General features: G+C 65.8%; 39 protein-coding genes (1 of these 39 cut by a window edge). 7 read left to right on the top strand and 32 right to left on the bottom strand.

Annotated elements, in window-relative coordinates:
• From hisH to FBY31_RS21205, 4 genes are all read right to left on the bottom strand, one after another.
• Positions 1 to 450: imidazole glycerol phosphate synthase subunit HisH (gene hisH, locus FBY31_RS21220; RefSeq protein ID WP_142044909.1), on the bottom strand; the 450-nt coding region annotated here is incomplete at its 3' end.
• Positions 447 to 1,067 carry an imidazoleglycerol-phosphate dehydratase HisB gene (hisB, locus tag FBY31_RS21215; protein WP_142044907.1) on the bottom strand — a complete coding sequence of 207 codons (621 nt, stop codon included), beginning with the start codon at positions 1,065 to 1,067 and terminating at the stop codon, positions 447 to 449. The genes hisB and hisH, both read right to left, overlap by 4 nt.
• Positions 1,068 to 1,127: 60 nt before the next feature.
• Complete coding sequence (locus tag FBY31_RS21210; protein WP_142044905.1) at positions 1,128 to 2,246, bottom strand: histidinol-phosphate transaminase; 1,119 nt, start codon at positions 2,244 to 2,246, stop codon at positions 1,128 to 1,130.
• A 197-nt stretch (positions 2,247 to 2,443) separates the two neighbouring features.
• The gene (locus FBY31_RS21205; protein ID WP_142045632.1) at positions 2,444 to 2,800 is read right to left on the bottom strand and encodes a LysM peptidoglycan-binding domain-containing protein; all 357 of its coding nucleotides are present in this window, start codon (positions 2,798 to 2,800) and stop codon (positions 2,444 to 2,446) included.
• Positions 2,801 to 3,181: 381 nt separating this feature from the next.
• On the opposite strand from FBY31_RS21205, the gene lexA reads away from it, so the two are divergent.
• The gene (lexA, locus tag FBY31_RS21200; RefSeq protein WP_142044903.1) at positions 3,182 to 3,916 is read left to right on the top strand and encodes a transcriptional repressor LexA; all 735 of its coding nucleotides are present in this window, start codon (positions 3,182 to 3,184) and stop codon (positions 3,914 to 3,916) included.
• 70 nt (positions 3,917 to 3,986) lie between these two features.
• Here lexA and FBY31_RS21195 read toward each other — a convergent pair whose 3' ends face one another.
• Positions 3,987 to 6,044: an ATP-dependent DNA helicase gene (locus tag FBY31_RS21195; RefSeq protein ID WP_142044901.1), complete on the bottom strand. Its 2,058-nt coding sequence runs from the start codon at positions 6,042 to 6,044 to the stop codon at positions 3,987 to 3,989.
• Positions 6,037 to 7,617, bottom strand: a complete 1,581-nt coding sequence (gene hflX / locus FBY31_RS21190; protein ID WP_142044899.1) for a GTPase HflX — start codon at positions 7,615 to 7,617, stop codon at positions 6,037 to 6,039. Before hflX ends, FBY31_RS21195 begins: the two co-directional genes overlap by 8 nt.
• A gap of 427 nt (positions 7,618 to 8,044) precedes the next feature.
• Between hflX and FBY31_RS21185 the strand changes: the two genes are divergently transcribed.
• Positions 8,045 to 8,668 (top strand): class I SAM-dependent methyltransferase, encoded by a 624-nt coding sequence (locus FBY31_RS21185; protein ID WP_142044896.1) that lies wholly within the window; start codon positions 8,045 to 8,047, stop codon positions 8,666 to 8,668.
• Here the strand turns inward: FBY31_RS21185 and dapF are convergent.
• The 6 genes from dapF to FBY31_RS21155 form a co-directional block, all read right to left on the bottom strand.
• The gene (gene dapF, locus FBY31_RS21180) at positions 8,640 to 9,584 is read right to left on the bottom strand and encodes a diaminopimelate epimerase (protein ID WP_142044894.1); all 945 of its coding nucleotides are present in this window, start codon (positions 9,582 to 9,584) and stop codon (positions 8,640 to 8,642) included. The two genes, FBY31_RS21185 and dapF, sit on opposite strands and share 29 nt — an antisense overlap.
• A gap of 123 nt (positions 9,585 to 9,707) precedes the next feature.
• Positions 9,708 to 10,604 carry a tRNA (adenosine(37)-N6)-dimethylallyltransferase MiaA gene (gene miaA, locus FBY31_RS21175; RefSeq protein WP_142044892.1) on the bottom strand — a complete coding sequence of 299 codons (897 nt, stop codon included), beginning with the start codon at positions 10,602 to 10,604 and terminating at the stop codon, positions 9,708 to 9,710.
• A 3-nt stretch (positions 10,605 to 10,607) separates the two neighbouring features.
• The gene (gene miaB, locus FBY31_RS21170; protein WP_442858203.1) at positions 10,608 to 12,227 is read right to left on the bottom strand and encodes a tRNA (N6-isopentenyl adenosine(37)-C2)-methylthiotransferase MiaB; all 1,620 of its coding nucleotides are present in this window, start codon (positions 12,225 to 12,227) and stop codon (positions 10,608 to 10,610) included.
• 3 nt (positions 12,228 to 12,230) lie between these two features.
• Positions 12,231 to 12,731, bottom strand: coding sequence for a regulatory protein RecX (locus FBY31_RS21165; RefSeq protein ID WP_142044890.1), 501 nt, complete (start codon positions 12,729 to 12,731; stop codon positions 12,231 to 12,233).
• A gap of 141 nt (positions 12,732 to 12,872) precedes the next feature.
• Positions 12,873 to 13,928, bottom strand: a complete 1,056-nt coding sequence (gene recA, locus FBY31_RS21160; RefSeq protein WP_066274884.1) for a recombinase RecA — start codon at positions 13,926 to 13,928, stop codon at positions 12,873 to 12,875.
• A 193-nt stretch (positions 13,929 to 14,121) separates the two neighbouring features.
• Positions 14,122 to 14,346 carry a DUF3046 domain-containing protein gene (locus tag FBY31_RS21155; RefSeq protein ID WP_142044888.1) on the bottom strand — a complete coding sequence of 75 codons (225 nt, stop codon included), beginning with the start codon at positions 14,344 to 14,346 and terminating at the stop codon, positions 14,122 to 14,124.
• 41 nt (positions 14,347 to 14,387) lie between these two features.
• On the opposite strand from FBY31_RS21155, the gene FBY31_RS21150 reads away from it, so the two are divergent.
• Positions 14,388 to 14,921: a MarR family winged helix-turn-helix transcriptional regulator gene (locus FBY31_RS21150; RefSeq protein ID WP_142044886.1), complete on the top strand. Its 534-nt coding sequence runs from the start codon at positions 14,388 to 14,390 to the stop codon at positions 14,919 to 14,921.
• Positions 14,922 to 15,011: 90 nt separating this feature from the next.
• Here the strand turns inward: FBY31_RS21150 and FBY31_RS21145 are convergent, their stop codons facing one another.
• The 8 genes from FBY31_RS21145 to FBY31_RS21110 all read right to left on the bottom strand — a co-directional run bounded on the left by FBY31_RS21145 (position 15,012) and on the right by FBY31_RS21110 (position 23,783).
• Positions 15,012 to 15,464, bottom strand: coding sequence for a helix-turn-helix domain-containing protein (locus FBY31_RS21145; protein WP_142044884.1), 453 nt, complete (start codon positions 15,462 to 15,464; stop codon positions 15,012 to 15,014).
• Positions 15,465 to 15,615: 151 nt separating this feature from the next.
• Entirely contained in the window at positions 15,616 to 16,110 is a 495-nt protein-coding gene (locus tag FBY31_RS21140; RefSeq protein ID WP_142044882.1) for a CinA family protein, read from the bottom strand.
• Positions 16,107 to 16,751 (bottom strand): CDP-diacylglycerol--glycerol-3-phosphate 3-phosphatidyltransferase, encoded by a 645-nt coding sequence (gene pgsA / locus FBY31_RS21135; RefSeq protein ID WP_142044880.1) that lies wholly within the window; start codon positions 16,749 to 16,751, stop codon positions 16,107 to 16,109. Before pgsA ends, FBY31_RS21140 begins: the two co-directional genes overlap by 4 nt.
• Positions 16,752 to 16,774: 23 nt before the next feature.
• The gene (locus FBY31_RS21130) at positions 16,775 to 19,675 is read right to left on the bottom strand and encodes an FtsK/SpoIIIE family DNA translocase (RefSeq protein WP_142044878.1); all 2,901 of its coding nucleotides are present in this window, start codon (positions 19,673 to 19,675) and stop codon (positions 16,775 to 16,777) included.
• Positions 19,676 to 19,831: 156 nt separating this feature from the next.
• Positions 19,832 to 21,523, bottom strand: coding sequence for a ribonuclease J (locus tag FBY31_RS21125; protein ID WP_142044876.1), 1,692 nt, complete (start codon positions 21,521 to 21,523; stop codon positions 19,832 to 19,834).
• Between the two features lie 42 nt (positions 21,524 to 21,565).
• Positions 21,566 to 22,474: a 4-hydroxy-tetrahydrodipicolinate synthase gene (dapA, locus tag FBY31_RS21120; protein ID WP_142044874.1), complete on the bottom strand. Its 909-nt coding sequence runs from the start codon at positions 22,472 to 22,474 to the stop codon at positions 21,566 to 21,568.
• A gap of 106 nt (positions 22,475 to 22,580) precedes the next feature.
• Positions 22,581 to 23,330 carry a carbon-nitrogen hydrolase family protein gene (locus tag FBY31_RS21115; protein ID WP_142044872.1) on the bottom strand — a complete coding sequence of 250 codons (750 nt, stop codon included), beginning with the start codon at positions 23,328 to 23,330 and terminating at the stop codon, positions 22,581 to 22,583.
• Positions 23,331 to 23,423: 93 nt separating this feature from the next.
• The gene (locus FBY31_RS21110; RefSeq protein WP_235013157.1) at positions 23,424 to 23,783 is read right to left on the bottom strand and encodes a hypothetical protein; all 360 of its coding nucleotides are present in this window, start codon (positions 23,781 to 23,783) and stop codon (positions 23,424 to 23,426) included.
• An 87-nt stretch (positions 23,784 to 23,870) separates the two neighbouring features.
• On the opposite strand from FBY31_RS21110, the gene FBY31_RS21105 reads away from it, so the two are divergent.
• A complete protein-coding gene (locus FBY31_RS21105) occupies positions 23,871 to 25,118 on the top strand; it encodes a heparan-alpha-glucosaminide N-acetyltransferase domain-containing protein (protein ID WP_142044870.1) in 1,248 nt (415 codons plus the stop codon).
• A gap of 108 nt (positions 25,119 to 25,226) precedes the next feature.
• Here FBY31_RS21105 and FBY31_RS21100 read toward each other — a convergent pair whose 3' ends face one another.
• The 7 genes from FBY31_RS21100 to FBY31_RS21070 all read right to left on the bottom strand — a co-directional run bounded on the left by FBY31_RS21100 (position 25,227) and on the right by FBY31_RS21070 (position 31,078).
• Complete coding sequence (locus FBY31_RS21100; RefSeq protein ID WP_142044868.1) at positions 25,227 to 25,706, bottom strand: hypothetical protein; 480 nt, start codon at positions 25,704 to 25,706, stop codon at positions 25,227 to 25,229.
• 3 nt (positions 25,707 to 25,709) lie between these two features.
• On the bottom strand, positions 25,710 to 26,480 hold the full coding sequence (dapB, locus tag FBY31_RS21095) for a 4-hydroxy-tetrahydrodipicolinate reductase (protein ID WP_142044866.1): 771 nt from the start codon (positions 26,478 to 26,480) through the stop codon (positions 25,710 to 25,712).
• Between the two features lie 94 nt (positions 26,481 to 26,574).
• Positions 26,575 to 27,057, bottom strand: a complete 483-nt coding sequence (locus FBY31_RS21090) for a molybdenum cofactor biosynthesis protein MoaE (RefSeq protein ID WP_142044864.1) — start codon at positions 27,055 to 27,057, stop codon at positions 26,575 to 26,577.
• On the bottom strand, positions 27,047 to 27,577 hold the full coding sequence (locus FBY31_RS21085; protein WP_142044862.1) for a MogA/MoaB family molybdenum cofactor biosynthesis protein: 531 nt from the start codon (positions 27,575 to 27,577) through the stop codon (positions 27,047 to 27,049). The genes FBY31_RS21090 and FBY31_RS21085 overlap by 11 nt, the downstream gene beginning before the upstream one ends.
• A complete protein-coding gene (gene moaC, locus FBY31_RS21080; RefSeq protein ID WP_142044860.1) occupies positions 27,574 to 28,068 on the bottom strand; it encodes a cyclic pyranopterin monophosphate synthase MoaC in 495 nt (164 codons plus the stop codon). Before moaC ends, FBY31_RS21085 begins: the two co-directional genes overlap by 4 nt.
• Positions 28,056 to 29,387 (bottom strand): molybdopterin molybdotransferase MoeA, encoded by a 1,332-nt coding sequence (locus tag FBY31_RS21075; protein ID WP_235013156.1) that lies wholly within the window; start codon positions 29,385 to 29,387, stop codon positions 28,056 to 28,058. The genes moaC and FBY31_RS21075 overlap by 13 nt, the downstream gene beginning before the upstream one ends.
• 20 nt (positions 29,388 to 29,407) lie before the next feature.
• Complete coding sequence (locus FBY31_RS21070) at positions 29,408 to 31,078, bottom strand: molybdopterin-dependent oxidoreductase (RefSeq protein WP_442858202.1); 1,671 nt, start codon at positions 31,076 to 31,078, stop codon at positions 29,408 to 29,410.
• A 126-nt stretch (positions 31,079 to 31,204) separates the two neighbouring features.
• On the opposite strand from FBY31_RS21070, the gene moaA reads away from it, so the two are divergent.
• The 3 genes from moaA (at position 31,205) to FBY31_RS21055 (ending at position 34,486) form a co-directional block, all read left to right on the top strand.
• Complete coding sequence (gene moaA / locus FBY31_RS21065; RefSeq protein ID WP_200833425.1) at positions 31,205 to 32,326, top strand: GTP 3',8-cyclase MoaA; 1,122 nt, start codon at positions 31,205 to 31,207, stop codon at positions 32,324 to 32,326.
• 5 nt (positions 32,327 to 32,331) lie between these two features.
• Positions 32,332 to 32,598, top strand: coding sequence for a MoaD/ThiS family protein (locus tag FBY31_RS21060; protein ID WP_142044856.1), 267 nt, complete (start codon positions 32,332 to 32,334; stop codon positions 32,596 to 32,598).
• 85 nt (positions 32,599 to 32,683) lie between these two features.
• Positions 32,684 to 34,486, top strand: a complete 1,803-nt coding sequence (locus FBY31_RS21055) for an HNH endonuclease signature motif containing protein (RefSeq protein WP_327436934.1) — start codon at positions 32,684 to 32,686, stop codon at positions 34,484 to 34,486.
• A 196-nt stretch (positions 34,487 to 34,682) separates the two neighbouring features.
• Here the strand turns inward: FBY31_RS21055 and FBY31_RS21050 are convergent, their stop codons facing one another.
• The 5 genes from FBY31_RS21050 to FBY31_RS21030 form a co-directional block, all read right to left on the bottom strand.
• Positions 34,683 to 35,201: a DUF1579 family protein gene (locus FBY31_RS21050; RefSeq protein WP_142044854.1), complete on the bottom strand. Its 519-nt coding sequence runs from the start codon at positions 35,199 to 35,201 to the stop codon at positions 34,683 to 34,685.
• Positions 35,202 to 35,298: 97 nt separating this feature from the next.
• Positions 35,299 to 36,642 carry a M16 family metallopeptidase gene (locus FBY31_RS21045; protein WP_142044852.1) on the bottom strand — a complete coding sequence of 448 codons (1,344 nt, stop codon included), beginning with the start codon at positions 36,640 to 36,642 and terminating at the stop codon, positions 35,299 to 35,301.
• Positions 36,643 to 36,756: 114 nt separating this feature from the next.
• Positions 36,757 to 39,018 (bottom strand): polyribonucleotide nucleotidyltransferase, encoded by a 2,262-nt coding sequence (locus FBY31_RS21040; RefSeq protein WP_142045621.1) that lies wholly within the window; start codon positions 39,016 to 39,018, stop codon positions 36,757 to 36,759.
• Positions 39,019 to 39,262: 244 nt separating this feature from the next.
• Positions 39,263 to 39,532 (bottom strand): 30S ribosomal protein S15, encoded by a 270-nt coding sequence (gene rpsO / locus FBY31_RS21035; RefSeq protein WP_142044850.1) that lies wholly within the window; start codon positions 39,530 to 39,532, stop codon positions 39,263 to 39,265.
• A 185-nt stretch (positions 39,533 to 39,717) separates the two neighbouring features.
• Positions 39,718 to 40,942 carry the 3' portion of a kynureninase gene (locus FBY31_RS21030; RefSeq protein ID WP_142044848.1) on the bottom strand. It continues 44 nt past the right edge of the window, so 1,225 of the gene's 1,269 nt are visible here — the last part of the coding sequence; the start codon falls outside the window, past its right edge; it ends in the stop codon at positions 39,718 to 39,720.

Raw genomic sequence — 40,942 nt, 5'->3', positions numbered from 1 at the left:
CTTGACCGTGTTCCAGCCCATGTGCGGAACAACCTCCGCGGGAAGGAGTTCCACCTTGCCGGGCCATTCGCCGATGCCTTCAGCCTCGGTGCCGTGCTCCACGCCTGCTTCGAACAGCACCTGAAGGCCTACGCAGATGGCCAGGACCGGCCGGCCGCCGGCGATCCGCCGGCCCATGAGGCGGATGCCGTCCACAGCTTTGAGCTCACGCATCACGGTTTCAAAAGCACCGACGCCGGGAACCACCAGGCCGTCAGCGTTCAGGACATCCTCTGGCTTGGAGCTGAGGATCACCTCGGCGCCTGCGCGCTCCAGGGCCCGGACTGCCGATCGGACGTTCCCGGAACCGTAGTCGAGGACCGTGACAGTGGGTTTCCCCTCGGGTGACGGCAGCTTCTGTGAAGCTGAGGGATCGATGATGGCGCCGTCCCGAAGGACCTTGCCGCTCACAGCGCACCCTTGGTGGAGGGAATGCCCTCGACGCGGGGATCGGACTCAACGGCTGCGCGCAGGGCACGCGCAAACGCCTTGAACTGGGCTTCGACGATGTGGTGCGGATCCCTTCCGGCGATCACATTCATGTGCAGGCAGATGCCCGCGTGAAGGGTGATCGCTTCAAAAACGTGGCGGGTCAGCGAGCCGGTGAAGTGGCCGCCGATCAGGTGGTACTCCTGGCCTGCAGGTTCCCCGCCGTGCACCAGGTACGGGCGGCCGGATACGTCGACGACGGCGTGGGCCAGTGCCTCGTCCAACGGCACGGTCGCTTCGCCGAAGCGGCGGATGCCGGCCTTGTTCCCCAGGGCCGTGCGCAGCACCTCACCGAACGTGATGGCAACATCCTCCACCGTGTGGTGGACGTCGATGTGGGTGTCACCGGTCGCCTTCACCGTCAGGTCAATGAGCGAGTGCTTGCAGAGCGCGGTGAGCATGTGGTCGTAGAAGGGCACCGACGTGTCGATGTCCGAGATGCCGGTACCGTCAAGGTTCATCTCCACGAGCACGGAGGACTCGCTGGTGGCACGCTCCATGCGCGCAGTCCTGGCCGCATTGGATCCGGTGGAACTCATGGTCAAGTGTCCTTTGGGAAGAAGGAGTGGTTCAGGGCGTCCAGCGCCGGTAGTTCCAGTCTAGGCCGGAAGCTTGGCCTGGCTGGCAAGGATGCTTTCCAGGGAGGTGAGGAAGGCTGTGGTTTCCGTCTCAGTGCCCGCGGTGACGCGAAGGTGGCCCGGAATTCCGACGTCGCGGATCAGCACGCCCGCATCGAGCAGCTCCTGCCAGACCTGGTGCGGGTTCTCCAGCCCGCCGAAAAATACGTAGTTGGAGTCCGAGGCGGCCGGCTTCAGGCCCATCCTGGTCAGCTCCGCCACAATCCTGTCGCGCTGCTTCTTGATGTCCTCAACGTCCGCCATCAGGGCCTCGCGGTGCTGAAGGGCTGCCAGGGCGGTGGCCTGCGTGATGGCGGATAGGTGGTACGGCAGCCGTACCAGCCGCAGCGCATCGGTGACCTCGGGGGCGGCTGCCATGTAGCCGAGGCGCGCGCCGGCCAGGGCAAAGGCCTTGCTCATGGTGCGCGAGACAATCAGTCGTTCCCGGCCGGGCAGGAGGGCCAGGGCGCTGGGCGTTCCGTCATGCGCGAACTCGTGGTAGGCCTCATCAACGATGACGATCGCCTGGCTGGCTTCGCCTGCCTCGTACACCGCCTCCACGACGTCCGGCCCGAGGCCGGTACCCGTAGGGTTGTTCGGAGAGCAGAGGAAAACGATGTTGGGCTGAAGTTCCTTGACCTGCAGGGCGGCAGATTCAGCGCTGAGTCCGTAACCGTCGGCCCGTTCACCCGCAACGTATTCGGTGTCCGTACCGCTGGCCAGCAGGGGGTACATGGAGTACGTGGGCGGAAAGCCCAGCGCGGTGCGGCCGAGGCCGCCGAAAGCCTGGAGAATCTGCTGGAGTACCTCGTTGGAGCCGTTGGCCGCCCAGACGTTCGACGCATCGAGCCCGTGCCCCAGGTACTCCGCCAGGGCCTTGCGCAGCTCAGTGAATTCCCGGTCCGGATACCGGTTGAGACCTGCCGCAGCCTCTGTCACGGCCGCACTGATGGCGGCGCGGACGTCTGCGGGCACACCATGGGTGTTCTCGTTGACGTTGAGGAGGATGGGGACATCCAGCTGGGGCGCGCCGTACGGGGTAAGCCCACGAAGGTTGCTGCGGAGGGGAAGCCTGTTCAGGCGATCTAGCTGGTCATTCACCTGAACAGTTTAGTGCCCGTGCCTGAGACCGGAAAATGTGACGGTCTCCTGTTCGCGCTCAGCGTGCAGCAACGATGCGATCCGCTGGCGTGCTTTGCGGGGCGCCTTCCCGGCCGCCGTCCCAACGCAGCTCCGAAAGCGGGCTGATCTATTGCCGGCTGGTGGGTGCCTGGTGCTGACGCAGGGCACCGCCGGTGCTAGGACGTGGGCACGTACAGCTGCTGCCCCGGGAAGACCGCGCCGGCACTGAGGTTGTTAAGCTGCACGATGTCCGCCACAACGTCACGGGCATCGCGCTCAGGGGCAACGGTACCGGCAATGGCCCACAGCGACTGGCCCGATTGCACGGTGACGGTGACCGTGGGGGTTATGGAAAGGTCCGCCGTGGAATCTGCGGCCTTTGCCGGCGAGTTGAAGAAGCCGGCCAGGGAGAGCAGCAAAGCCGCCAACAGGACCAGGGGGATGCCGATCAGGACTATCTTCCCGCGTCTGGTCAGGCGCAGCGGCGGCAGGGGTGCCGGACGCTCCGGCTGCCGGCCGGCGGGCGGCGACATGAGTTGATGCACTGAAAGAAGCTGCGGACGTGAACCCTGTGAAGCAGATGTAGCTGACATGAACTGAGCCCTCCTGGACCTGAACGTGCTGCCCGATGTTCCCCCCGGTGGCCGCCGACTGACCCGGACCTTTGTTCGGGTTTTCGAATAACCCGAACCGGAGTAGAACAAATGTTCGAACTTTGCTTTCTCTGTTTTAGCACCTATCAACGAATAATGTCGAGACTCGCTAGAACAAATGTTTGAAAATGCAGTGTGGCTGGCCTAGCTTTGAAGACAAGAACAACCACCTCTGAAGTTGATCAGCAGGGTCTGACAATTACGGCGGCAACCCCAGGTCCGGGCCGAAAAGCCAGGGCAAACTGAAAGGCATTGGCGAATATGGCAGCAGCAGCCGCCGGGGGAAGGGCAACCTCCCAACCGAAGAAGACCGCCAAGGGCCTGACGCCGCGGCAGAAAAAAATCCTCGAAACCATCCAGCGCTCCGTCAATGACAACGGCTATCCCCCGTCCATGCGGGAAATCGGCGACACCGTGGGCCTGGCAAGCCTGTCCAGCGTTACCCACCAGCTGTCGCAGCTGGAAAAGCTCGGCTACCTTCGCCGCGACCCGAAACGGCCCCGCGCCATGGAGGTGCTGATGCCTCTCACCTTGGACGGTGGTTCAACCAGGCCGGCAACGGAGCCCTCTGCCCTTCCGCCGGGCAGCATCGGCACGGTGACCGAACTTCCCACCGCCATGGACACTGCCATGGTTCCCCTCGTGGGCCGCATCGCTGCCGGTGGTCCCATCCTGGCCGACCAAGTGGTGGAGGATGTCCTGCCGCTTCCCCGCCAACTGGTCGGCCAGGGGGAACTGTTTATGCTCAAGGTGGCCGGTGATTCCATGGTGGACGCGGCGATCTGCGACGGCGACTGGGTGGTGGTGCGCCGCCAGGCCGACGCCGCCAACGGGGATATCGTCGCGGCGCTGCTGGACGACGAAGCCACCGTCAAAACCTTCCGCCAGCGTGACGGCCACACCTGGCTGCTCCCGCAGAACACCCAGTACGAACCCATCCTGGGCGACCACGCCACCATCATGGGCAAGGTTGTGTCGGTGCTCCGCTCGCTCTAAGGAGCGGCGCCAGCCATTTGTCGGCGACGTCAGCCGTGTGCCGGCAGCGCGAAGGCGTCCCCGGGCAGCCTCAGGCGTTCTCCTGCGCCAGCCGCTGCAGCGCCGCGATGGCTGTCTTCCGGTCTGTCGTTGGCCAGAAGGGCGGCAGCGCCCCGCGAAGGAACCCGGCGTACCGTTCGGTGGCGAGCCTGGAGTCCAGTACCGCCACCACGCCTTTGTCACCCGTCGAGCGAATAAGCCGTCCGGCTCCCTGGGCCAGGCGGATCGCGGCATGGGTGGCCGAAACGGACATAAAGCCGTTACCGCCCGCCTGCGCTACTGCACGGGAACGGGCAGTCATCAGCGGATCGTCCGGCCGCGGGAACGGAATCCGGTCAATGACCACCAGCCGGCAGGACCCGCCGGGAACATCCACACCCTGCCACAGGGACATGGTGCCGAACAGGCAGGTATCGGGTTCATCCGCAAACTGCTTCACCAGGGCCGTCATGGTGGAGTCGCCCTGGCAGAGAATGGTGATCCCCAGCTTTGGCCGCAGCGCATCGGCCGCTTCCTCCGCGGCGCGTCGGGAAGAAAACAGGCACAGCGCGCCGCCGTTGGATGCCCGGATCAAGGCTTCGAGCTCGGCCAGTGACTCCGGGGACGCTCCACGGCCGGGTTTGGGCAGGTGGCCGGCCACGTAGAGGATGCCCTGCTTGGGGTAGTCGAACGGTGACCCCACATCAACGCCGGTCCAGCTGGGTGCGCCCTCTCCGACGAGGCCCAGGCCTCCCGCGGCGGGCTCGAAGGCGGAGCCGATGGCCAGGGTTGCAGAGGTCAACACCACCGTATGGCCGGCGAACAGGCCCTCACGCAGCCGCCCGGCCACGGACAGCGGGGCAACGTTGATGAGCGCGGGCGCTGTCTCGTCCGGCTGGGAATATCCCTGCTGCGGGTCAAAGGAACTGGCGCGGGAGAACCACACTACTTCCCTGTTCTCACGGGCCGCCAGGAGCCGTTCGCAAAGTTCCAGGATGACCATCAGCCGGGAGCGGGCTAGCTGCCGCCCGCCGTCGGCAGTTGTACTGCTGTCCCCCTTGGAATCAGACAGGGCCGCCCGGCAGGCCTCACGCAACTGGTCCACGCAGTCCAGCTGCTCATCATTCAGGCCGTTCGGCAGCAGCCCGTTGGGGACACCCGCCAGGGCAACCTCCAGGTTGGCGGCAGCGGCGTTGAGCGCATCCACGGTGATGGCGGTGTGCTTGCGGGCACCGGCAGCAGCTGCATGCACCATGGCCACCGAGAGCTGTCCGGAAACAGCACCGGTCACCCTGTCCTGGAGCTCGTGGGCCTCATCAACCACCACCACGTCGTACTCCGGCAGCACCGCCAGGCCTTCAAAAGCGCTGACGGCGAGCATTGCATGGTTGGTGACCACAACATCGGCCTCGGCGGCGTTCTGGCGGGCCAGCTCGCTGAAGCATTCTGCCGCCATGGGGCACTTCTGCGCCCCCAGGCATTCCATTGACGTGACGGAGACTTGCCGCCAGGCGCGGTCCGTAACGCCGGGCAGGAGCTCGTCCCGGTCCCCGGTGGTGGTCTTCTCCGCCCACTCCCGCAGGCGGACCACTTCCTTGCCGAGCTGGGAGGCCGGACCGCCTGCCGCCGCCGCAAAGTGCGGCACGCTGGTGTCCTCCCCCAGGGAAAACAGCTGGCCCTCGGCGGGTTCCTCGGAGGGAAAACCGCCTTCGAGTTTATGCAGGCACACGTAATTCGACCGGCCTTTGACCAGCGCCACTTTGACGGGCCGGTCCAGGGCGGGAGTGATGGTTTTCAGGAGCCGGGGAAGATCCCTGCCCACGATCTGGGTCTGCAGGGCAAGCGTTGCGGTGGACACCAGGGCCGGCTTGTTGCTCTCCAGGGCATGGGCTATCAGGGGTATGAGGTACGCCAATGACTTTCCGGTACCCGTGCCTGCCTGGACGAGCAGGTGGTCCCCGGTTTCGATGGCCCGCGCCACCTGCCTGGCCATCTCGTGCTGGCCGTCCCGGCTTTGCCCGCCCATGCCCGCAACGGCCCGGTCGAGCAGTTCGATGACGAACTGCTCGCCGGCCGCCCCTGTGACTTCGCCAGCCACGAGGTCAGTCATGGGTGACGAATGATTCCAGTTCAGCCGCGAGGCCTTCCCGGACTTTGACAACTGCCCGGGTACCGGCTTCGTCATGGTCAACGCTGATGATCTCGGCATCCGATTCGTGCAGCTTGCTGACCAGGTCCCCACGGTCGTACGGAATGAGCAGCTCGAGCTTGACGGACGGACGCGGGATGGCCTCGCTGATGGCCTGCAGCAGCTCGGGAATGCCTTCCCCGGTGCGCGCCGAGACCACAACGTGCCGCGGTTCGCGCTGCTTCAGCCGTTCCACCACAAAGGGATCGGCGGCGTCGGCCTTGTTGAGCACGATGATCTCCGGAACCTTGCGGGCGTCCACTTCGCTGAAGACCTTGCGGACTGCGGCGATCTGGCCCTCAGGGTCCGGGTGTGAAACGTCCACCACGTGCAGGATCAGGTCGGAGTCCGCCACCTCCTCGAGCGTGGAGCGGAAGGCCTCCACCAGCTGCGTGGGCAACGACCGGACAAAACCGACGGTATCCGCCAGCGTGTAGCCGAGTCCGTCAGCAGTTTCTGCCTTCCGGACTGTGGGATCCAGCGTGGCGAACAGTGCGTTCTCCACCAGCACCCCGGCGTCCGTCAGGCGGTTCAACAGTGAGGACTTGCCGGCGTTGGTGTACCCGGCAATAGCCACCGAGGGCACCTCATTACGACGGCGGTTGGCGCGTTTGGTCTCGCGGGCAGGCTTCATCGCGGCAATCTCCCGCCGCAGCTTGGCCATGCGGGTGCGGATCCTCCGGCGGTCCAGTTCGATCTTGGTTTCACCGGGACCACGCGAACCCATGCCGGCCGCAGCACTGCCCACCTGGCCACCGGCCTGGCGGGACATCGACTCGCCCCAGCCGCGCAGGCGCGGCAGCAGGTACTCGAGCTGCGCCAGCTCCACTTGGGCCTTGCCTTCCCGGCTCTTGGCGTGCTGGGCGAAAATGTCCAGGATCAGCCCCGTCCGGTCAATCACCTTGACCTTGACGATGTCCTCAAGGCCACGGCGCTGGGAAGGAGCCAGTTCGGCGTCCACCACCACGGTATCGGCGCCGGTGGACATCACGATGTCCTTCAGCTCCAAGGCCTTGCCGGACCCCAGGAACGTTCCCGGGTCCGGCTTGTCGCGGCGCTGCACCAGTCCGTCCAGGACCTCTGAACCGGCCGTTTCGGCGAGGGCGGCGAGCTCGCGCAGCGAGTTCTCCGCGTCGGCGAGGGTTCCTTCAGACCAAATGCCTGCCAGGACCACCCGTTCAAGGCGCAACTGCCGGTATTCGACTTCGGTGACGTCTTCGAGTTCGGTGGACAGCCCTGCCGTGCGCCGCAGGGCGCGGCGTTCCTCGAGATCCTGCTGGTCGCCGTCGTAGGTTGTATGTTCTTCATCCAGGCCGGATATGGCCTGGGCTTTCCCCAGTACCCCTTTTCCGTCGCCGCGTTGCGTTGCGCCTGGCGTGCTGACGGCTTTGGCCGGGACGTCCTTGGAGAGAATCCGGTCGATGACAGCTTGGATTTCCTCAGGACTCATGTCCTGGGCGGCTGGATCGGATCCGGTGTTGGGCTGGCTGGTCATGGTCTCCTTAGAAGGTTCGGCATTTCCAGAATAGTGCCGATTGGTGGTGATTGGGGAAGTATTCGCGCTGGGCTGAGGGCCTGCGGTCATGCGGTTCTCCTGGATTGTCTCGCCGGGCAGCAAGCGGTCCGGCGGGTGGCGGCCACCCCATGCGAGGTGGCGAAGGGGAAGAGGCCGGAGAATCGGCGAAAGGGACAGCAGGAAGCTGACTTTCGAGTATTGTCCGGCGGCCGGAGCAAAACGCGTACGCGTGGTCCGGTGCACATGTGCGGAAGGCATACATGCCTGCATCGCTGTGGGACTGTTTCTTCGGGACGGGCGTGGCCCGTGCCGGCTACTCGAAGATCAGGAACATGGCTTTTACCCTAACAGACCGTCCCCGGCGCAGTTTCCCATTACGCTGCAAGGGGAACTACTCTGGCCAGTTATGGAGTCCGCACACTATTTCAGCTCATCCCCCGCCGGCCCGTTTACCCGCAAGCCGCTCACGGTGGAACTGGCAGGGGAAACGCGCAGGCTGCAGACTTCAACCGGGATCTTCAGCCCGGACGGCATCGACAAGGGAACGGCGGTGCTCCTCGCCGAGGTCCCTGCCCCTTCGCCCACCGGCAACCTGCTGGACATCGGCTGCGGCTGGGGTCCGATTGCGCTGACCATGGCACTGCGGGCGCCGCATTCGAAGGTCTATGCGGTGGACGTCAACGAACGCTGCATCACCCTGACCAACGAGAACGCGGCGGCGCTGGGACTGGACAACGTGGTGGCCAGCACGCCCGATGCTGTAGACCCGGACGTGCGTTTCGACACCATCTGGTCCAATCCTCCAATCCGGATCGGCAAGGACGAACTGCATTCCCTGCTGACGCTGTGGCTGCCCCGCCTGGCACCGGGTGGAACGGCTTGGCTTGTGGTGCAAAAAAACCTGGGCTCGGACTCGCTGCAGCGATGGCTGGCGGCAGAACTGGATGATTCTTTTGCCGTGAGCCGGGAATCAACGTCCAAGTCGTTCCGGATCCTGAAGGTCAGGAAAGCGTCCCGGTTGCCACAATAACGGCTGGCCCGCTGAGCTCCACGTGTTCATGGCCACCGGGGCCGGCGAAAAATTTCACGCCCACTACGCCTCCGGGAACGTGTACCCGCCAGGTGTCGGGCGCTTCCGCTCCTGCCCAGTGCCGAATGGCCACGGCGGCGGCGCATGCCCCTGTACCGCAGGACTGGGTCTCCCCCACACCGCGTTCGTGGACGCGCATGGTGACTGAACCTACACCGTCGTGCACCAGCGGTTCGGACGGAACCACAAACTCCACGTTGGTGCCGTTGGGAGGCACCGGGTCCACCACAGGGGCCGTATACAGGCGGGTCCCTGCCAGTTCCGGGAGTTCGGCGAGGGCAACCACGGTGTGGGGGTTGCCCATGCTGACGGATAAGGCGGGACGGGGGACTTCCAGCCCGTCCGCAGTCACCAGCGAGTCCATAGCCTTCGCAGTGGCCTCACCCGGGAAGATGAACTCCCAGGGGCCCATATCGACGGCGTAATCTGCGCCTGTCCGCACCACCGTTTTGGCCCCGGCGCGGGTGCCGATGGTGAGCGCACCGCCGTCGGGCAGGTCTACCAGGCCCTCCGTGCGGAGGAAGTGCACGAAGACGCGGACGCCGTTGCCGCACATTTCAGACAGGGACCCGTCGCCGTTGCGGTAGTCCATGAACCACTCAGCATCAGGGGTGCCGGTCAGCAGCTCCCGGCCTTCGGGCAGGAAGCGGGACGGGACCGCCCGGATCAGGCCGTCGCCGCCGATGCCGCGGTGGCGGTCGCACAGGGCGGCCACCTGCTCAGCCGCTATGGTGTGCTCGCCCTCCGGATCGGCCACCAGGACAAAATCGTTGCCGGTACCGTGGCCCTTGGAGAAGCGGAGCCCGCCCAGCGTCCGGAAGGCGTGCTCGGTTGACTCGGCAAGGGTTGCATCCATGGTGTCAAGGGTACCGGCCGGAATGGGCAGGCCCGAAACCGGGAGTTGTTGTCCGGAAAACCCGGCGCTCCGGCGGCTGGAACCCGGCATACCTGGACCAAAATTCCAGTGGTCAGCAGGCCCTCAGCTGCACAGCGCGGCCGCGCGGGAGGTCAGTGCGGGGTCCTGCCAGTCCAGCCAGCTGATGCGTGGGTCGGCGCGGAACCAGGTGAGCTGGCGGCGGGCGAACTGCCGGGTGGCCACGATGGTTTCGTCCGCGGCCTCCGCCACTGTTGCCGCGCCGTCGAGCACCCGCAGGAACTGTGCGTAACCCAGGGCGCGCGGCGCTGTTTTGCCCTGCCGCAGGCCTTGGGCTTCGAGCCACTGCACCTCCGCAAGCAGGCCGCTGTCCACCATGCGGTGCACGCGCAGGGCCAGCAGCTCACGCAGTTGCTCCCGGTCCACCGTGAGGCCGATCTGCACCGCGGGCTGGAAGTACTCCCGCTGCGGCATAAAGGAACTGAACGGGCGGCCGGTGAGCTGATGGACCTCCAGTGCGCGGATGATGCGCCTGTCATCGGAGAGCCGGGCGGCGGACAGCGGATCCACGGCCTGGAGCCGGGCCAGCAATGCAGTGGAGCCCTGGGCGGCCAGGTCATCCTCAAGCCGGTGCCGCAGCTCAGGATCTGTTCCGGGGAATTCCAGGACGTCCAGCGCGGCCCGCACGTACAGGCCGGAACCCCCGGCGAGGATGGCGCGTTTGCCACGTGAGTGGATATCCGTGATGACGGCCCTTGCCTGCTCCTGGAACCGGGAGACGCTGGCTTCCTGCGTCACATGCAGGATGTCCAGGAGATGGTGCGGCACTCCCCTGCGTTCGGCCAGGGTGATTTTCGCCGTGCCGATGTCCATGCCGCGGTAGAACTGCATGGCATCGGCATTGATGACTTCGCCGTCCAGTTCGAGTGCCAGATTGACGGCAAGGTCTGATTTGCCTGAGCCGGTGGGACCGACGACGGCGATAACAGGCGGGGAGCCCACTCGTCAGCGGCTGCGCACAGGCAGCGAGGGCATTCCGAGGGAAACTCCGGTCCGGCCGTTGCCGCTGCCCGGAGCGGGAACGCCGCAGGAATCAGCCTGGGACCTGTCCCAGGCGTCGCCCGCGCGGGAACGGCGGAGGCTGTAGTCCTGAAGAGTTGGATCGGCCACGAGGTGGAAGGCGGCAGCCTCCGTGATGGTGACCGTTACGAGGTCTCCCGGACGCGGTGCCGGCGCGCCGTCAGGAACGGAGAAGTGCACCAGCCGCTGGTCCTGGGACCGGCCGGAGAGGCGGTGGGTTTCCCCGGCCTTGCGGCCTGATTGGGCGGTCACCATGACCTCCACCTTGCGGCCGAGCTGCTTCCGGTTTTCTTCTGCGGCGATGCGGTCCTGCAGGGCCGTGAGCCGTTCGAACCGCTCCTGCACCACCGCTTTCGGCAGCTGGTCCGGCAGGTCAGCAGCAGGGGTTCCAGGGCGTTTGGAGTACTGGAAGGTGAAAGCCGTGGCGAAGCGGGACTGCTCCACGACGTCCAGGGTCGCCTGGAAGTCTTCTTCGGTTTCACCCGGGAAGCCGACGATGATGTCCGTAGAGATGGCGGCGTGGGGCATCTTCTCCCGGACCTTGTCCAGGATGCCAAGGAACTTCGTGGACCGGTAGGAACGCTTCATGTCCCGCAGGATCTTGTCCGAGCCCGACTGCAGCGGCATGTGCAGCTGCGGCATAACATTCGGTGTTTCGGCCATGGCGTCAATGACGTCCTCGGTGAAGGCGGCCGGGTGCGGGCTGGTGAAACGCACCCGCTCCAGTCCCTCAATATCACCGCAGGCGCGCAGGAGTTTGGAGAAGGCCTGCCGGTCCCCGAACTCCACGCCGTAGGAGTTCACGTTCTGTCCCAGGAGCGTGACTTCGATGGCACCGTCGTCAACGAGCGCCTGGATCTCCGCCAGGATGTCGCCGGGGCGGCGGTCCTTCTCCTTGCCACGCAGGGAAGGAACAATGCAGAACGTGCAGGTGTTGTTGCAGCCGACCGAAATGGAGACCCAGCCCGAATACACGGAATCGCGCTTGGTGGGAAGTGTGGAGGGGAAAACGTCAAGGGACTCGAGGATCTCCAGCTGGGCCTCGTGGTTGTGCCGGGCCCGCTCCAGCAGGGCAGGCAGGGCACCGACGTTGTGCGTACCGAAGACGGCGTCCACCCAGGGCGCCTTCTTCAGGATCGTTTCCCGGTCCTTCTGTGCCAGGCAGCCGCCCACCGCGATTTGCATTCCCGGGTTGGCCGCCTTCACGGGAGCGAGGATGCCGAGGTTGCCGTAGAGCTTGTTGTCGGCGTTCTCGCGCACGGCGCAGGTGTTGAACACCACCACATCGGCCTGCGCGCCGGCTGCCGGCACGTAGCCTGCGTTCTCCAGCATTCCTGCCATGCGCTCTGAATCGTGCACGTTCATTTGGCAGCCGAAGGTGCGGACCTCGTAGGTGCGCGGCCTCTGCGTGCCGTTTTCCGAAGTGGCCGCAGCCTGCGCAGCGCCCAGGTCCAAGGAAATGCCGTCCAAGGAAGCGCCGCCCAAGGAAGCGCCGTCCGATGAAGCGCCGGGGCCGGAAAGAGGGGAAGGAATGGTCAAACTCACCTGTTAAGGGTACCGGTTGAAAGGCTCGTCATGGTCGGGGGCCGCATGGGCGTCCAGGACCTCGGTCACGATGCGGAATGCCTGGGACGGCTGGTAGCCCTTCCGTGCCAGCATGGATGCCAGCCGGCGCGTGGCTTTCTCCCGCTGTGCCCGGTCTGCCAGATCGGCGCCGGGCCGCAGCTTCCGCTCCACCAGGCTCCTCGCAGCGGCTTCCTCATCAGCGTCGGAGATCTGCTCCAGGGCTGCCGCAGCGGTTTCCTGGTCGACACCTTTTTCCGCCAGTTCCCGACGGAGCGCACCCTTGGCAAGCTTGCGGGACTGCGAGCGGCTCCGCACCCACATGTCGGCGAAATCGGCGTCGTTAATGAGGCGGGCTTCCTCGAACTTGTCCAATACCGACTCTGCAACGTGCTCCGGGATGTTCCGCTCGGAAAGCTTGCGGGCCAGTTGAAGCCTGCTTTTCGCTGAGGTGGTCAACTGCCGGTAGATGATCGCCCGGGCCACCGAGAAAGGATCCGGTTCGGCGTCTTCAGAAATTGGAGAGTCAGGGTCCGGGCCATCCGGGTATGCATCTGAAGAGGAAACAGCGCGCCCGCCGCCGGTCCGGGACCGGCGGGGGCGCGCGTTGTCAGTACCGGTCAACGGTTAGAACCCGTCAACGGCCTTCAGCTTCGGGGAGTCCTTGGACTCGGGCTCCGCCGGCTTCACGCCAACGCCAAGCTTTTCCTTGATCAGTCGCTCCAGCTCCGCCGCCAGCTCGGGGTTGTCGCGGAGGAACCGGCGTGAGTTTTCCATGCCCTGGCCCAGTTGGTCGCCGTCGTACGTAAACCAGGAGCCGGACTTCTTGATGATGCCGTGCTCAACACCCATGTCGATGATGCCGCCCTCGCGGGAAATGCCCTGGCCATAGATGATGTCGAACTCGGCCACCTTGAAGGGCGGGGCCATCTTGTTCTTGACGATCTTGGCTTTGGTACGGTTACCGACCGAATCCGCGCCTTCCTTGAGGGTCTGGATGCGGCGCACGTCGATACGGATGGAGGCGTAGAACTTCAGGGCCTTACCACCGGTGGTGGTTTCGGGGGAACCGAAGAAAACACCGATCTTTTCACGGAGCTGGTTGATAAAGATCGCCGTGGTTTTGGTCTGGCTCAGGCGGCCGGTGATCTTACGCAGGGCCTGGCTCATCAGCCGTGCCTGGAGGCCCACGTGGCTGTCGCCCATATCGCCCTCGATTTCGGCGCGGGGCACCAGGGCGGCAACGGAGTCGATGACGATGACATCGAGGGAGCCTGAACCAACCAGCATGTCCATGATCTCCAGTGCCTGCTCGCCGGTGTCTGGCTGTGAGACCAGGAGCGCGTCCGTGTCCACACCGAGTTTCGCGGCGTACTCCGGGTCCAGGGCGTGCTCGGCGTCAATGAACGCGGCGATGCCTCCCAGGCGCTGGGCGTTGGCCACGGCGTGCAGAGCCACGGTGGTTTTACCGGAGGATTCCGGGCCGTAGATTTCAACCACGCGGCCGCGGGGAAGGCCGCCAATACCCAGGGCTACGTCCAGGGCAATGGAGCCGGTGGGGATGACCTCGATGGGGGCCCGGACTTCGTCGCCGAGCCGCATGACCGAGCCTTTACCGAACTGCTTGTCGATCTGGGCCAGCGCTGCTTCGAGCGCTTTTGCACGATCCGGGGCTGCCGCCATGGTTCACACCTCTAATGCTTTCTCGCTTTGGAGTGGCCTCAGCGGCCGTTTATTGGTCATCTCTGACGCTAATGGGACCCACTGACATTCCGGCCGGAGGACGGCGGCTATGTGGAAAACCCGCTACGAAAAGCATAGCTTTACCCGAACAGGTATTCGAACCGCGGGCTCGGCGTGTCCGCCAGAAAGGGCGCTATTCGGCGCGGGGTTTGATGTCCCGGCCAAGCCTGCGCTCAGCGGGGACATCCTGGACATCACAGACCGCCAGCCACACCTTGCGCGGCTCCACACCGGCGGCCAGCGCCTGATCCGCGGTGCGGCCGCCCACCCCGGCAAGAACAAGGGTATTGCTGAGGACACGCGAGTAGCCGGCACCAAATTCGTCGTCCATAAGTCGCCAGTAGTCGCTGATTCGCACCTGTTGAGTCTCTCACGATCCCGCACCCTAGAATTGTTGCCATGAGCAACTCCCCTGCCGCCCCGACCCCCACCGGCCGCGACGACGATTATTTGGTGGACGCAGCATTGCAGAACGTGGAACACCAGATCAGCCTCTTCTGGCGGCGCGCACGGGCCATCTCCAACCAGCTTTCCCGCCAGGTCCACCCGGACATGGAGCCCGCTGCATACGGCCTGCTGACAGTCATCCGGCGGGAGGGCCCTATCCGGCTCACCGATCTCGCAATGAACATTGGCGTGGGCAAGCCCTCGGTCAGCCGGCAGATTGCGTTCCTCGAAAGCATCGGCCTGGTTTCCAAGGAAGCGGATCCGCTGGACGGACGCGCCCAGGCCATCCGGCTCACTCCCAAGGGTGAGGAAAAGATGCACCAGGTCCAGGACGCCCGCCGCCAGGTCTTTAGGGAGCGGCTGGGTGAATGGCCCGTGGAAGACTTGCAGGAGCTGGCCCGGTTTATGGCCAAGCTGAACGCCACGTATGAGCGCGATGGTTTCCCGCAGGACGCCCCGCCGGCTCCCCCCGGCGGAGAGAAGTAGAGCTCACGAAAGCGGATAGACACACATGAAGCCCCCGGCGCACTGCCGGGGGCTTCATGTGCAGGACTCCACCTTGTGGTGGATCAATCCTTACCGGGCGCCGGAGAGGAGGCCCGTTGAAAGTTCATCGTTAAGTTCGTTGTTAAGGTCGCGGTCAAGATCGCGTCCGTAACGCTGGGAGAATTCCTGCGGAACGGTGTCCGGAACGGCTACGCCTTCGGCTACCGCTACGCGGTCGCTGACCTCGCGGAGCATGCTGGACAACGGGACGTCCAGGGCCGAGCAGATTGAGGACAGCAGCTCGGAAGATGCTTCCTTCTGACCGCGCTCCACCTCGCTGAGGTAACCCAGGGAGACACGGGCGCTGTGCGAGACTTCACGGAGCGTACGCCCCTGACGCTGGCGAACATCGCGCAGGACATCACCGATTTCGTGACGAAGTACTACCATCTTGCGCTCCTTCTGTTCGCTCTTAGCCTGATCGGCGAGGCCCACATCCTTCCAGCGGACAACGCCGTTTACGGATACGGGCTGCTTTACCATCTGTATCGCCTTGCTCCTCGTTAAGTCCGGTTCGCCGTGAAGCGAACCATTAGTGTTTTCATCCTAGGCGCCCCCGCTCTCCGGAAGCGACACAATGTAATAACTAATCGGTACCGGCTTTTGTTCCCACCAACTTTACAACCGGGTAACTTCAGGAAGCCAGAACTTCGATCAGCCTTTCCAGGGCAGCCCCACAGGCCTGCCCCCGGATTTCTGCCCGGTTCCCTGAGAACACATACTCGTAGCCGGTTGTTCCCGCTGCCGTGGCAACGCCGATGTACACCGTTCCCACCGGTTTCCCGTCGTGTGCTTCCGGCCCGGCAACGCCTGTAGTGGCCACGCCAATATCGGCGCCAAGGGCCGTGCGCGCACCTTCAGCCATTTCGGCGGCCACGCCGCTGTCAACGGATCCGACGCGGGCCAGCAGTTCAGCGGAAACCTGCAGCACGTCCGCCTTGACGGAGTTCTGGTAGGCCACCACACCGCCCTGCAGCATTCCGGAGGCGCCGGGAGTGTCAGCGAGGACTGCTGTCACCATGCCGGCAGTCAGGGATTCGGCTGTTGCCACGGTGCGCCTGAGCTCCAGGGCTTGCCTGACTGCCTGCTCGGCCAGATGGTGAAGCGACAGATGGTGCTGGTTGGTCACGTCGTTTCCTGTCCCCTGTTGGTGGTTCCCTGGACTTTCCCCTTGGCGCGCAGGCGCATCGCCTCAACAACATACTCGACGCCGGTCCAGACGGTGATTGCCACGGCCACCATCATGACGGCGAACGCCACCCAGGTGAGCCACGGCGCAACGGCGGCCAACGGGAGGAGGTAAAGGAAGATGGCTGCCGTCTGGACCACGGTTTTAAGCTTGCCTCCCCGCGAGGCAGGAATGACGCCGTAACGGATGACGAAGAAGCGCAGGGCAGTGACCCCCCACTCACGCACCAGGATCACCAGGGTGGCCCACCAGGGGAGTTCGCCGAGCACGGACAGCATCACCAGGGCAGAACCGGTGAGCAGCTTGTCTGCAATGGGGTCGGCGATCTTGCCGAAATCGGTCACGAGGTTCCGGCTCCGGGCGATATCGCCGTCGAGCTTGTCAGTGTAAATCGCGACGGCGAACGCGGCCGCTGCTGCCCAGCGCCAGGGCCCGGACTGGCTGTGGAGTCCGGGCGCGTCCGCGATCAGGAACCAGACGAAGAACGGCACCAGCGCGATGCGGAGCATGGTCAGGATATTCGGAAGGTTCCAGACCCCGGCACGGTTTGGGCCGGCCGCGGTGGCATCGGTGCTAGTCACCTTTCTAGGCTACCGTCTCCGGGCTAGCGTCCTGTGAGGGACCAGGCGTCTTCGGAGCCGTCCTCGTCGTCATACCCGCCTGGCGGGGAATCGGAGCCGTCGTAATATTCCACGTTCTGCTTGCGCTGGTCCAGGTCCGCGGCCACCAGGTCTTCGGCGTACCCGCCCTGGGCGATGTTGGCGTTGGCGTTGTCGCTGAGCGCGGCTGTCTGGGCATCCGGTGCGGCCGGGACCTCCTGGCCCTTCATGGCGGCCAGGACGGGGGCGAGGTCGTCCGGTTTCACCAACACGTCGCGGGCCTTCGACCCTTCGGAGGGGCCCACCACTCCCCGCGATTCGAGCAGGTCCATGAGGCGGCCCGCCTTCGCGAATCCAACCCGCAGCTTGCGCTGCAGCATGGACGTGGAGCCGAACTGCGTGGTGACCACCAGTTCGGTGGCCTGCAGCAATACCTCGAGGTCGTCCCCGATGTCGTCGTCGATCTGCTTCTTGGGCGCCTCCGCCGCAACGTCGTCGCGGTAGGTGGCCTGGAGCTGTCCCTTGACGTGCTCCACCACCTTGTGGATTTCGGACTCCGTCACCCAGGCGCCTTGGACGCGCATCGCTTTGGAAGCGCCCATGGGCAGGAAGAGGGCGTCACCCTGGCCAATGAGCTTTTCCGCGCCCGGCTGGTCCAGGACAACCCGGGAGTCGGTCACGGAGGAGGTGGCAAACGCCATCCTGGAGGGAACGTTGGCCTTGATCAGGCCGGTCACCACGTCCACCGACGGCCGCTGGGTGGCCAGGACCAGGTGGATGCCGGCGGCACGCGCGAGCTGGGTGATGCGGACGATCGAGTCTTCAACATCACGCGGAGCGACCATCATGAGGTCTGCAAGTTCGTCCACGATCACCAGCAGGTAGGGGTACGGACGGATGACCCGCTTGGAGTCCACCGGCGGCTGGACCTTGCCGGCACGGACGGCCTTGTTGAAGTCGTCGATGTGCTTGAACCCGTAGTTGGCGAGGTCGTCATAGCGTGCGTCCATCTCGCGGACCACCCATTGGAGGGCTTCGGCGGCCTTCTTGGGGTTGGTGATGATGGGCGTGATGAGGTGCGGGACGCCTTCGTAAGCGGTGAGTTCCACACGCTTCGGGTCCACCATCACCATCCGCACCTCGTCCGGGGTGGCGCGCATGAGGATGGACGTGATCATGGAGTTCACGAAGGAGGACTTACCGGCACCGGTGGCGCCGGCCACCAGCAGGTGGGGCATCTTGGCGAGGTTGGCCACCACGTAGCCGCCCTCCACGTCCTTGCCCACGCCCATCACCATCGGGTGCTCGGTGCGGCGGGCGTTCTGGCTGCGGAGCACGTCGCCCAGGGACACGGTCTCGCGGTCGGTATTGGGAATCTCGATGCCAATCGCGGATTTTCCCGGGATGGGGCTGAGGATCCGCACATCGCTGGAGGCGACCGCGTAGGAGATGTTCTTGGAGAGCGCAGTGACCCGCTCCACCTTGGTTCCGGACGCGAGTTCGATCTCGTACCGGGTGACGGTGGGACCGCGGCTGAAACCCGTCACCGTGGCATCAACGTTGAACTGTTGGAGCGTGTCGGTCAGGGCAGCGACGACGGCGTCGTTGGCTTCCGTGCGCTCCTTCGGGATGGACCCGGGGGTGAGGTAGTCCGACGCCGGGAGCGTGTACGTCACGTCGCCGGCGAGCGACAGTTGCTCGGTGCGCTGCGGGATGGGAACGGGCGGCGGTGCGGGAGCCACCGGGTTGGAGGGCACGGTGGGTGCGGCAGCCGGTTTGGTGCCGGGAGCGGCCATACCGGGAGTGACCATCGGGATGGCTTCGGTCGCGTTGTCCGGGCCCGCCGCCGCGGCGCTGCCGAGCCCTTGCGCGGCCTTGATTTTTTCGACGGCGATTTCCGCCTGGGTGGGACGGCGGACGCCGGGGGCGGGACGTGGCGGCTGTGGATCGTCGTCATCGACGACCGCATGCTCGAAGGCTTCGTCGCCCACATAACCTTCCAGGCCGGCGTCGGCCTCCTCATCCTTGCCAAAGAAGCGGCGCTTCTTCTTTTTCGGCGCTGCAGGCGGGGTCCGCTCAAGGTAGCTTCGGTCGTGCTTGTTCCCGTCCTGCTCCTCGTCCAGGAGATCGATGCCCATCAGGTGCTCGTATGCGCCGCGCAGCCGCCGCGGGATGGCGCCGAACGGCGTGGCGGTGATGATGAGCAACGACACAAAAGCCAGCAGCCCGTACAGCGCCAGGGGCACGGCCGGATGGATCGCGGCCAATGGGGAGGCGCCAAGGAAGCCCAGCATTCCGCCGGCCTGGCGCAGGCCGTCAAAGCCCTGGGCAACGGTGGGCTGTCCACCCAAAATGTGGGCCAGGCCGCAGCCGGCAAACGTCATGATGAGGAACCCGATGCCCACCCTGTTGTTGCCGCGCCCGTCGGAGGGCTGGCGGAAGAGCCGGAAGGCGCAGGCAAAAAGCATCAGCGGAAGCAGCAGCGACATCCAGCCGAACGTCCCGTTCACCACGCTGTAGACGGCGTCCGGGAACCAGCCGGTCAGGCCCCACCAGGCGAAAGTGGCGATGAAAATACCCAGGGCCAGGTTGAAAAGGGCTGCGCCGTCGCGGCGCTCGTCGGCCGGGAGGTCGCTGACGTCATGGCCGATGCGCCGCACTCCTCCGCCCACCAGGTGGCCAATGCCCAGCCACGCTCCGCCCACCACCCGGAGCAGCCACGGCTGGTGCTGTTCGACGGCGGGAAGCTGGCGCGTCCTGGCCGTGCCGGAGCTCCCGGTCCGCCCGGACCTGGCCGGGGATTTCGCTGCCGTGGAGCCGGAACCGCGGCCGCCGGAGCCGCCGGATTTGCTGCCGGAACTGGTCCTGCTGGAACCATTGGGCGCGGAAGTAGTACGTGTGGCCATACTAGCCACGGTACCGGAACAGGGCCGGTTTCCCGGGGATTTGGAGCTTGGCCGATCCCCCTCAATCAAGGGGAAACGGTCCGGACGGATTAAGCACCTCCGGCCCGTACTCCAGGCGTGTGGCGGAGTACGGGCCGGAACCGGCAGTGGTGGCTGTCAGGCCTCCAGCACCACGGGGATGATCATGGGCTTGCGGCGCAGCTTGCGGTTGACCCAAGTGCCCACCACCCTGCGGACCACCTGCTGGAGCTGGTGTGTGGTGTGGTCCGTGTGGTTCAGCACGGCTTCTTCCAGCGCCGCGTTGATCTTGGGGATAATCTCGTCGAAGACGGAATCCTCCTCCGCGACGCCGCGTGCGTGAATCTCCGGTCCCGAGACAACCTTGCCGGTGGCGCGGTGGATGACCGTGATGATGGAGATGAAGCCTTCATCGCCCAGGGTCTGACGGTCCTTGAGGTCGGCCTCGGTGACCTCGCCTACGCTGGAGCCGTCGACGTAGACAAAGCCGACCTCGATCTGGCCCACCACATCTGCGCGGTGGTCCTTCAAATCGATCACGGTGCCGTTGTCCGCGAGGATCACGCTGGCTTCCGGAACGCCGGATTCGATGGCGATCTTGCCGTTGGCGATCAGGTGCCGGGTCTCGCCGTGTACGGGCATGGCGTTGAGGGGCTCAAGGATGTTGTAGCAGTACAGGAGCTCGCCGGCCGCGGCGTGGCCGGAGACGTGCACCTTGGCGTTGCCCTTGTGGATGACATCGGCGCCGAGTTTCAGCAGGCCGTTGATGATGCGGAAGACGGCGTTTTCGTTTCCGGGGATGAGGCTGGACGCCAGGATGACGGTATCGCCGTCGCCCACCACCACGCGGTGGTCGCCGTTGGCCATCCGGGACAGCGCCGCCATGGGCTCCCCCTGGGAGCCGGTGGACATCAGGACTACGCGGTTGTCCGGCAGGTTGTCGATGTTCTTGATGTCCACGATCAGGCCCGGCGGCACGTCCAGGTAGCCCAGCTTCTCGGCGATGGCCATGTTCCGGACCATGGAGCGGCCAACGAAGGCCACCTTGCGGTTGTGCTTTGCGGCGGCGTCCAGGACCTGCTGGACGCGGTGGACGTGCGAGGAGAAGGACGCCACGATGATGCGCTTGGTGGCCTGGCCGAAGAGCCGCTCCAGCGTGGGGCCGATTTCCTTTTCCGCGGTGGTGAATCCCGGGACGTCCGCGTTGGTGGAGTCCGACATAAAGAGGTCGACGCCCTCTTCGCCGAGCTTGGCGAAGTGCCGGAGGTCAGTGATGCGGCCATCCAGCGGAAGCTGGTCCATCTTGAAGTCGCCGGTGTGCAGGACAGTGCCGCCTGCGGTGCGGATGAAGACGGCCAAGGCATCAGGGATTGAGTGGTTGACGGCCACGAATTCGCACTCGAAGGGCCCGAACTTCTCTACCTGGCCCTCTTCCACCGTGAGCGTGTAGGGCCGGATGCGGTGCTCCTGGAGCTTCGCCTCAATCAGGGCAAGGGTCAGCTGCGAGCCCACCAGGGGAATGTCGGCGCGGAGCCGCAGCAGGTACGGCACAGCACCGATGTGGTCCTCGTGGCCGTGGGTGAGGACGACGGCTACCACATCGTCCAGCCGGTCCTCGATGTAGGAGAAGTCAGGCAGGATCAGGTCGACGCCGGGCTGGGTTTCCTCCGGGAAGAGGACGCCGCAGTCGACGATCAGCAGTTTGCCGTCGATTTCGAACACGGCCATGTTCCGGCCGATCTCCCCCAGTCCGCCGAGCGGTACGATCCGCAGCGTGCCGTTCGGCAGGCGGGGCGGGGTGACAAGGCCGGTCAGGGCAGTTTGGGTCATATTGCACTACTTTCCAGGCGGCAGGGGTGCCGGTCTCAGCCCTCAGGAAAAGACCAGCCCCGCTTCCGCCAAATCCCCGCGGATGGTTTCGATCTCGGCTTCGTCCGGCTCCACGAGGGGCAAACGGACAATCGAGTTGGGCAGGACTCCCTGCCATTTAAGAATTTGTTTGGCCGCAACAGCGCCCTGGACCCGGGTCATGGTGGCCCGGACCACCGGCTGGAGCTCGAAGTTGATCTTCCGCGCGGTGCCGAGGTCGTTGGCGTTGACGGCGTCGATGAGTTCGCGGAAGCGGCGGGTGGCCACGTGCGTGGTGACGCCGACGAGGCCGACGGCGCCCAGCGCCATCCAGGGCAGGGTCAGTCCGTCGTCGCCGGAGTAGAAAAGCAGGTCCGTCTCGCTCATCACGCGGGTGGCTGCGACGAAGTCCGCCTTGGCATCCTTCACTGCGACGATGTTGGGGTGCTGCGCCAGCCGGATCATGGTTTCGGGTTCGATCGCGATGGAGGAACGGCCGGGGATGTCGTAGAGCATCACGGGCACGTCGGCGGCCGAGGCGATGGTCTCGAAGTGGGCCCGGAGGCCTGACTGGCTGGGCTTGTTGTAGTAGGGGGTCACGAGCAGGATGCCGTCGACGCCGAGGGCTGCGGCCTGCCGGGAGAGGTGCACAGAGTGGGCGGTGTCGTTGGTGCCGGTACCGGCGATGATTGCGGCGCGGCCGCCGACGGCTTCCTTGACGGCACGGAACATGCCGAGGTTCTCTTCGTCGGTGAGGGTGGAGGTTTCGCCGGTGGTTCCGGTGACCACCAGTCCGTCGCAGCCGTCGTCGACGAGTTTGGTGGCCAGTTCCGCTGCCTGCTGGTAATCCACGGAGCCGTCCTTGGCGAACGGCGTGACCATGGCGGTCAGGAGGGTACCGAGGGCAGGGATGTGCGCGGAAGTGTCAGCCATGGAAAAAACGTTACCCTGTCCGGCGCTGGTTAGGACAATAGGGCGGGCGTGATGAACGTCAAATAGGAGTCTCCGGGGTGGCGCCGGCGGTTGTGGGCTTGGATTTTTACTTCCGGAACTTCTCGAGGCGGCTCCGCTGCAGGATGGACGAAACGACCTCGGTGCCGGTGCCTGCGGCCCGCTTCATGGGAAGGCCGTCCGGCCCCCAGAAGCCGCTCAGCCCGCACGACGCGCCCAGCGGGCTGCTGCCGCCGAGGTTGGCCAGTGCCGTGAACATCCGGTTGTCCATGGCGCGGGCACCCAAATGGAGCGCCAGGCGGTGTTCCTCGTTTTCTGTGTAGAGGGCGGATACACAATAAAGATCTGCTCCGGCGGCAGCGGCGTCGCCGGCATGCGCGGGCACGGACGTGTCCAGGCAGAGCGCCAGTGCAACGTGCCAGCCGTCCACCAGGATAAGCGTCGGCCCCTCTCCCGGCGCGAAAAGTTCACGCTCCGGCCCATGCAGATGGGTCTTGAAGGCCGCCTCGGTGCTGCCATCCGGATGAACAGCCACTGAGGCCAGCCGCGGCGTGCCGCCGGCTTCGCGAAGGGCTGCCCCCAGGACGGCGGTAATCCCCGTCCTGCGGCAAATCTCGCGGATATCCGCCAGGCGTTCGTCGTCCGGCACCAGCCAGGAGCCAGGGTGTTCGAGGAGATCCAGCCGGTAGCCGGTCAGGGAAAGTTCCGGGAAGACCACCAGGCGGGCGCCGTGGTCATCGGCGTCTTCGATAAGGCGCACGTGCTCGTCAGCATTGGCCGGGATGCCTCCGTCCAGTGGCCGATACTGAATGACAGAGACAGGAAGGGTGTCAGTCACGCCTCAATCCTAGGCATGAGCGCGCAGGCATGGTGCTGCTGACCTTGCAGGCCCTGACTCCTTCCGCACGTACCTTTGGCAAGGCGAGGGCGGCTAAACAGGGCCGGGGTGGCAATACCTGCCCACCGCTGTTTGGCGCAGCCCTTCCGCCCACGCAGCGAGGCGCTGGGCGGCCCGGACGTAGTGGAACAGTTCCACGGGCGTCAGGGCATCAATGTCTGCCTCGGCCAGCCGCCGGGCAAGTTCTGCCCCCTCCGGCTGGGCGGACAGGCTGATGCCCTCCTGCTCCCACTGGGTATCCTCAGAGGTCTTTCCTGCCACCAGCTGGCGGAAGAGGTAGTCAACCACCCCCGGGCTCAGGGCCTTCAGCGGCCCGTCATGACGGGATTCGGAAGCGGGGGCTCCGAACGGTGGGACTCCGGATGCGGGGACTCCGAATGATGGCGTTTGCATGCGTTCATATTATTCGAACACATATTCGAATACAAGGGGGTTTTGTTTTGGCAGGGGCGGCACAGCCGGGTGTGAGACGATCTGGACATGACCTCCCGTAATGCCGCCGCTTCCGCCAGGACGTCTGCCGGCCGGTCCATCCCGGTCCGCCTGCACGGCATCGATGCGGCCCGCGGGCTGGCGCTGCTGGGCATGATGGCCACGCACCTGCTTCCCACCTTCGAGTCGAACGCAAACCTCATGCCAACATGGGTGGGCCTGGTCTTTTCGGGCAGGGCCGCTGCGCTGTTCGCGGTCCTCGCCGGGGTAGGCCTTGCCTTGTCCACGGGAAAGCACAAGCCGCTGGCGGGTCCTGAACTGTCCGGTGCCAGGCGGGGTGTGGCCCTGCGCGCCCTGGTGATTTCCGCCGTCGGACTCACCCTGGGCGGCCTGGAAGTGAACCTGGCCATCATCCTGGTCCATTACGGAGTACTGTTCCTGTGCGTCCTGCCCTTCCTGGGCCTGCGGCCGAAGGTCCTCTGCGCCTGGGCGGCCGGCTGGATCCTGGTTTCCCCGGTGTTGGCGTATCTGCTGCGCCCGTGGCTGCTTGCCGCGAACCCGCCGCTCAAACTGGGACACAACCCCTCGTGGGAGGATCTGTCCACACCCGGCCGGCTCCTGGCTGATGTCTTCTTCACTGGCTATTACCCGGTTTTCCAGTGGCTGTCCTACCTCCTGGTGGGGCTCGTCGTCGGCCGCTTGATGCTGAACAAGGCGCTGGTGCCATGGATGCTGTTGGTCGGCGGCACTATCGTCGCCGTGGTTGCCAAAGCACTGGGAACGGCGGCGATGGAGGACTGGGGCGGCCGCGCGGCACTGGAGAAGGTCCTGAACTCCCCCGGTTATCCGCTGGGCAGTGTTCTCCAGGTCAACCTGACAGGCATCCCGCAGGAGGGTTCCTGGTGGTGGCTGGCATCCGCGGCACCCCACTCGGCCACCACCCTGGACCTGCTGCACACCTCGGCGGTGGCCGCGGCGGTGATTGGGGCCTTCCTGCTGCTGGGCAGGGTGGCCGACTGGGTGGCTCTGGACCTGCTGCTGCCCTTGCGCGGCGCCGGCGCCATGACGCTGACCCTGTATTCCGTCCACGTCTGGGTGGTTTCAGCGTTCTACCTGAAACCCCTCCCGGCCGGCTGGACCGAGGACGCCATGTACTTTGCCCAGGCCGCCAGCGCGGTGATCGTGGGCATGGTGTTTGTGCTGCTGAAGTGGCGCGGGCCGCTGGAGTGGGTGGGACATGCCGCGAACCAGGCGGGGCGGGGCGGCGCAAAAGCCGGCGCCAAAGCAATCCGTTAGCCCGCGCCGCCCGCGTGGCGGGCCCTGCCTGGGCGGGCCGCACCGGGCCAGGCGGCCCAAGCCCGGGCCAGGCGGGCCAGCCCAGGCCCATCCGGGGCCCGGCTGCAGCTAGGCGGGAAGGTTACCCCGGAAGAGCTTGCCTGCATCACGCATGGAGGCGCGGGCACGTTTGCGGTCGCCGGCGGCGTCGTAGGCGCAGCTCAGCCGGAACCAGGAACGCCAGTCCTCCGGGGCTGCTTCCGCTTCAGCCCGGTACTTCTCGAATTCGGCGTCAGCTGCCGAGCGGACGATCCGGCCGGCGGGCGTCCTGGGCAGTTCATCCACCGGAAGGCCACCTTCGGCTTCAAGGACTTTGGCCATCTGTTCGGTGCGGGCGCCAAACATCAGTTCACGCACCAGCGCCCAGGCGCCAATCACGGGCAGCACCAGGTAGGCCGCCCCGATGGCCACGGCTGCAGGGTTGGTGTCCGTCAGCAGCAGGACCGAGCGCTGGAAAGAGACCACCAGGTAAAAGACCAGGAGCAGCGTGACCGCGCCGACCCAGATCTTGGTGCGGTTTTTCAGAAAGCCGGCCACAAGCCCTGCCATGGCCTACAGCCCCAGGTCCAGGTAGCCGTCCAGGCCCACCGTCAGTCCGGGGTGGGCGGCCACCTTGCGCAGGCCAAGGAGCACGCCGGGCATAAAGGAGGCGCGGTCGAAGGAATCGTGGCGGAGCGTCAGTTGCTCGCCGGGGCTGCCGAGGAGGACTTCCTGGTGGGCCACGAGGCCGCGGAGGCGCACACTGTGGACCCGCACGCCGTCAACCTCGCAGCCGCGGGCACCGGCGAGTTCGCTGGTGGTGGCATCGGGGCTGGGCGGGACCTGGGCGGCGGCACGTTCCGCGGCGATGAGCTGTGCGGTGCGGACGGCGGTACCGGACGGCGCGTCCACCTTGTCCGGGTGGTGCAGTTCGATGATCTCCACCGACTCAAAGTATCTGGCTGCCTTTGCCGCGAAAGCAGAGGCAAGGACCGAGCCAAGGGCAAAATTGGGGGCGATCAGCACGCCCGTTTCGGGCTGGCCGGCCAACAGGTCCTCAAGGGCGGACAGCCGGGTGCTGTCCCAGCCGGTGGTGCCCACAACAGCGTGGATGCCGCGTTCAACGGCGAAACGGACGTTCGCTTCGGAGCTTTCGGGGACCGTCAGGTCCACTACAAAGCGTGCACCCGCTGCCGTAATCCGGTCCAGCGAGTCCCCCCGGCCCAGGGCCGCGACGAGCTTCATGTCCGGCGCGGCTTCGACGGCTTTTACGGCTTCGGCGCCCATGCGCCCGTTCGCGCCCAGCACGGCAACGGGCATGGGAGCAGAGAGTTGTTCGGTCATGGCATTAAGCCTACCGGTGGGCCCAAGGCGCACAGGAACCGGGGACTGTGCGTTACCTCGCACCGGGCCCGTTTCCGTAACGGGCCGTACAGGATCAGCTTCCCGCACCCACCCACTCCACAGTTCCGTCAGTAAAGAACTGTTCCTTCCAGATGGGAACCTGCTCCTTGATCCGGTCCACCAGCTCCGAGCAGACGGCAAAGGCCTGGCCCCGGTGGGCCGCCGACACGGCGCATACCAGCGCTGGATCCCCGATCTCCAGCATGCCGATCCGGTGCGCTGCCCAGATGCGTACTGGCTGCAGGGACCCGCCTTCGTTGCCGGCAGAGCTGCCGGCCGCCGTTTGTTCAGCGACCAGCTGCGCAACGACGTCGGCCATCACCTGGTGGGCCGTGGGGTGTGCACTGTAGCTGAGGCGCTCAACTGCCTTGCCGCCGTCGTGATTGCGCACCACGCCGCTGAAGCTGACCACCGCACCCGCGGTGTCGCTCTCCACCGCCGCGATGGCCTGGTCAACGGAGATGGGCTCCGCGCTCAGGACCGCGTTGACCACCTCGAAGGATGTTTCAGTGCCCATGGCCGCCTTCCAATTGGTCGCAGAGATGCCCGATCACGGGGTCCAGGACGGTCAGTCCGTCCATGACTCCCTTGGGCGATCCGGGCAGGTTGATGATGAAGGTTTTACCAGCGGCTCCGGCGTAACCACGGCTCAGCACCGCCAACGGCGTTTTCGCCGCGCCGGCGCTGCGGACCGCTTCCATGATCCCGGGAATCTCGCGGTCCAGGAGGGGCAGGGTCACGTCCGGTGTGCGGTCGTCCGGGCTAAGGCCCGTCCCACCGCTGGTAATAACGACGGCGGGACGCTGGGTGAGGAGGGCACGGATGGCCGCACCCACGGGCTCGCCGTCGGGAACCACCATGGCGGGGAACACGTCAAAGCCGTGTTCAGTCAGCCAGTCGGTGATCACGGGGCCGGTTTCGTCGTCGTAGATGCCGGCGGCTGCCCGGGTGGAGGCGATGACTATGCCGGCCTTCCGGCCCTGCACATCGCCGTGGCGATGCGGCTCGGGAGCGTTGAGGGTACCGGGAGTACTCACAGCGCCCAGTCCCCGCTCTTGCCGCCGCTTTTAGCCAGCACTTTGATGTCGGTCAGGACAGCGTGTTTATCCACGGCCTTGATCATGTCGTAGACGCTCAGTGCCGCAACGGAAACTGCCGTGAGGGCTTCCATCTCAACGCCGGTAACGCCGCGAGTTTTAACCGTGGCCAGGATCGAAACGGCTGCCGGGGCGAGTTCAAAGTCCACAGTGACCTTGGACAGCGGAAGCGGATGGCAGAGCGGAATAAGTTCGGGCGTCTTCTTGGCGGCCATGATTCCGGCTACCCGCGCCACGGCGAGGGCGTCCCCCTTGGGCAGTCCGCCGGAGCCCAGGAGGCCCATGACTTCCGGGGTGGTGTGGACCGTGGCGGTGGCGGTGGCTTCGCGGGTGGTTTCGGCTTTGGCGGAGACGTCCACCATCTGGGCGCTGCCGTCCTGGCGCAGGTGCGTCAGCGCAGCGGGAGGTTGTTCTGCATTCACAGCATCCATACTTCCACCTCCGCCCCGGCCGCGAGCGCGGCCACTCCTTGCGGGACATGAACCAGCACGTTGGAGCCCGCGAGCGCATGCATCAGGTGTGAACTGTCCCCACCCTGCAGCTCTACCGTCCCGTCGGGCTGCAGTGTGCCGCGGCGGACCTGATGCTTCTGCTCCGGCGACGTGAGGGGCTGTCCCAGGCGGGCGCGAAGGGGCAGGCGTGGTGCGGGAGTGCCGAGCAGGCTGCCCAGCACCGGGCGGAGGAACATTTCAAAGGACACCAGGCAGCTGACCGGGTTGCCGGGGAATCCCAGGAAGGGGCGCCCTTCGAAGGCTCCGATCCCCTGCGGGCCGCCCGGCTGCATGGCCACGTGCAGGAATTCCACCGGCTGGTCCTCCATCGCCTGCCGGACCACCTCGTAAGCTCCCTTGCTGACGCCTCCGGTGGTGACGATGAGGTCCGCTTCCCTGCCCTCGGCCCGCAGCAGCGTCCGAAGCCGGTCCGGGTTGTCCGTAGCGATCCCCGCCCGGCGGACCTCCAGTCCCGCCTGCCTCATCGCAGCTTCCAGGAGGGTGCCGTTGGAGTCGTAGATCTTGCCGGCAGGAAGGCCCTGGCCGGGGGCCACCACTTCGTCCCCGGTGGTGACCAGCAGGACTTTCACGGGCTGGTGGACCGTCACTTCCGGGATTCCCAGCGCTGCGAGCAGCCCCAGCTGGGCCGGGCCCAGGAACGTGCCGGCCGCCAGTGCCGTCTCGCCGGCGCGCAAGTCACTGCCTGTTTCCCGTACATAGGTGCCGGGCGCCGCTGAAGGCAGCCGCACCATTGCGTGCTCGCTGTGCGGCAGGAAACGGTCCGGAACCGCCCGCTCAATGGGGACGACGGCGTCAGCCCCGTCCGGGAGCATGGCTCCGGTCATAATCGGGGCGGCCATGCCGGGCTTCAGGGCGTCCGGGCTGGCGCCGGCGGGAACGGGAGGCATAACGCGCAGCTCGCAGCCGCCGTCGGGCACGTCAGCGGAACGGATGGCATAGCCGTCCATTTGGGAGTTGGCGAAGGGCGGCAGGCTGATGGGGGCGGTGATGCCGCTGACCAGGCCCCGGCCGAGTGCGTCGCGCAGGGGCAGCAGTTCGGTCCGGCGGGGTGACCGCAACGGCTGCAGCAGATCGGCGACGGCGGCTGCATGCTCAGCCACGGACCGCGCCTGGCGCCGGTGGTGGTGCTGGTGCGTGGCTTCGTGCCGCGATTCGGTCCCGCTCCCGCCGCCGCTCGAGTGCGGCGCTTCTGCTGACGTTCCGTGCGGGGACGTTCCATGGGGTTGCGGGCTGGTCATGGTTCCGCCTTCGGTAGCCATCAGGGTTGCACGTCCACTCTAATCGTGTGGAACCCCGTGGCTCCGTCCGGGGCGACCGGCCTGCTCTGCTCGTCCTGCGCCCGGCCTGCGAGATCCGTGGCCCGGACCTGGACTTCGTACTGGCCTTGGCTCAACACCACGCCAAGCTTCCATTGGCGCCAGGTGTCAAGCGAGATGCTTTCGGCCAAGTCAGCCTGCTGCCAAGGGCCCCGGTTCATGCGGAGCTCCACTTTCCCGATGCCGGTGTGCTGCGCCCAGGCGACGCCGCCGAAGACCACCGTTCCGGACTTCACGGGACGGCCATGCCCCGGCACGTCGATCCGTGAGGACGTTTTGATGGGACCGCGCTCAGACCAGCCCCGGGGAGTCCAGTAGGCGACGTCGTCCGCGAACCGGGTGACCTTCAGCTCCGTAACCCATTTGGTGGCCGATACGTAGCCGTAGAGCCCGGGCACCACCAGCCGGACGGGGAATCCGTGCTCCAGGGGCAGGGGCTCGCCGTTCATGCCGACGGCAAGCAGCGCATCGCGGCTGTCGGTGAGGACCTCAAGCGGCGTGCCGGCAGTCCAGCCGTCGATGCTGCGCGAGAGCACCATGTCCGCGCCCGGCTGGGGGCCCGCGAGTGCCAGCAGTTCGCGGACAGGCCAGCCCAGCCAGCGCGCGTTGCCGATCAGGTCCCCGCCCACATTATTGGACACGCAGGCAATGGTCACATGGCGTTCGATCAAGGGCTTGGCCAGCAGTTCCGCGAAGGTCAGCTCCACTTCCCGGTCCACCATCCCGATGACTTTCAGGGCCCAGGTGTTCGGGTTGACGGCCGGAACGGACAACGCGGTATCGATGCGGTAGAAGTCCCGGTTAGGGGTGACGAGTGGCTGCATACCGTCCACGCGCACCTCGGCCCCGGACGGGATTGGCGGCGCCGCTGACGCGGGTACCGGCAAGGCCACGCGGGTCCTTGCTTCGCTGACGCCGGCGGTGGCGCCACGCCATAGCGCCGCCAGCGCGCCGCCGATAACGGTGAACGCGGCACCGCCTGCCAGTGCCTGCAGGAAACGACGGCGGGCTGGCGCGGGGTTGCCGCTTGGCTGCGGTTCTTCGCCCGCCCGCTCCTGCAGGTTGCCCCACTCCTGCAGCCGGCGGATCAGGAACCTGAGCAGTGCTCCGGCCACGACGGCTGTGAGTATGGGCAGCACCATGGCATTGAAGGTGGCTTGGGCGCGGGTCAGGACGGCTGACAGGCCCACCAGCCCGAAGATAGCTATAACGGTGATGCCGGCGAAGCGGCGGCGGTCCTCTACAGCCCCCGCCAGCGCTGCAAGTGCCGCAATAACCAAGGCCATGCCGGCGAGGAGCGCAATTTTGTCGGCCGTCCCGAAGAGCGCAACAGCCCAGTCCTTCACAGCCGGAGGGACTGCATCGATGACGGCGCCGCCAACAGCAGTCATCGGCGACAGCGCCGGGCTGAACACGCCGGCTGCGAGCTCCCCGAGCACCACCGAGCTGCCCACTGCAACGGCGCCCGCTGCGGCGGCCCGCCACCGCCGCCGGGCCGGCCCTGACCGGTGCGGCAGCGACGGCCCTGACCCGTGCGGCAGCGAAGCTGCCGGGCGCTCCGGAAGCCGCGTCCCGCCGTCGTGCGCTGCATGCTGTGGCTGGGAGCTGTTCACACCTACAGCATAGGTTTGCGGGATACCCGCAGCACCGGTCCTGCGCAGATTCTGCTGCCGCTTCCGCTGCCGCCGCCCGCGCCGTCACGGTGTGATGCAGGGCCCATAGTGGCGTAGCCTGAAGTCATGAGTGTCCAGCTAGGTATGCCCCAGCCGGCGGAGGAAGCAGCCGCAGCGTTGCCGTCCGTCCCTGCTGCGCGCCCCGCCGATGCTCCGGCCGGGCTGGCCGACCGGTACGGCCGCCGTGCCACGGACATGAGGCTGTCCCTGACCGACAAATGCAACCTTCGGTGCACCTACTGCATGCCTGCCGAAGGGCTGGAGTGGCTCGCGAAGCAGGCGGTGATGTCGGCGGAGGAGATCGTCGGGATCGTCAGGATCGGCGTCGAGCAGCTGGGAGTCCGCGAGCTGAGGCTCACCGGCGGTGAACCGCTGGTGCGGCACGACCTCGTGGACATCATCACTTCGCTGCGACGGAATCATCCCGATCTGCCGATCTCCATGACGACCAACGGCGTGGGCCTGGCGAAGAAGGCCGCGGCCTTGAAAGCGGCCGGCCTGACGCGCATCAACGTGTCCCTTGACTCCCTGCACGAGGAAACCTTCACCAAGCTGACCCGCAGGCCGTTCCTGGACCAGGTGCTGGCCGGGGTGGACGCGGCCTGGGCGGCCGGTCTTGGGCCGGTCAAGCTCAACGCAGTACTGATGCGGGGCATTAACGACGCCGAGGCGCCGTCCCTGCTGGCCTGGGCGCTGGACCGCGGCTACGAACTGCGGTTCATTGAGCAGATGCCGCTCGACGCAGACCATGGCTGGACGCGGCGGAACATGATCACGGCCGCCGAGATCCGTCAGCTGCTCTCGTCGGACTTTGTCCTCAGCCCGGATCCGCGCGCCCGTGACGGCGCCCCGGCGGAACGCTTTGAAGTACGACGGCGGGTGGCTGGGTCTGTTTCCGGTCCCTTGCTGGGAACGGTGGGGATTATTGCCTCCGTGACCGAGCCGTTCTGCTCAGACTGCCGCAGGACCCGGATCACTGCCGAGGGCAAGATTATGAGCTGCCTGTTCTCGCGTGAGGAGTTCGACCTGCTGGGCCTCCTGCGCTCAGGCGCCAGCGACGAAGCCCTCGGCCAGCGGTGGCAGGACGCCATGTGGCTCAAGCCTAAAGCCCACGGAATGGACCACGTGGGACTTGACGCTCCGGACTTCGTCCAGCCGGACCGCAGCATGAGCGCCATCGGGGGCTGAAACTCTTGAACGTACGTTACTTCGCTGCCGCACGCGCCGCGGCAGGCGTGGAGGAAGAGCGCTTCGAACTGGGGCCGGGCTCCAGTGTTGCCGACCTTCTGGAGGCCGTACTTTCTGTGGAGCGGCCTGAACCTCCTGCCGGTACTCCCCCTCTGCCCCGCATCCTGTCGCGAAGCAGTTTCCTGCTCAATGAAGTCGCGGTGCGGGATCATTCGGTCGTCCTGCAGGCCGACGACGTAGTGGATGTGCTGCCCCCGTTCGCCGGAGGCTAGGAGTACTTTTTCCTCTCGGATTCTTCGCCGTGGCTCGCCAACCCTGCCCGCACGAATTGTCGGTGCCTCGATGGATGATGTTGGCATGGAGGCGGATTCGGCAGGCGACGCGGTAAGTGCGGCAACGCTGTTTGCTGCCGCACCGGCTGATCCGATGCCCCGAACAGCCGCCTCCGCCCAAATTGTCAGTGCCTCGATGGACGATGTTGGTATGGGAAGCGGCGCGGGCACGGCAGCAGTGATGGAGGGCATCCATGCCTCCATTGCTGGCTTGGATGCGCTGTTTGTGGAGGACGCCGCCTTGGCTACCGGCGCTAATGCCGCTACTGATGTGGATGTGTGGCAGCGCCAGTATGAGATCCGTCTGGAACGGATGTCGGTAGTGAAGCAGTTGGAAGCACAGCTCGCCGCGGTCAAGGCCCGCGACGCCGCCGAGGCCGTTGAAATCCAACACGCCATGACCCCACCGGAAGCGCCCGTGCACGAACGGACATTTACCGAGATGTCGGCCATCGAGGAAATCGCCGGCGTCCTGACCGTGAGCTCCGGGGCTGCCGGGGCGCTCGTCACCCAGGCCCGGCAACTCACCTCCCTGCCGTTGGCCATGGAGGCGCTGTCCGCCGGAAGCATCTCCTGGATGCAGGCGAAAATCATTGCCGACGAAACAGAAGGCCTCGGCTCCGCCGGAGCGGCCGCCCTCGTGGAGCATGTCCTGGACCCGAACCCCGTCCGTGGAGCCGCCGCCGGTGAACTCGTACCGTCTCGGTTCCGGTCCCGAGTCCGCGGCTGGCGCGAACGCCACCACCCCGAATCCTTCGAGAAACGCCACACCAAATGCGCCGCGGACCGGCGCATGGAATACACGCCGGACCGCGATGGCATGGCCTGGCTCTCGCTCTACCTGCCCGCGGACCAGGCCTCAGCCATCTGGAACCGCGCCACCGCCCTCGCCCGCGGCCTCCAGGGCCCCGAAGAACCGCGCACCATGACACAACTACGCCCCGACATCGCCGCCCACCTGCTCCTCAGCCCAGCACTCAGCCCCGCCCCGGAAAGCACCGCGGCAGACTTCAGCACCGAAGAGAACACCGACGCCCCGCTCGGAGTGGCCTCCGTGTCCGTCATGGACCGGCCCGATGACGCCGCCGGCACCGGTGCCACCGACGACGGCGCCTCTACCGGCTCCACCGGACATGAAGCTACAAACACCGTCCACCTCGCCTCCGCCGGGCACGAGGAAACCGACCGCAGCGCTTACACCGATCTCGCGAATGTCCCGGTACCGAAGGTGGACGTCCTCGTCACGGTCCCAGTGTTCGCACTCCTCGGCCTCACCGACGAACCCGCCGTCCTCGACGGCCACGGTCCCATCCCCGCCTCCATGGCCCGCAAACTCGTCGCCGATGGCGCCAGCTCCTTCTACCGGGTGCTCGTCGACCCGCGCGACGGTGCACCGCTGGAAATCGGCCGCACCAGCTACCGCCTCACCAAAGCCATGAAAAAGGCACTACAGTTCAGGGACGGCAAATGCACCTTCCCCGGCTGCAACAACCCGTCCTTGGACAACGACACGGACCACCTCACCGCTTGGCAACACGGCGGGACCACCGGGATCAGCAACCTGGCCCAACTCTGCCCAAAACACCACCGCCTCAAACACAACAAGCCTTGGATACCCACACCGGCCACAAATCACGAACCACCCGGCTGGACCTCACCCACAGGCCGGCACTACAAATCCGAACAACCCGACAGGGAACCGCCACAATGGCCACCTGGCTATCTGCCTGGCCAAACACCCGGGGTTCAGGTCGTGGAGACGCCCGGAGTCAGGCCCGCGGAAAAGAGCCCCCTGGAAGCTGCACTTGTGGGCCTGCTAACCGGCTGAGGCGTCCGATGGGCAGGTTTCGACAGGCTCAACCAACGAGCCCGGACGATCCTCCTGGGGGCGGCAGTTTGTGGGACGACGCCGCGCCCCCGAAACTGCCCAAAGACCCGCTCAAAGAGTGGGAGTGGGACATGGTGAACTCCTGAAGTCTCCTGACATCCGAAGCCGCCGGTAATCCGAAGCCGCTCTGAAAACGTCAGCTCCGCTGGAACGATGAGGTCATAAACGGGATGTAGGCAGAACCAGTCCCGTCGGCCCCACCGGATTCCTCCTGAGTCCCGTTGTCCCCCGCGGCCTTGTCGCCACGGGTGCGCAGCTCTGTCACATGCGTGAGCACCTCGCCGTCGACCCGCAGCGTATGACGGGTCCACCCGGAACCGCCACGGCGTTCCACCTTAAGGGCCCCGTTGTGCCACATGCAGCGCGCTGGGGCGGCCGGTGCCGGGCTTACGTTGTCCACGTAATACCAAAAAACGTCCTGGTGGTCGGGATCCAGAGTGAAAATGCCATGGCCTTCAAAGTGACTCCCATCCGGTTCAAGATGGCGGTAACTCTGCACGACGGCAGACCCGCCAGCCACCGGGGTATACGTGACCTCGGCATCAACGGTCCGTTCGGGCCCCCAAGGACCGGCAGCGAACCGGGTGCTCCCCCGCCAGTGGCCCAGGAAGCCGGCCAAGGCTCCCGGCGCGCGGCTGGGCGGGGTCCGTTCCACTGTCCCCTCACCTCCAGAGCTATGTCCTGCCGTTCCAGCCAAGTCTTGCCGTTCCAGCCAAGTCTTGCCGTTCCAAGCTGTCCTGCCGTTTACCCGGTCAGAGCCCGAACTTCTCGGTCTCCTCGAATGGCCCCACGACGGTGACGGTTCGGGGTGCAGCCGCCAGCTCCGCCGCAAGATCCTGGACCTGCTCGGCCGTTACAGCCTTGATGAGCCGCAGTGTTTCGTCGATGTCCTGGTACTCACCTGAAACGAGTTCGGCGCGGCCCAGCCGGGACATCCGGGAGCCGGTGTCCTCCAGGGCCAGCACGATGCCGCCGCCTAGCTGGCCCACGGCCTTGCGGAGCTCGTCGTCGGAAATTCCATGCTCGGCGAGCTTCTCCAGCTCGATGGACAGCAGGTCCAGGACCTGGCGCACCTTGGAGGGCGTACACCCGGCGTACATGCCGAAGTAGCCGGCATCTGCGTAGGAGGACGCGAATGAATACGTGGAGTACACCAGGCCACGCTTCTCGCGGATCTCCTGGAAAAGGCGCGAGGACATGCCTCCGCCGAGCACTGCGTTCAGGACGCTCATGACATAACGCCGGTCGTCGGTGGCCACGATCGTAGGGCAGCCCATGATGATGTTCGCCTGTTCCACCGCCCGCTTGACCACGTGCAGGCCTGCGGTACCAGTGATGAGCGCCCGGTCGGTGGACCGCCGCTCGACGGGTGCGGCGTCGGTTTTCAACGACCAGCCCGCGGATTCGAGGGCATCCACCACCAGGTCGCAGACTATGTCGTGCTCCAGCCCGCCGGCCGCGGTGATTACCAGTTCGTCAGGGCGGTAATACCGCCGGTAGTGCTCCCACACGGAGTCGCGGGCCACGCCCTTGATGGCGTCCGGGGTGCCGCCGATGGGTCGGCCCAAGGGGTGGTTGCCGAGTACGGCTGAGACAAAGTGTTCGTGGGCCACGTCGGTGGGGTCGTCGCTGTCCATGGCGATTTCCTCAAGGATGACGTCCCGTTCCTGCTCCATCTCAGCGGGGTCCAGGACCGCTCCGGTGATCATGTCAGCAATGACGTCGATGGCCATGGGCAGATCCGTATCCAGGACCCGCGCGAAGTAGCAGGTGCTTTCCTTGGCCGTGGCCGCATTCGACTCGCCGCCCACCTCATCAAAGGCCGATGCGATTTCCAGGGCGGTGCGGCGCCTGGTCCCTTTGAACAGGAGATGTTCCAGGAAGTGGGTGGAGCCGTGCTGTCCGGGCGCCTCATCCCGTGAGCCGACGCCTACCCAAAAGCCGATGGTTGCAGAGCGCTGCCCCGGCATCGCCTCGGTCAGCACCCGCACTCCGCCGGGCAGCACGGAACGCCGGACTTCGGAACCGCCGTCGGAACCGTGGACCAGGGTGTCGCCGCGGTGATTCTGCTCAAGCGGCAGGGGTACAACAGTCATTGAGGCCTTTCAAGAGGAGCAGCCGGGATCTGGCTGCCATCGTAACAGCGGCGGGGCCGGTGGATCATCCACCGGCCCCGCCGATTCATGCTTGTGTGCCGGAAACGAGAACTGCTAGACGTCAGCGCCTTCAGCAGGTTCCGTGGTGTGGGCGCGCTCGGTCTCGTCCTCGGCGCCTTCTTCCTCGGCAACCACCGGGGCGAGCGAGAGCTTTCCACGGTCGTCGATCTTGGTGATCTCCACCTGGACCTTCTGGCCCACCGAGACAACGTCTTCGACGTTGTCCACGCGCTTGCCGTTGGCCAGCTTGCGCAGCTCGGAGATGTGCAGGAGGCCGTCCTTGCCCGGGGTCAGCGATACGAAGGCACCGAAGGTGGTGGTCTTGACGACCGTACCCAGGTAACGCTCGCCGATTTCCGGGACCTGCGGGTTCGCGATGGCGTTGATGGCCGACCGTGCTGCTTCTGCGGACGGGCCGTTGGTGGCGCCAATGTAGACCGTGCCGTCGTCCTCGATGGAGATGTCGGCGCCGGTGTCTTCCTGGATCTGGTTGATCATCTTGCCCTTGGGGCCGATGACCTCGCCGATCTTGTCCACGGGGATCTTCACAGCGATGACGCGCGGTGCGAACTCGGAGAGCTCGTCCGGGGTGTCGATGGCTGAGTCCATCACCTCAAGGATGTGCAGGCGTGCTTCGCGGGCCTGCTTCAGGGCTGCTGCCAGGACCGAGGCGGGGATGCCATCGAGTTTGGTGTCCAGCTGGATGGCCGTGACGAACTCGGAGGTACCGGCAACCTTGAAGTCCATGTCGCCGAAGGCATCTTCGGCGCCAAGGATGTCCGTCAGTGCCGCGTAGCGGGTCTGACCGTCCACCTGGTCGGAGACCAGGCCCATCGCGATACCGGCGACGGCGGCCTTCAGGGGCACACCGGCGTTCAGCATCGACAGGGTGGAGGCGCAGACGGAACCCATCGACGTCGAACCGTTGGAGCTGAGGGCCTCAGATACCTGGCGGATGGCGTACGGGAATTCCTCGCGGGACGGCAGCACAGGCACAAGTGCGCGCTCTGCCAGTGCACCGTGGCCGATTTCGCGGCGCTTGGGCGAACCCACGCGGCCGGTCTCGCCGGTGGAGTACGGCGGGAAGTTGTAGTTGTGCATGTAGCGCTTGGTCTTCACCGGCGACAGCGAGTCGATCTGCTGTTCCATCTTCAGCATGTTCAGCGTGGTGACACCCATGATCTGGGTCTCGCCGCGTTCGAAGATGGCCGAACCGTGGACGCGGGGCAGGACCTCAACCTCGGCGGTGAGCTGGCGGATGTCCGTCAGGCCACGGCCGTCAATGCGGACCTGGTCCTTGAGGATGCGCTGGCGCACAACCTGCTTGGTGACTGAGCGGAATGCTGCGGACAGCTCCTTCTCGCGGCCCTCGAACTGGCCGGCCAGGGCAGCGGTGACTTCGTCCTTCAACGCGTCAGACGCGTCGTTGCGCTCCGTCTTGTCCGCAATCTGGAAGACAGCCGTCAGCTTCTCAGTGGCAGCAGCCTCAACAGCGGCGTAAACGTCGTCCTCGTAGTCCAGGAAGACCGGGAATTCGACCGTCGGCTTGGCGGCGCGGGCGGCGAGGTCGGCCTGGGCGTCACACAGTGCCTTGATGAACGGCTTGGCAGCCTCGAGGCCCTCTGAGACGACCTCTTCGGTGGGGGCGGTGGCGCCCTGTTCCTTGATGAGGTTCCACGAGTTGTCGGTAGCTTCCGCTTCAACCATCATGATGGCGACGTCGTCACCGGCGATGCGGCCCGCAACGACCATGTTGAACACGGAGTTTTCCAGCTGGGAGTGCTTGGGGAAAGCAACCCACTGGGATCCGTTTTCGTCGGCGACCAAGGCAACGCGGACGCCGCCGATCGGGCCGGAGAACGGCAGGCCGGAAAGCTGGGTGGACATGGAAGAGGCGTTGATGGCCACCACGTCGTAGAGCTCGTCCGGGTTGATAGCCAGGACGGTCACCACGATCTGGACCTCGTTGCGCAGGCCCTTCACGAACGCCGGACGCAGCGGGCGGTCCATCAGGCGGCAGGCCAGGATGGCTTCGGTGGACGGGCGGCCTTCGCGGCGGAAGAACGAGCCCGGGATGCGGCCGGCAGCGTACATACGCTCTTCGACGTCGACCGTCAGCGGGAAGAAGTCAAAGCCTTCACGCGGGTGCTTGCCGGCAGTGGTGGCGGACAGCAGTGCGGTGTCATCGTCGATGTACACCATTGCTGCGCCGGCTGCCTGCTTGGCAAGGCGGCCGGTTTCGAAGCGGATTACGCGCTTGCCGAAACGGCCATTGTCAATGACTGCTTCCGAGAACTGGATTTCGGGACCCTCCAAGAGAGTCACCTCCGTTTCTGTTTGACGGAAGTCCAGCCGCATCAACCCGGCCAGCATCTGTCTACTGGCCCTGCACCCGGTCATCGATCGAGATCCACGGGCCGCCGGCTTCAGTCAACGAAGCCGTTCCCGGGGATCACTACCGAGGACCGCGAATGCGTGATGCGGTTGATCCTCCTGTTTAATTTTTCATTTGAAGAAGGCGGCCCGTTCCGCGATGGAAAGGGCCGCCCCTAAAGTCCGGCTAGCGGCGCAGGCCGAGGCGCTCGATGAGCGAACGGTAGCGGGCGATGTCGGTCTTCTTGAGGTAGCTCAGCATGCGCTTGCGGCGACCAACCATGGCCAGCAGACCGCGCTGGGTGTGGTAGTCGTGCTTGTGCTCCTTCATGTGCTCAGTCAGATCCTTGATCCGCTGGGTCAGGACTGCAACCTGGACCTCCGGTGAACCGGTGTCGCCTTCTACGGTTGCGTATTCCTTGATGATGGACTGCTTTACAGCGGCTTCAAGTGCCACAATAACTCCTAGGGATGTGCCGTGAGGGCCCAGGTCAGAAACTCACTGCCGGGTCTGCCGCCGCAACGTGCCAGGGAAATTCCGGCCAGTGCTGCGAGCAACAGGAACCAGCCGCCACGGACTGCAGCCGGATCCATCGTCCAGTTTACCGGCCCCGTCCCAATCTTGTCGAAACAGTCCGGAACTCAGCCCTCCAGCCGGTCCCGGATTGCCAACATGCCGTGCAGGACCTCCTCGAAGCTGGTGCTCAACGGCGAGAGTCCCACCCGGATGCCATGGGGTGCGCGGAAGTCCGGGATCACGCCCCCCTCCCAGAGTCCCGCCACTGTTTCCTTGGCGAAGGCGGGATGGTCCAGGGTGATGTGGCTGCCCCGCTCCCCCGGCTCCCGGGGCGTGGAAAGTTCCGCACCCAGCGGTGCCAGCAAGGCGTCGAAGATGTCAATGGCGAAGGCGGTGAGCCGCACCGACTTCTCCCGGATGGCAGCCATGGTTGCCTCCTCGATGAGGTCCAGCGTGCCGCGCATGGCGAGCATGCCGAAAATGGCCGGCGTCCCGCTGAGGAATCCGCGGATGCCGGGAGCCGGCTCATACCCGGCCGCCATCTCGAACGCGTCCTTGCGGCCCATCCACCCCCAGATGGGCTGGTTGAGCGAGGCGAGGTGGCGCTGGTTCACGTAGGCGAACGCGGGCGACCCAGGCCCGCCGTTGAGGTACTTGTACGTGCAGCCGGCAGCGAAGTCCACGCCCGCGCCGTCCAGGGCCAGCTCCACCGACCCCGCGGAGTGGCAAAGATCCCACACAACGAGGGCCCCGGCGTCGTGCACTGCTTCGGTGATCGCCGGCAGGTCCGCCACATGGCCGGAACGGTAGGCGATGTGGCTCAAAAGTACGACGGCGGTGCGCGGCCCCGCTACCTGGTGCACCTGGTCTACGGTCACCCCGGCGGCAGGATCCGTTTCGATCCAGCGAAGCGTCAGGCCTTCCTCGAGGGCGATGCCTTCAACGAGGTAGCGGTCCGTGGGGAAGTTCCCGGTGTCCAGGACCAGTTCGTTCCGGTCCGGGTCCGCCACCGCCGTGAGGGCTGCGCGGATCAGTTTGTACAGGACCACGGTGGTGGAATCGGCAATGATGGTCTGCCCGGGCGCCGCGCCCAGCACTGCCCGGCCCAGCTGGTCACCGATGGCCTGGGGCAGCTCCAGCCATTCCTCGTCCCAGCCCCGGATCAGGCGGCCGCCCCAGCCATCGCGGATAAAGGCGCCGATGTCCTCCGCCGTCCGCTTGAGCGGCCGGCCCAGGGAGTTTCCGTCAAGGTAGGACAGGGGTGTGTCAGTACCAATGAAAAGGCTCCGGTAATGCGCGAGCGGGTCCTGCCGGTCGAGTTCGGCCGCGCGCTGCTGCAGGGACGTTCCT

This window comes from Arthrobacter sp. SLBN-100, from assembly GCF_006715305.1.
Lineage (GTDB): Bacteria > Actinomycetota > Actinomycetes > Actinomycetales > Micrococcaceae > Arthrobacter.
The sequence above is the reverse complement of the archived record's forward strand: the minus strand, read 5'-3'. Positions and strand labels throughout refer to the sequence as shown.

Bases quoted from the DNA above. Each gene is read 5' to 3' on its own strand.
- hisB (WP_142044907.1), bottom strand. From the start codon at position 1,067: ATGAGTTCCACCGGATCCAATGCGGCCAGGACTGCGCGCATGGAGCGT.
- FBY31_RS21205 (WP_142045632.1), bottom strand. From the start codon at position 2,800: ATGTCGCCGCCCGCCGGCCGGCAGCCGGAGCGTCCGGCACCCCTGCCG.
- lexA (WP_142044903.1), top strand. From the start codon at position 3,182: ATGGCAGCAGCAGCCGCCGGGGGAAGGGCAACCTCCCAACCGAAGAAG.
- FBY31_RS21195 (WP_142044901.1), bottom strand. From the start codon at position 6,044: ATGACTGACCTCGTGGCTGGCGAAGTCACAGGGGCGGCCGGCGAGCAG.
- hflX (WP_142044899.1), bottom strand. From the start codon at position 7,617: ATGACCAGCCAGCCCAACACCGGATCCGATCCAGCCGCCCAGGACATG.
- FBY31_RS21185 (WP_142044896.1), top strand. From the start codon at position 8,045: ATGGAGTCCGCACACTATTTCAGCTCATCCCCCGCCGGCCCGTTTACC.
- dapF (WP_142044894.1), bottom strand. From the start codon at position 9,584: ATGGATGCAACCCTTGCCGAGTCAACCGAGCACGCCTTCCGGACGCTG.
- recA (WP_066274884.1), bottom strand. From the start codon at position 13,928: ATGGCGGCAGCCCCGGATCGTGCAAAAGCGCTCGAAGCAGCGCTGGCC.
- FBY31_RS21150 (WP_142044886.1), top strand. From the start codon at position 14,388: ATGAGCAACTCCCCTGCCGCCCCGACCCCCACCGGCCGCGACGACGAT.
- FBY31_RS21145 (WP_142044884.1), bottom strand. From the start codon at position 15,464: ATGGTAAAGCAGCCCGTATCCGTAAACGGCGTTGTCCGCTGGAAGGAT.
- FBY31_RS21130 (WP_142044878.1), bottom strand. From the start codon at position 19,675: ATGGCCACACGTACTACTTCCGCGCCCAATGGTTCCAGCAGGACCAGT.
- FBY31_RS21125 (WP_142044876.1), bottom strand. From the start codon at position 21,523: ATGACCCAAACTGCCCTGACCGGCCTTGTCACCCCGCCCCGCCTGCCG.
- dapA (WP_142044874.1), bottom strand. From the start codon at position 22,474: ATGGCTGACACTTCCGCGCACATCCCTGCCCTCGGTACCCTCCTGACC.
- FBY31_RS21110 (WP_235013157.1), bottom strand. From the start codon at position 23,783: ATGCAAACGCCATCATTCGGAGTCCCCGCATCCGGAGTCCCACCGTTC.
- FBY31_RS21105 (WP_142044870.1), top strand. From the start codon at position 23,871: ATGACCTCCCGTAATGCCGCCGCTTCCGCCAGGACGTCTGCCGGCCGG.
- FBY31_RS21100 (WP_142044868.1), bottom strand. From the start codon at position 25,706: ATGGCAGGGCTTGTGGCCGGCTTTCTGAAAAACCGCACCAAGATCTGG.
- dapB (WP_142044866.1), bottom strand. From the start codon at position 26,480: ATGACCGAACAACTCTCTGCTCCCATGCCCGTTGCCGTGCTGGGCGCG.
- FBY31_RS21090 (WP_142044864.1), bottom strand. From the start codon at position 27,057: ATGGGCACTGAAACATCCTTCGAGGTGGTCAACGCGGTCCTGAGCGCG.
- moaC (WP_142044860.1), bottom strand. From the start codon at position 28,068: ATGGATGCTGTGAATGCAGAACAACCTCCCGCTGCGCTGACGCACCTG.
- FBY31_RS21075 (WP_235013156.1), bottom strand. From the start codon at position 29,387: ATGACCAGCCCGCAACCCCATGGAACGTCCCCGCACGGAACGTCAGCA.
- moaA (WP_200833425.1), top strand. From the start codon at position 31,205: ATGAGTGTCCAGCTAGGTATGCCCCAGCCGGCGGAGGAAGCAGCCGCA.
- FBY31_RS21055 (WP_327436934.1), top strand. From the start codon at position 32,684: ATGGAGGCGGATTCGGCAGGCGACGCGGTAAGTGCGGCAACGCTGTTT.
- FBY31_RS21045 (WP_142044852.1), bottom strand. From the start codon at position 36,642: ATGACTGTTGTACCCCTGCCGCTTGAGCAGAATCACCGCGGCGACACC.